The organism is Dorea longicatena (genome assembly GCF_024168045.1).
Lineage (GTDB): Bacteria > Bacillota > Clostridia > Lachnospirales > Lachnospiraceae > Dorea_A.
Genome location: NZ_CP100126.1, coordinates 75,172 through 132,842, shown reverse-complemented (window position 1 = coordinate 132,842; position 57,671 = coordinate 75,172). Strand labels below are relative to the sequence as shown.

Below are 57,671 nucleotides of genomic sequence, written 5' to 3'. Positions count from 1 at the left end.
GACATGGATAGATCACCCGGTTTCGGGTCTGCTCCGACTGACTCATTCGCCCTATTAAGACTTGGTTTCCCTTCGGCTCCACACCTTTGGTGCTTAACCTCGCCAGCCAGCGCAACTCGCCGGACCGTTCTACAAAAAGTACGCGGTTGAGCATATAAAGCTCTTCCACAGCTTGTAAACATATGGTTTCAGGTTCTGTTTCACTCCCCTCCCGGGGTCCTTTTCACCGTTCCTTCACAGTACTATGCGCTATCGGTCACTAAGGAGTATTTAGCCTTACGGGGTGGTCCCCGCGTATTCAGTCAAGGTTCCACGTGTCTCGACCTACTCTGGATACCGCCATGTCAACTCATCTTTCGCTTACGGGGCTTTCACCCTCTCTGGCCGGCTTTCCCAAAACCGTTCTGCTAAATTTGTTGAATCAATTATGCGGTCCGAACCCCGGGATGCACGCACCCCGGTTTGGGCTCTTCCGTTTTCGCTCGCCGCTACTCACAGAATCACATGTTGTTTTCTCTTCCTCCGGCTACTTAGATGTTTCAGTTCACCGGGTTCCCTTCCTTAAGTTATGTATTGGCTTAAGGATACTTGAGGTTTGCTCAAGTGGGTTTCCCCATTCAGATATCTCCGGATCAAAGGATATTTGCTCCTCCCCGAAGCTTTTCGCAGCTTATCACGTCTTTCATCGGCTCTTAGTGCCAAGGCATCCACCATACGCTCTTTCTAGCATGACCAACTTGTTCTCATCCACGGGAATGGATGATCACTACACCGATATAGCGTTATCGGCGTTGGCTTAAGGTCAATTTTATTTGCGTCTGTTTTCTTCAGACAGTAATTATTACTCTGTTTATAACAATTACCTCGGATGTCTTGATTAAGATATTTAAAAAATCTTATCATTTCTATTTCTTATATGCAATTTTCAAGGTACATGGTGATGTGTCACTCTTTCAAGCTTTACATCTATTCATTTTTGACTGAAGTTTATCAGTCATTAGAAATCTGAAAGCTTACTTTCAACTCTCTAATCACTGGTAAAACCAGCTATCATAACAGCACTTCCTTGCTGATAAGGTTGGCACCGATAAGTTGTTGCTCATCTTTTGCCTGTATCTATATGAATCTCCCGAACATTTGCAGCGGATCTGCTTCGTGTTCTTCAATTTTTTATAGCCTGGCGGCCACCTACTCTCCCGCACCGTCTCCAGTGAAGTACCATCGGCCGCTTGAGTCTTAACCATCGTGTTCGGGATGGGAACGGGTGTTACCCTCAAGCGCATCGCCACCAGTAATCATTATTAAGCTTTTGACAGCCTTAATAACTAAACAATAGATAACAACCCTTACTTTATCCGTTTTAGTTGGATTGATTCAGCCGTTTCCACGACTTACTTTTCCAATTCCTTAGAAAGGAGGTGATCCAGCCGCACCTTCCGATACGGCTACCTTGTTACGACTTCACCCCAGTTATCGGTCCCACCTTCGGCAGCTCCCTCCTTACGGTTGGGTCACTGACTTCGGGCGTTACTGACTCCCATGGTGTGACGGGCGGTGTGTACAAGACCCGGGAACGTATTCACCGCAGCATTCTGATCTGCGATTACTAGCGATTCCAGCTTCATGTAGTCGAGTTGCAGACTACAATCCGAACTGAGACGTTATTTTTGAGATTTGCTTACCCTCGCGAGTTCGCGTCTCTTTGTTTACGCCATTGTAGCACGTGTGTAGCCCTGGTCATAAGGGGCATGATGATTTGACGTCATCCCCACCTTCCTCCAGGTTATCCCTGGCAGTCTCTCCAGAGTGCCCAGCTTAACCTGCTGGCTACTGAAGATAGGGGTTGCGCTCGTTGCGGGACTTAACCCAACATCTCACGACACGAGCTGACGACAACCATGCACCACCTGTCACCGATGTTCCGAAGAAAAGCTTCCATTACGAAGCGGTCATCGGGATGTCAAGATCAGGTAAGGTTCTTCGCGTTGCTTCGAATTAAACCACATGCTCCACCGCTTGTGCGGGTCCCCGTCAATTCCTTTGAGTTTCATTCTTGCGAACGTACTCCCCAGGTGGACTGCTTATTGCGTTTGCTGCGGCACCGAATGGCTTTGCCACCCGACACCTAGCAGTCATCGTTTACGGCGTGGACTACCAGGGTATCTAATCCTGTTTGCTCCCCACGCTTTCGAGCCTCAACGTCAGTCATCGTCCAGCAAGCCGCCTTCGCCACTGGTGTTCCTCCTAATATCTACGCATTTCACCGCTACACTAGGAATTCCACTTGCCTCTCCGACACTCTAGCTCAGCAGTTCCAAATGCAGTCCCGGGGTTGAGCCCCGGGCTTTCACATCTGGCTTGCCGTGCCGTCTACGCTCCCTTTACACCCAGTAAATCCGGATAACGCTTGCCCCCTACGTATTACCGCGGCTGCTGGCACGTAGTTAGCCGGGGCTTCTTAGTCAGGTACCGTCATTTTCTTCCCTGCTGATAGAAGTTTACATACCGAAATACTTCATCCTTCACGCGGCGTCGCTGCATCAGAGTTTCCTCCATTGTGCAATATTCCCCACTGCTGCCTCCCGTAGGAGTCTGGGCCGTGTCTCAGTCCCAATGTGGCCGGTCACCCTCTCAGGTCGGCTACTGATCGTCGGCTTGGTAGGCCGTTACCCCACCAACTACCTAATCAGACGCGGGTCCATCTCATACCACCGGAGTTTTTACCACTGTACCATGCGGTACCGTGGTCTTATGCGGTATTAGCAGTCATTTCTAACTGTTATCCCCCTGTATGAGGCAGGTTACCCACGCGTTACTCACCCGTCCGCCGCTCAGTCACAAAAGTCTTCATCCGAAGAATCAAACTTAAGTGCTTCGCTCGACTTGCATGTGTTAAGCACGCCGCCAGCGTTCATCCTGAGCCAGGATCAAACTCTCGTTAAATATAATTTGCTTTGCATCTTCGATGCTTAGCAAATTAATTGTTCCTCGGCTCCGCCGATGGAACTTCATTAAGTTCGTTCCAGTTCAAGAAAACTACTAGCTTTCTTATCCCCTTTACTGTTTTAAGGTTCGACATTAAATGTCTGTTCTGAATAATTCTCTTTAGAATTTTCAGGGTTGTTGTCTATTGTTTAATTATCAAGGTTCGTTGTCTTTGCTGTTTGAAACAGCTTATTTAGATTATCATATTCATTGACGTTTGTCAAGAACTTTTTTAATCTTTTTTCGACCAGCTTTTCAGCTGTCCGTCTGCCATCTCTTTTTCAAACATTTGTTTGTCTCAAGCGACAGCTTATTAAGAATATCACAAGCAGTTGTGTTTGTCAACTGTTATTTTATTCTTTTTTTCAGGAACAATTCCCGAAGATTTCTGATTATGATCCGGCATTCTCTGCTTTTCCGTAATCAGTTCCCGCCGTCTTCTGCTTCGACTCTGTTACCTCACGGCCTTGTCTAACGCGACAGCCAGATTAATATACCACAAGGGCGTTTGAATTGTCAACATTGTTTTTATATTTTCTTCAATTTAGACAATTCAGACAATTTAACTTCTATTCTCCATCCTTCTATAGACATATTTACAAGAAGATTATCTCTGCAGACATGACAATTCAAAAAAAATAAGACCAGGAATATTCTCCCTGATCTCATTTCCCATACAGACAAAAAGCTATATCCATATTAAATCAATTTCACTGCCAGCCGCATGATCGGATTGCAATCATATATCAATTTCAGAATGGAATTGTTCTGTACCATTTCATAGATTTCTTTTCCGACAGCCGTCGTATACATTAATGTCACAATCATAAACAGGATCCACACAATGATAAGTGCAATTCCGATTCCAAGTGCACCACCTGCCAGATGATTAAAGAAACCGATTACCGGTAGTTCTGATACAATATCCAGGGCAAACACAACGGCTCTTATAATTACCGTCACCACAATAAACGTAAGTATGAATGCTATAATATTGATCACCAGTCTGGCAACATAGGCCCCTATATATTGCGGAAATGTTGTAACGCCCAATTCATCATACATTTCTTTATTATTGTTTTTAAGCAACAGATTCTTGAATACCTCCGGTATATCTGCAGACTTAATCATTGTCTCCTGCAGACTTTCTGGTATGTCTGCATTTTCTATAACATTTTCTACGCTGCTGCCACTTCCACCGGTAAGACCATCCAGCACATTTGCAGAGATTCCATACTTTGCAAGATCAGAACTGTCGATCTTTCCATTTACAATATCTGAAACCGAGATTCCATACCGGTTCAACATCTCTTCACTGACACCTGCTGCCTTCAAAGCCTTCTTTACCGCTGCTTCATTCAGTCCTTGTCCGGATACAGTGCCTCCTCCGGTAATTGCCGAAGTCGCCGCATCTGCCATCGTACTGACTACTTTCTGCTTTATCATATCATCCAGCGGCGTATATTTCTCTACTGCCTGAGACACATACGGCGTTGCAAAGAAAACAATCACAAACGTGACAATTGTTGCGATCAACGATACCATAATCCGGATTGCACCTCTGACCAGTCCCGTTATGATACAGATCAGAAACACGATCCCTATGGATATTTCCAGCCAATTCATCTGCATACTTTCTCCTTATTTTACAAGACGGATTTTTTCCATTCCATTCGCACTCAACACAATATACTGGTTCACCCCTCCAACCGGGAATATTTCCTGTATGTTATTATCCATCCTGCCTTTGAACTTCTGTACACCATTTTTCATAAATATACTGCATGTTTTTCCATCATACATGATCACCTGATCATCACATAATTTCACATGATTATAATCACCGGTGAATTCTTTCGACAGCACGACTTTTCCGGTCTTATTGTATAACCTGAGCTCATAACCACTCTTTCCGTGATTCTTTAGGATCAGACCGATATATTTCTCATTATGAAATACACTTTTTATCTCCTTATCCATGGTTATCTTTACAGCTTGTTTCGGAATGTCTTTTCCGGTATAGATCACCATAGCATTGTCACCGATTGCCGCCGATGTATTCTCATCCATAAAAAATCCGGATGCCATAATTGTGTTCTTGTAGTTCTTTTTAGTAACCTGATGATCTGTCTTATCTTTTCCTTCATCCCCAAAGTTATAGTAATGTAATCTGCCCTCGATCCGGCCATCCTGCGTATAAAGATACAGCACCTGCATCATCTGACCATTTACAGACAGAGCCACATCCACCGGATATCCGTTTCCTGCAAGTGAGGTCTTATGCTCTACCAATATGTTTCCTGCCGTATCATAACAGATTACTTTCATTGCTGTATCACTTTTTAATATTGCACTTACAATTCCCTGTTCCGATACACTGACTTTTTCAATCGGCATCGTCGTATGCACTTCACCTTTCAGTCCATCTTCCTGAAAAACCAGAATATCATTGCCTTCTTTGTCCGCAACCGCTGCCGACTTTTCTGTAATATCTATCATTGGATTCTTTATCTGATAGGATTGATTCCACTTCTCTTTTCCGGTCTGACTCAGATACGAAATACCATCTTTACTATATTTCAATACACCGTCCGAAAACTGTACATAATTATTGTCCGATGCACTCTCACCAACATAGGTATCACTGATCCGGACCTTGGTATATGTCTGTAGATTGATCAGCAGATATATCAACACACCCACTGCAGCCACTATCGCAATACCAACCATCATCTTTTTCTGTTTCTTTTTTTTCCTTTTCATCAACTCTTCCCGGACTTCTTTCTCCGGCATCCCATCTTCACTGTTCAGTTCATCCATAATCTCATCTATGATCTTATCCGTGGGATCTTCCGGCTCTCTCACAACATGGAGATTGCGGTTCTTCCTGCGTTCCATCCGTCGGTCATCCTTTCAACGTTTCTTCTGATACTGTGTACCCTAGTATACCACATTTCACATTTATGGGAGTAATAATTTTTGTCCTATATAGATCAGGTTGCCGTCAGACAGCCCATTCATTTTGCAGATTGCCTTCACATGAGACGTATCTCCATATAATTTCTGACTGATTCCCGCAAGCGTTTCGCCTTTCTGTACTACATAAAAATCCTGATCGGAGAGTTGTCCGTCCGATGTTTCTGATGTCGTTGTCCCTTCTGCTTTCTTTACCGTTCCAGACGCTTCTTTTGCATTGTTTTTCGCCGTTTCAGCGGTTTCGGTCCTTGTCTTTGCATCAGCCTGTCCGACACCGACTGTTTCCGAAAGTGTTTCCAGAGAATTCTGTACCGCTTTCATTTTATCAAAATTATTAACCGTTGTGATCCCAATCACCAATACGATCAGCACAAGCACTGCACTCGTAATATAGGCAAATGCCGAACTCTGATGCTGCTCTTTATATTCCATCTTTTCTCTCACTGCACTACGAAAATTCTTTGCAGCTCGATCCTCAACCACTTCACTGGGGGTTACTCCATTCTCCTTGCGTGTATTGATCATATAGTTCTGCATCTCAGGATTCTTTTCATAATAAATGTAATGCCCTCCGATCTGCATCAGTTCACCAAATTTGTACGCATAAAATATCTCGTCCTGCTCTCTTGCGTTTTTCCACAGGAACAGACTTCCTTCCTGCCCAAATTCTCTTTCCTGTATTTTCTTCACTTCCCGGTTGCGGCTCATCGGATTGCCTTCTTCAACAATTCCCCATCCGACAATATGACTTTCCGGAAAATACTGCGCTGCTTCTTCCATCATATGTTTCATTCCATCTTGTCCGATTTCAAGTTTACCATCCTTTTCCGATAATTCTTGCATCTGTACGGCTCCTGACACAAATACAGCCTTTTCGTCTTCCAGTTCCAGCACTTCTCCCACCAAAATCACTCCAACCGGCTGTTCTTTCGCTTTTTCTCTTAATTGGTTCAGATATGTATCTACATAATCTTCTACATATATCTTTGGATTGTCACTTACATTTCCTATCTGTCTTACGTTTTTTGGAAGTTGTCTTTCCATGACACAATCACCTCGTCTTATATATTTTTGCCTATGATATCATACAAAATATGCGTATTTTATCAGTTAATGGGACCTGTCCATGGAATTTTCCGATACAATTTTTTATTTCCCGACACACTTCCGGGATTTCAGGCAGCTTTTCTTTCAGATTTTGGTACATAAAAAGAGATTCCCGAATAAATCATTCAGGAATCCCTATCTTATTATATTCTGTTCTTATGATATGACTATAATATTTCCACAGTCCCGGTATCCTTCCGGCATCTGATCTGTAACGATTTTTGCGCCTGCAAACGGAGCAAACGTTACAGAACTCACCTCACCGAACTTAGACTCGTCACATAATACATATTTTTCCTGGCACTGTTCCATCGCAATCTTTTTGACCATTGCTTCACTCGCATCCGGTGTCGTGAACCCTGTTTTCTTAGTCACACCATTGGTACCAAAGAATCCCTTGGTAAAATGATACTTTCTAATCGTCTCCATTGCCTCACTTCCGACAACCGCTTCCGTGGAACTTTTCAGTTCTCCTCCAACCAGTCGTACTTTCACTCCGGACTTTGCCAATTGCTGAGCATGCACTACCGCATTCGTCACAACAGTTACATCTTTATCCCGCAGAAATTCCAGCATATATCCGGTTGTGGTTCCTGCATCAAGATATATATATTCACCTTGTCCGATCAATCTTGCGGCATATTCTGCAATCTGCCGTTTTTCCGATACATGAACAGTTATTTTCTGAGCCACTGTCGGCTCCTGCGGTGTTACCACGTGATCTAATGCGACCGCACCTCCGAACACTTTCACCAGTTTTCCCGCATTATGAAGTGCTGTGATATCTCTGCGCACGGTCGATTCCGATGTATCCAAAAGTTCTTTAACTTCTGTCACGGTAATACTGCCTTCTTTTTCAAGAAGCTTCAATATCTGTTCATAACGCTGTTCTGTAAGCATATGTCCTCCTACAGGTTCTCCTGCATGAATTTGCTTACTGCTTCGCAAGCCGCTTCTTCATCAGCACCTTCAAATGTAAATGTTACTTCATGGTCTTTCTTAGCACCAAGTCCCATAAGGCCGAAGATCTTCTTGCAGTCAGCTTTCTTTCCTTCTTTTTCGATCATCACTGATGATTCGAAAGATTTTGCAAGTTTCACCAGTTCTCCTGCCGGACGAGCGTGGATTCCTTCGTTATCTGTGATTACATACTTAAATTCTTTCATTCTTCATACCTCCATAGAATATTACATTTGGTGATTTTCATTCTATTCATTTTTTACAGGTCTGTCAACATCTCTGCGGACAAACCTGTATTTTACTATTATTTTTATATAATTTTCTTTTTGAGTACTCCGAGTAATACCGCTGAAATTACAGTTCCTGCTACCAGTGCCACCAGATACATGATTGCATTTCCCACTACAGGGAATACGAAGATTCCACCGTGCGGTGCCATCAGTGTACATCCAAATGCCATAGACAGTGCTCCGGCTGCCGCAGAACCGACAATGCAGGCCGGCAGTACGTGAAGCGGATCTGCTGCCGCATATGGAATCGCTCCTTCGGTAATAAATGCGAGTCCCATAATGAAGTTTGTCGGTCCTGCTTCTCTTTCTGATTTTGTAAATTTGTCTTTAAATAATAATGTTGCAAGTGCAATTGCACATGGAGGGGTCATTCCTCCGATCATAACAGCTGCCATGATATCATAATTTCCTGCTGCGATTGCGGCTGTACCGAACACATATGCCGCCTTATTGAACGGGCCTCCCATATCAATCGCCATCATTCCGCCAAGGATCAGACCAAGCACAAGCTTGCTTGAGCCACCCATTCCGGTCAGTCCGTTGTTCAGTGCAGTATTGATCGCTCCCATGACCGGCTCAATCGCAAAGTTCATAAGAAGGCCGATTCCAAGAATTCCGGCTACCGGATAGATCAGAACCGGTGCAATCTTTTCCAGTGCATCCGGAAGCTTGTCACACAGTTTTCTAAGAAGAAGAATCAGATATCCGGACACAAAACCAGCTACCAGCGCTCCGAGGAATCCGGATTTTCCGTTTGCTGCGATAACTCCGCCTACAAATCCAACCGCAAGTGCCGGTCTGTCGCCGATTGCTTCACCTATATATCCCGCAAGTACCGGAAGCATCAATCCAAATGCAAGTCCGCCGATCGTCTTAAGCTGCGCCGCTACCGGTGTAATAGTACCAAAGTTAGCTCTATCTGCTTTTGCCAATGCATTCATATCTACGCAAAGTCCGTCGATCAAAAATGCCAGTGCGATCAGAATACCACCGCCGACTACGAACGGAAGCATATGGGATACACCATTCATCAACTGTGTGTAAATCTGATGTCCGACGCTGCCGGATGATCTTCCACCTTTACTTTCCTGTACTTCTGTTCCATTTGCCGCATGATATACCGGAACATCCCCGCTGATCACACGGTCAACCAGTTCACCTGCTTTACTGATACCATCAGACACCTGGCAGACAATGACTTTCTTTCCGTCAAAACGATCCATCGGAACCTGTGCATCTGCAGCTACGATAATTCCGTCTGCTTCTTCGATTTCTTTTGAAGTCAGTACATTTTTCGCTCCGCCGGAACCTCTTGTCTCCACTTTTACTGCACAGTCTTTTGCTTTTGCAGCTTTTTCAATTCCTTCAGCCGCCATATACGTATGTGCAATTCCGGTCGGGCAGGATGTGACTGCAAGAATCTTAACCTTTCCTCTGGTCTCTTCTTCTGCTGCCATTCCTTCTCCCGCAAGTCTTTCATCAATTCCTGCTTCTTTTTCATCGGCATCATTGATGATCCCCATAAATTCTTCTACTGTCTCCGCATTTCTCAAAGCCTCTGTAAATTCTTCATTCATCAGAAGAACAGATAACTTACTCAATACATCCAGATGGATATTGTCTTCCGTATTCGGCGCTGCGATCAGGAACATCAGTGTAACAGGCTCCCCATCCAGCGAATCAAAATCCACGCCATCCTTAACTACCATTGCTGCCAGTCCCGGTTTTGTTACCGCATCGCATTTTCCATGCGGAATGGCGATTCCTTCTCCGATTCCTGTCGTACTTTCTTCTTCTCTTGCATATACCTGCTTTCTATATGCTTCTTTATCATTGATCTTTTCGCTCTTTACCATGAGATCAACGATCTGGTCGAGTGCTTCGTTTTTGCTCTTTGGCGATGCATTCAAAAGAATACTTCTTGCATCCAGCAAATCTGTGATTCTCATATAATTTTCCCTCCTGTTGATAAATCGTTTTCTTTGCAACACTTTTCTCTTTTATGTCTTACACCAGCTGTTTATATACTTCTTCTACTTCCGGTCTGGTTGCCAGATATTCGGAAAATGCACTTGCGCTTCCCGTTGCGACTCCCATACGGAAAGCATGCTCATAATCCTGCTTTTCCATCCAGCCTGTCATGAAACCTGCCACCATGGAATCTCCGGCTCCTACACCATTAACCAATGTTCCTTTCGGCGCCGGCGAACTATATACTTCTCCATTTTCCGCAATCAGCACCGCGCCTTCTCCCGCCATCGAGATCAGTACATTTCTGGCTCCTTTTTCCTGAAGCTTTCTTCCATAAGGAATGACGTCCTCTCTCGTCTTAAGTGTCACTTCGAAGATCTCACCAAGCTCATGATTATTTGGTTTTATCAGAAACGGACGATACTCCAGTACATTCATAAGAAGATCTCTTGTTGCATCCACAACGATCATGATGCCTTTATCTTTCAACTCTTTCATGATTCTGCTATAGATATCGTCTGGCATAGATGCCGGGATACTTCCTGCAAGGAATAAGACATCGCCTTCTTTCATCGTATTCAGACGCTTCATCAATTCTTCTACTTTCTCTTTCGGAATCTTTGGACCGCTTCCATTAATTTCTGTTCCGTCGATGGATTTCAGTTTCAAATTAATTCTTGATATTCCTTCTTCAATCTGAATGAAATCAGATGCTACACCTTCTTCTTCCAATCGTCTTGCAATTTCTTTTCCCGTAAATCCGGCCATAAATCCAAGTGCCGTACTTTGGATTCCAAGATTCTTAAGCACGATAGAAACATTAATCCCTTTTCCACCCGGAAGCATGAGTTCTGAGCTTGTACGGTTTGTAAGTCCGAGTTTAAAATCGTCCACTGAAACGATGTAATCCAACGATGGATTAAACGTAACTGTATAAATCATATTTCTTACTCCTTTCAACTTGTTGAGTTCATTATATCGTCAAATCCAGTCATTTTCAATCACATTAGTTCACAAATATTTTGACTGTTTTTGGTTGATTTTGCACAAACAAAGAGTGAATCTGACCGTTTTTAATCGCTTACCGCAAAAAAGCTGCCGCCCAACGAAATCTCTTTCGTTAAAGCGACAGCCTCTGACTATCCGTTCTATATTATTATTTTACGAATGCTTTTACTTTTGCATAAATGCTATCTGCGTCAAGACCGTATTTCTTAATCAGTTCTACAGCCGGACCAGACTCACCAAATGTATCATTTACACCAATCTTCATTACTTTAGCCGGTGCTTTCTCTGCAACTACATCACATACAGCACTTCCAAGTCCGCCGATAACAGAGTGTTCTTCAACTGTTACGATCTTTCCTGTCTTAGCTGCTGCTGCAACAACCGCTGCTTCATCCAACGGTTTGATCGTGTGCATATTAATCACTTCTGCACTGATTCCGTCTGCTGCGAGCTTCTCTGCTGCTGCGAGGGATTCAGATACCTCAAGACCTGTTGCGATGATTGTTACATCAGTACCTTCACGAAGTGTGATGGCTTTACCAATCTCGAATTTGTATTCTGCATTATCATTGATAACCGGAACTGCAAGTCTTCCGAAGCGGAGATATACAGGACCTACGTGCTCATAAGCTGCTTTTACAGCTGCTTTTGCTTCTACATCATCAGAAGGATTGATCACGATCATTCCAGGAATTGTTCTCATAAGAGCAATATCTTCGTTACACTGATGTGTAGCACCGTCTTCTCCAACAGAGATTCCGGCATGTGTAGCACCGATCTTAACGTTTAATTTTGGATATCCGACTGAGTTGCGAACCTGCTCAAATGCACGTCCTGCTGCAAACATAGCAAATGAACTTGCAAACGGAACTTTTCCTGTGGCAGCGATACCTGCTGCAACTCCGATCATGTTACACTCAGCGATTCCACAGTCAATGTGACGTTCCGGGAAAGCTTTTTTGAACATTCCCGTCTTGGTAGCTTCTGCAAGGTCAGCGTCTAACACTACCAGATCTTCATGTTCTTTTCCTAATTCTACCAAAGCATTACCGTAGCTTTCTCTTGTTGCGATTTTCTTTACTTCTGACATAATGCTTCACCTGCTTTCTCTAATTCTTCCATTGCCTGTGCATACTGCTCATCATTAGGAGCTTTTCCATGCCATCCGGCCTGGTCTTCCATGAAGGAAACTCCTTTTCCTTTGATTGTCTTTGCAATAATTGCAGTCGGCATTCCCTTTGTCTTGCGAGCCTCTTTGAAAGCTGCCTCGATCTGGTCAAAATCATTTCCATCAATATTGATCACATGGAAGTTAAATGCCTCGAATTTCTTGTCGATCGGATATGGAGAGTTAACGTCTGTAATCTTTCCATCGATCTGAAGGTTGTTATTATCAACGATCACTACCAGGTTGTCCAGCTTTCTGTGTCCCGCTAACATAGAAGCTTCCCAGACCTGTCCCTCCTGGATCTCACCATCTCCGAGAAGTGTGTATACTCTGTAATCATCATCTGAAAGCTTAGCTGAAATAGCCATTCCTACTGCAGCTGAGATGCCCTGTCCAAGAGATCCACTTGACATATCAACACCTGGGATGTGTTTCATATCCGGATGTCCCTGAAGGTATGATCCAACTTTACGAAGAGTTGTCAGATCTTCAACCGGGAAGAATCCTCTGTGTGCCAGTGTTGAATAATATCCCGGTGCTGTGTGTCCTTTTGATAATACAAAACGGTCACGGTCTGCTTTCTTAGGATCCTTAGGATCGATATTCATCTCTTCAAAATACAGATATGTATAAATGTCTGCTGCTGACAGTGATCCACCCGGATGTCCGGATTTTGCACTGTGAACTGCAGTAACGATGCCCTTGCGGACTTCGTTGGCTGTCTTCATAAGCTCTAATTTGTTCATGTTGTTCCTCCTGAATCATTATATATGATAGCTTTACTTATTCTTATTCTCCGAATACTGCTTTGTAATCAGCCTGGAATTTCTCGATTCCTGCATCTGTTAATGGATGATGTGTCATCTGCTCGATTACTTTGTAAGGTACAGTCGCGATATCGGCACCTGCCAATGCACAGTCTGTTACATGGATCGGGTTACGTACGCTTGCCGCAATGATCTCTGTATCGATTCCTGCAACTTCGAAGATCTGTGCGATCTCTGAGATCAGATCTACTCCTCTTGTAGAAATATCATCCAGACGTCCCAGGAATGGTGATACGAATGAAGCGCCTGCTCTTGCTGCAAGAAGTGCCTGGTTTGCATTGAAGATCAGAGTTACGTTTGTCTTGATACCTTCTGCTGCAAGTACTTTAACTGCCTTTAATCCTTCTACAGTCATAGGAATCTTAACTACCATATTCGGATGGATCTTAGCGATCTCTCTTCCTTCTGCGATCATGCCTTCTGCATCTGTTGTTGTAGCTTTTACTTCTCCACTGATAGGTCCGTCTACGATAGATGCGATCTCAGCGATAACTTCTTCAAATACTTTACCTTCTTTTGCGATCAGAGATGGGTTTGTTGTTACCCCGCAGATAACTCCCATATCATTTGCTTTCTTAATATCCTCTACGTTCGCTGTGTCAATGAAAAATTTCATGTTGTTTTCCTCCTTAAAAGCGGTGAAATCTGTTCACCATTCCCTTGTTATCGTTTGATATAAATTATACTCTATTCATGGAACTCCGGTCAATAGCCATGACTTTTTATTAATAATTTTCTTTATTAATATTTTTAAATTATTAATCAAACTTTTTTAAATTTTTGATGGAAATGTTAACATTATTTTTGATTTTTTCTTTTTATTATCGATTTTCACGCATTTATAAGGGGCATTAACATCTAACATGTATTTTCAGTTTGTAAAATTAAGTAATTATTAATAATAATTTTCGCAAAAGAATTAATTTTTCTTTTTTCGTGAATTTTTTGCATACGTTGTTGTTCCACGGACGATCAGCTGCGGTTCATATTCCACATGATAGGTACTGATCGGTGCTGTTTCCATATTCGCTGAATGATGTGATGCTATCTTCTTCATTATAATATCACATGCATCCCTTCCTTTAAAAGTCACAAAATGCTCGATCGTCGTCAGATTCATGTTATGCATTCTGGCAAACAGTGTGTTATCACATCCCATCACGGACACATCGGCCGGCACTTTTATCTTTGCCTCATGAAGTGCATCCATGACTCCAAATGCAATCATGTCATTTAATCCGACAATTGCTGTCACATCTGTCGTTTCATTCAACAACTCTTTCGTCAGTTCATATCCGATCTTATATTCGGAATCAATATGTGCCACATCAAGATCAATCTCTTCTTTTGCCGCCTTGATGATCACCTGGTCTCGCAGACCGGCTTTTTCATACTCTTTCAGAAAACCTTCCACCCGTTTTGAACGTTGTTTCTGTCTTGCTGTCAATGGCGGTGCTATATATGCAACCTTTCTGTGACCTAATTCCAGCAGATGCTTCGCCATCACTCTTCCAAGTTTTGAATTATCAAGTTCCACTGCATCTACATTCATCTTTTCATTCTGGTTATTTACGATCGCAACCGGTATCTGTTCTGCAATCTCTCCCACCAGATCCATAAAGCAATGGCTCGGATTGCAGGTGTAGATAATCCCCAGCGGCCGTAACTGCCACATCATTTTCAGATAACGTTCTTCCATCCGGAGATCTCTCTGTGTATTACATACAAAAAGACCAAATCCTTTTTCTTTTGCATGCGCCTCGATTCCCTGCAGCAGCATAACATAATACGGATTCGTCAGATTGGGGCAGAACACAACCAGAAGTTTCTCTCTTTTTGTCCCCTTTCTCGTTTTCCTTTTCGGCGGGACGTATCCCAGCTCTTTGGCAGCATTTTCTACTTTTTCCACAGTCTCTTTGGCAAATGACACATCATATTTTTTGTTCAGGATCATAGAAACCGTAGATTGTGATACTCCGGCAGCATGGGCAATATCTGTTGACGTAACCTTTTTCTTCATTCTCTCACCTCTGGCGGGGACAAACGCTCTACAGTTCTGTCCTTCCTTCAAGTGCCCGGAGAAGCGTCACTTCATCGATATACTCCAGATCTCCTCCGACCGGAACACCGCTTGCAATTCTGCTTACTTTAATTCCCGTCGGTTTGATCAGCTTACTGATATACATCGCTGTAGTCTCACCTTCCAGACTCGAATTCGTTGCAATGATCACTTCTTTTACATCTCCCTGCAGACGCCCGATCAGTTCCTTTAATTTGATATCTTCCGGACCTATCCCAAGCATCGGAGAGATTGCACCATGAAGCACATGATACACACCATTATATTTCCCTGTCTTTTCATATGCCGCAAGATCTCTTGTATTCTCAACCACCATGATCGTCTGATGATCACGGTTACTGTTACTGCAGATCGGGCACAGTTCCTGATCGGTAAGTGTATAACATTCTTTGCAATATTTTATATTCTCTCTGGCTTCCACCATCGTAGAAGCCAGTCTTTTTACATCATCAACCGGCATATGAATCAGATGGAACGCAAGTCTTGCCGCAGATTTTGCTCCGATTCCCGGAAGGCATGACAGTTCCTCAATCAATTTGCTCATCTGATTACTGTAATAATCCATAATTTTTAACTCCCTGTAAGAATCATTCTTTCCGGATCTTCTCTTAGAATAATCCCGGCATTCCGCCGCCCATGCCGCCGGTAAACTTAGACATTGCAGAAGTTGTCTCTGCGTCTACTTTCTCCAGTGCTTCATTGACTGCTGCCACAAGCAGATCTTCCAGCATCTCTACATCATCCGGATCTACTACTTCTTCATCCAGTTTTACTTTTAATATCTTCTTGCTTCCGGATACAGTTACTTCAACAGCACCGCCGCCTGCAGTTGCACTGAATTCTTTCGTCTCCATTTCCTTTGCCTGTTCTTCCATCTGACGCTGCATCTTCTGTGCCTGTTTCATCAGATTTGCCATATTTCCCGGCATCCCGCCTCCTGGGAATCCTCCTCTTTTTGCCATGATAATATCCTCCTATTCGTCTTCTACAGTAATTTCCATATTGATCAGATTCTCCAGATCCACAAAGTGATCCTCGAATCTGCGTCCTGCCTCCATCTGGCGGACGTCTATCTCTACTTTTTTACCGATCTTCTGCTCGATCAACGACTGGATCTCTTCTTTGTGATCCGGCGTCGCAACTGCACTGGCACTCAGTTCATCCGGCAGCACGATCAGAAGCCGGTTGCCTTCTCCGGCACTTAATCTCGCTTTTTTCAGATATGTGCGGAGCATCGGGGAAGCCTCATTGATGATCATCCGGAAATCTTTTGCCACCGCTTTCACGTCTTCATTTAATGCCTGCGGAAGTTCCGGTTTCGGCTTCGGTGCCGCTGCTTCTTTTGCATCGGATGCATACACAACACGCTCCCTGACCGGTGCTTCCCACGCTCCGTCCTCCAGCTGTTTTTCAATCGCACGGATGCGGTCCAGCAGGGCGTCCTTATTCTGATCCATTGCCGGACGGCATAATTTGATCAGGGTTACTTCCAGCAGAACCCTCTTCTGTGTCGCATATTTCAATTGATTCGTCAGATCCGAAAAAATGCGGATGTAGCGGATCAGTGTATCACTGTCAATCATCTGTGCTTCTTCTTTTAACAGTGCCAGATTCTCCGATGATACATCCAGTACATCTTCCATATCATCCGAGCTCTTCACCAGAAGCAGATTCCTCAGATACCATGTGAAATCTGCCGCCAGCTGAGACAATTCTCTTCCCTGCATTACCAGCTCATCTACCGTCTCGATCACCTGATGTACATCCATCGCAAGCAGCTGTCTTAACAGCCGGCTGAATACTTCCGTATCCACCGCTCCCAGCACTTCCAATACATGATCATATGTCAGTGTCTCATTCATATAGAATGCCACACACTGATCCAGAAGGCTCAGTGAATCCCTCATAGAGCCATCCGCCATCTTTGCGATATAGCGGACCGCCTTATCTTCCACATCCCATCCTTCTTTATCGATCAGTTCACGCAATCTCGCTGCGATCGTCTCAATGGAAATTCTTTTAAAATCATATCGCTGGCATCGGCTCAAGATCGTAATCGGAATCTTGTGTGCCTCCGTTGTCGCAAGAATAAATATAACATATTCCGGAGGTTCTTCCAATGTTTTTAACAATGCATTGAATGCGCCGATCGACAGCATATGCACCTCATCAATAATATATACTTTATATTTCCCTTCTGTCGGGCGATATGTGACCTCTTCACGGATCTCACGGATGTTGTCCACACCATTATTAGATGCCGCATCAATCTCGATCACATTCATCGATGTACCAGCTGCGATCGACCGGCACATTGCGCACTCCCCGCACGGGCTTCCATCTACCGGATGTTCGCAGTTGACTGCTTTCGCAAATATCTTCGCAACGGTTGTCTTTCCGGTTCCTCTGGTCCCGCAGAACAAATATGCATGTCCGATACGATCTGCATTGATCTGGTTCTTCAATGTCCGGACGATCGCATCCTGTCCTTTTACATCTTCGAATTCATCCGGACGAAACTTACGGTATAATGCCGTATATGACATTCTTTACACTCCTTGTCTAAATGGAGATCCTGCTCAGTCTCCGCATCTATTCATCACCGAAGCTGATACCAATGGTCTTTGCCTCGTCAATGATCGATGCTTTTGGATCTACATATTTTAGTTTTCCGGCAACTTCTGACAATGGCACGCGGATAATCTCCTGATTTCTAGTCCCTACCATACATCCGAAATCACCTTCCAAAATTGCTCTCGAAGCTTCTGCACCAAGTCTTGTTGCAAGTACACGGTCATATGCACACGGAGAGCCGCCTCTTTGTGTATGTCCGGGAACTGTGATCCTTACTTCTTTATCTGTCTTTTCCTGAATCTTCTCAGCAAGTTCATATGCAACAGAAGGATATTTCTTCTTTGCTTTTTTCTCTTTTAATTCTTTCTTTGAAAGTGCTGCATCTTCTTTTGAAATTGCACCTTCGGCAACAGCAATAATTGTAAATCTCTTCCCTGCTTTGCCGCGTTTTTCAATTGCGTCAACCACTGAATTGATATCGTATGGCATCTCCGGAAGAAGAATAATATCGGCACCACCGGCAATTCCTGCATGAAGTGTGACCCATCCTACTTTATGTCCCATTACTTCCACGATAAATACACGGCTGTGAGATGTCGCTGTTGTATGGATCTTATCAATCGTATCTGTTGCAATATCTACTGCACTCTGGAATCCGAACGTCATATCTGTTCCCCAGAGATCATTATCGATCGTCTTCGGGAGTGTTACCACATTAAGTCCTTCTTCTCTCAGCATATTGGCTGATTTGTGTGTTCCATTCCCTCCCAGAATTACCAGGCAGTCCAGATTCAACTTGTGATATGTGTGTTTCATCGCCTCTACTTTGTCAATTCCGTCCTTATCCGGTACTCTCATCAACTTAAACGGCTGTCTGGATGTTCCCAGGATCGTTCCGCCAAGTGTCAGGATTCCTGAAAAATCTTTTGACGTAAGCATCTTAAAATTCGAATAGATCAAACCCTTATATCCATCCTGAAATCCATAAATCTCTACATCATCCCTTTTTGAAACAAGCCCCTTTACGACGCCTCTCATTGCTGCATTCAGTGCCTGGCAGTCGCCGCCACTTGTAAGCATTCCAATTCTTAACATATATCTGCTCCTTTCTATATTGCCTGTGTATTCGTTTATTCTGCACCATATAGAATTTCCGGTTTAGAAAAGTCCTACCTATGAGCTTACCCACTTTCTGTATACAATACCAGTAAAATTATAACTTATTTTTATGGCCGAGACAATACGAGACAGATGTTTTTTCATCCGGCTCACTCCTGTTGACAAAAATTCCCCTGTCTCTTTTTCAAAAACGTGTTATAATACATGTGGAAAATTTGTGTAGAAAGCAGGTAGTATTGTGGATAAATTAGATATAAAATTATGGACACTTGCGTCCAAAGGGCAGATCGTTCCTGACCGTTCATTACTAAAAACACCGGAACAGATTGAAATGATTAAAAAAAGTGCAGCGTTGAACACCGCAGTTCTCGATCATGTAGCTGCTCATATTCACGCAGGAATGAGCACTGCCGAGATCGATAAACTGGTGTATGATTTTACAACAGAGCATGGCGGGATTCCTGCGCCTCTGAATTATGAAGGATTCCCAAAAAGCGTGTGCACTTCTATCAACAACGTTATCTGCCACGGCATCCCAAGTGAACACGAGATCCTGATCGATGGCGATATCATCAATGTTGATGTATCTACTATCTTAAACGGCTATTTTTCCGATGCATCCCGTATGTTCACGATCGGTGAGGTATCTCCGGAAGCAGAACGTATCGTCCGTGTCACAAAAGAGTGCGTGGAACTCGGCCTCAAAGCTGCAAAACCATGGGGACATCTCGGAGACATTGCTTATGCGATCAATTCCCACGCACAGGAAAACGGATATTCTGTCGTAGAAGAGATCGGCGGTCATGGAATCGGTCTGGAATTCCATGAGGAACCATTTGTAAGTTATGTTACTCCAAAGGGCAGCGAGATGGTTCTGGTCCCAGGTATGATGTTCACGATTGAACCAATGATCAATCAGGGATCTCCGGAATTCTATGTAGACGAAGACAACGGCTGGACCGTTTATACAGATGACGACGGTCTTTCTGCCCAGATTGAATATATGGTTCTTATCAAAGAAGACGGAGTAGAAGTTCTTACAAAATAACACAGAGAACCTGCCGCAGGCAACTCCATTTTTTGCATACTCAGGTATAAAAAAAGATTATCGGAAAGGACAGTTCCTTTTCCGGTAATCTTTTTTATCTCCACTTTACAGAATATACAGCCAGTCATGCTCCTCTTCATTCCGCATTCCCAGCACCAATGCCGAATGCGGTCCCATATTTGCAACCACTTCGCCATCTTCCACCAGATATTCCTCATACTCTGTTGTATATCCGTCTTTGTAAGAATACAGCAGACGTTTCATACGACATTTCGCCGGAATCTCAGCCTCCCATACAGGAACTTTCACTTCCGTACGTTCGCTGCGGTTATTGATCACGATGACGATCCGATCATTGCCTTTGAACCTTGCATAAGACAGGACATTCTCTTCTCCGCCAAGAATCTTCAGAGAACCGGTTCTAAGTGCCGGATGCTCTTTGTGGATGCGGATCGCTTCTTTGTGAAACGCAATCAGTTCATAGTCTTCACGTCCCCACGGATAGGTCCTTCTGTTATCCGGATCCGTAAATCCACAGACACCCGCCTCATCACCATAATATATGGTCGGTGCTCCGACCCATGTCATCTGCATGACAACCGCTTCACGCATAACCGCTTTATTTACATATTCATTTGCGGCTTCCGGTCCCAGATGTTCTACACGGCCAACCATGTGGTTCGTTCTCGTAAGGAATCTCGAATGATCATGGTTCGAAAGTTCGTTCATCGCTACCTGCAGTGAAGGGGTCAGCATATTCGACATATGATGTGCCATCGACCCGATAAAGTTATCGATGTTACCGAGAAGTTCTTCTCTGGCCTCATCACTGTGCTTTTCCATTCCTGTCAGAAACCATGTGATCGGCTCCATGAATGCATCATAGTTCATGACGGTATCCCACTCGTCACCTTTAAGCCAGTCGCTCGGATCCCCGTAATGTTCCGCAAGGATCAGTGCACTCGGATTCGCATCTTTCACGGCTGTTCTGAATTTCTTCCAGAAATCATGGTTATATTCATTGCTGCGTCCCAGATCTGCTGCCACATCCAGACGCCATCCATCTACATTATACGGCGGTGATACCCATTTCCGCCCGATATATAAGATATAATTTTCCAGCTTTACAGAATCTTCATAATTCAGTTTCGGCAAAGTATCATGTCCCCACCAGCCATCATAATTACCATTATACGGCCAGTTCTCTGGTTCTTCTTTGAAGAAACGGAAGTAGCTTCTGTACGGACTGTCTGCCGATATATAAGCACCCGGTTCATAATCTTTTTCGCCTTCGTATATTCTCTCACGGTCCATCCACTTATTGAAAGAACCGCAATGGTTGAATACGCCGTCCAGAATCACTTTCATACCACGACGGTGTAATTCTTCTACCAGCTTAATGAATAACTCATTACTTGCTTCCAGGTTCTTAAGACCTGTCGTGCGTTTTTTATACTTCGTTGCCTGACTGTTGTCCGTCACACCATCCGGAAGCACCTCACCTCCGTCATCTACGATCTTCCCATAATGCGGATCAATATAATCATAATCCTGGATATCGTATTTATGGTTCGACGGTGACACAAATAATGGATTAAAATATACAACTTCTACACCCAGCTCCTGCAGATAATCAAGTTTATCCATGACTCCCTGCAGATCCCCGCCGTAGAATTCTCTTACACCCATGTTCGCCGGATATTTATCCCAGTTCGTTACTCTCCGGGAATAATCTCCGATATAGTAATACTCGTTCGTCTCTACATCATTTGACTTATCTCCGTTATAAAAGCGGTCTGTAAATATCTGATACATAACCGCTCCCTTTGCCCAGTCCGGTGTGGAAAATCCGGGTACTACAACAAAGTTATAATACTCCAGGATCTCGCGAGAGATTCCACATCGTCCATAATAATATTTTTCTGTTCCAGACTGCACTTCGAAACAATATCTGAAAGGCTCTGCCCCTAGACGCACTTCAAACGTATAATAATCAAATTCTCCCTGTGTGCATTCTTTTTCCATTACATATGTGTCAGCCGATGTCACAAGCCCTACTCTGTCTGCATCATCCTTCGCCGTACGGAACCGGAACGTTACCAGTTCATTCTCCTTCGGTTCAGGGGGATATACATACCCTTCTGTTCCATCGCAAAATAAAGCCGCCTTATTCATATAACTAACACCTCTCTCATTTTTTGTTTCCGGAAAGGAAAGCTCTTCCTCCTAGTCCTCCGATACATCTTCCGGAAACAGCGCTTCAAATTCTTCCCGGGAAATCTTTTCTTTTTCCAGCAGAAGGTCTGCGCATGTATGCAGAACATCGTCATATTTTCTAATGATATGTCTTGCTCTGTCATAACATTCATCAATAATTCTCTTTACTTCCTGGTCGATTACAGTAGCCACACCCTCTCCGTAGCCTCTTGCTGTATGCGCCAGATCACGTCCGATGAACACCTCATTGTTGTCATCATCATAGTTGATCAGCCCGACTGCTTCCGACATACCGAACTTTGTAACCATGGATTTTGCCAGACCGGTTGCCTGTTTGATATCCTGGGATGCACCGGTTGTGATATCATCAAATACTTCTTCTTCGGCTACACGTCCACCGAGTGATACCGTAATATCCTGAAGCATCTTTCCTTTTGTATTAAACATCTCATCCTTTTCCGGAAGCGGCATCGTATATCCTCCCGCACTTCCTGTCGGGATGATCGAAACACTGTATACAGGTCCCACATCCGGGAGTACATGGAACAGGATTGCATGCCCTGCTTCATGAAATGCTGTGATTCTCTTCTCTTTTTCGGAAATGACACGGCTCTTCTTCTCTGCACCGATTCCGACTTTTACAAATGCTTTCTTAATATCATCCTGTTTTAAGAATACTCTGTTATCCTTCGCTGCAAGAATTGCTGCCTCGTTCAGAAGATTTTCCAGATCTGCACCTGTAAATCCTGCTGTTGTCTGTGCGATCTGCTGCAGATTGATCTCCTCACTCAGTGGTTTGCCTTTCGCATGAACCTTAAGGATCTCCTCACGCCCTTTGATATCAGGTCTTCCAACCATAACCTTGCGGTCGAATCGTCCCGGACGAAGGATTGCCGGATCAAGGATGTCTACTCGGTTGGTTGCAGCCATCACGATGATACCTTCATTGACACCAAAACCATCCATCTCTACAAGTAACTGGTTCAGTGTCTGCTCACGCTCGTCATGTCCGCCGCCCATTCCGGTTCCACGGCGTCTTGCAACTGCATCGATCTCATCGATAAAGATGATACAAGGTGCATTCTTCTTAGCCTCCTCGAACAGGTCTCTGACACGGGATGCACCGACACCGACAAACATTTCCACAAAATCCGAACCGGAGATCGTAAAGAACGGAACTCCCGCTTCTCCGGCAACTGCCTTCGCAAGCAGTGTCTTACCGGTTCCCGGAGGGCCTACCAGCAACACGCCTTTCGGGATTCTTGCTCCCACCTGGATATATTTCTTCGGAGATTTCAGGAAATCAACAATCTCCTCCAGTTCCTCTTTCTCTTCTTCCAGACCTGCCACCTGGGCAAATGTCACTTTCTTGTCACGGTCTGTACTCAGTCTTGCACGGCTCTTTCCAAAATTCATTGCTTTCGAATTCGCACCGCCGCCCTGCCGGTTCATCAGACCGAAGAGCAGGAAAACTCCGCCCAGTGTAAGAATAACCGGCAGAAATGTGGTTGCTGCCCAGCTGTCCTGCGGGATATCCGGCATCGTATACTCCACATTCTGTTCTTTCAGATAATCCTGGATCTCGTTAACATCAGAAACATACAGATATCTGATCTTATCGGAATCGTCGTCTCCCTTCAACGTAATCTCTACACGTCCTGTCGGAACACTCTTATTCTGATTCACTTCTACCGACTCGATCTTGTCATTCTGAACCAACTGTTGGAAATTCTTCCAGGTAATCTCTTTTTCTCGTTGATCGAACTGATTGGTAAACCATAGTGCTGCGAACAAAAATATGACAAACACCAGAAATACAGCACCGTTCAGTCCTCTCGCTTTCTTATTATCCAATTTTCAGGCTCCTTTCTTGTGACGCGCCTATTCTACGCCCTCTACTACTCCGATAAACGGAAGGTTTCTATATCTCTGAGCGTAATCCAGACCATATCCCACAACAAATTCGTCCGGGATATTGAATCCGACATAATCTACTTTTACATCTTTTACTCTTCTTTCCGGTTTGTCCAGAAGCGTACAAAGCTTCATACTCTTTGGTTTTCTCTTAGCCAGGATATCCATCAGATAATATAATGTTCTTCCTGAATCAATGATATCCTCTACGATCAGCACATCTTTTCCTTCCAGTGTCTCATCTAAGTCTTTGGCGATCTTAACGACACCGCTTGACTTTGTTCCGTCACCGTAGCTGCTGACACTCATAAAATCCATAGATACCGGAACGGTGATTCTCTTTGCCAGTTCACACATAAAGAACACTCCGCCCTTTAACACGCAGATCAGATGCACCTGCTTTCCCGCATAATCTTTGCTGATCTGTTCTCCAAGTTCTTTGATCCTCTTTGCAACATCCTCTTCAGGAACTAATACTTTAACTGTCTCTGCCATCTTCTTCTCCTCCGTTAAATTCTATTTCCAAAATCCTTTTGGTCTTATCTGTAATCTGATACGCCTGGTTCTGTCTGTATCCGATAATCCACAGAATGTGACTGCCATCTGCTGCCAGCCAGATCTTATCTCTGTCTTCCCGCGGAATCTTCGCATTGATAAAATACTTCTTCAGACTCTGCGTTCCGCCATTTCTGTCGATTGTGATATAGTCACCGGGCTCTTTATGTCTTATTTTTACAGTGCTCTTAATTATATCATAGTCAAACCATTTCGTGTAGGTTTTTTTAGGAAATGCGCCTGTTTCCGCCGTTTGTTCAAACATCCGCATATGCACTCCCGGTTCATTGCCGGCGTCCTCTTTTTCTCCTGTTTTGAGATCCGATCTGTCAAGCAGGATTCCATCATAACATTTTTCCGCAGTCATTTTATAAGGAAGGCTGATCTTTCTTCCGGTCTGAAGCAGTGCCAGATCTTCGATCAGTCTTACATGCACCTGCTCGATATCTTTTCTGCGCCCCGCCAGTTCACATAGCAGCGCATGAATCAGGAACGAACGTACAGTCTTATCGACATCCCGGAATAATTCCTCTTTGATCAGCAGTTCCGGAACGTTTTCACGTTCTTCATGCAGATCTTCTGCACTCCCACACAGCCGCTTTTCCACATATCGCTCCCTGCATTTTTGCACTTCCTGTTCCATAAACGCCCACACTGCACGCATCTGTTCCATCGTCTCGGACATATGCATGACCGCCTGCGGATTGACCTCTTGTTCGAGATAGGGAATCACATGATTCCGGATCCGGTTTCTCGTATAGTGATCTTCCAGATTCGTCTCATCCGTACAATAACTGATTCCCTTTTCCTGTAAAAATGCTTCAATCTCACATCTCTGCACACAGAGAAGCGGACGGATATACCGGACGGTATCTCCTTCTGCCGGGCTGATACCGCCAAGTCCACGCAGGCCGCATCCGCGGCTTAAGTTCCACAAAAGCGTCTCCGCATTATCATTTTGGTGATGCGCCAGCGCAATCTTTGTACCGTTTTTCTCTTTGCACACCTTTTCAAATATCTGCCGCCTGACATTCCTGCCCGCCTCTTCCAGCGTCAGGCCCTGTTCTTTTGCATACTGCTCCACATTCTCATGAAATGCCAGATACCTGACCCCGAGTTGTCTGCATAGTGCCTTTACATATCTCTCATCGGCATCTGCACTGTCACCGCGGATCCCATGATGGATATGCACCACCGTCAGTTCCAATGGCATCTCATTTTTAAATTCTTTTAACATGAAAAGAAGGCATACGGAGTCTGCGCCTCCAGATACGCCTGTGATTACATGATCATTCTCCTGTAACATATGGTATTTTTCCACATATGCTTTCACCCGTTGATACATTCCGGCCTTCCTTTTCCTTTATTCTGTCTGTATAAATTCTTCCTGCCCGGTCCTTGATCTTCCACTCACCGGTATGGCAAATATATAAGCTATATATAAATTAAATATATAAAATTTCTTATAGAAAGTCAACTTAAGCCCCATATTCCAATCACCAGCACCGTCATATCATCCATCGGCATCCCGCCGGAACTTTTCAACACCTGACTTAAGATTCCGCGGGCAAATTCCGTCGGATTGACAATATCCGTCTCCCGGATGAATTCCACTAATTTTTCTTCCTGTGCACCTTCAGGCAGGGCATCCATCACGCCATCTGTCACCATGATCACATATTCTCCCGATTCCAGATTCCGCTCTTCCCTGTCCAGTTCTATATTCTGTACAACACCGATCGGAAGTGTCGTCGACTCGATTTTTTCAACTTCTTTCTTCCTCTTAATAAAAGTCGCCGAGGCTCCGGCCTTTACAAATTCACAACTTCCCTGATACAGATCAAACAGGCAGACATCCAATGTACAGAACTTCACTTCTTCCCGTCCTGTCACCAGCGCCGTATTCATCATCTGCACCGCTGTCTCTACCGGAAATCCCGCTTCCAGCAACTCTTCCAGCATCTCCACCACCATTGTACTGTCCCGGAATGCTTCCTCTCCGGAACCCATGCCATCCGAAAGCGCAACTCCTTTGCGTCCGCCCGGAAGATCCTTCATCAGAAACGTATCTCCCGATATCTCTTCCAGTCCTTTTCCGATCCTCGCAACACCCTGCAGTGTCTGAAACTTTGCTCCCTCCATACAGGCAATGGTGCCATATTCTTCTCCGATCACAAGCCTTTCCCCCTGTCTCGGAATCATCGTTCTTCCTATACATTTTCCCACCAGAAACGCAACATCTTTTGCAAGGACGACCCGTCCTTTCATGGCTTTTACCGTCAGATGGACTTCGTATTTTCCCTGCTGTGTCATGTAAAACACAACCGAAAGCAGCTTCACATTTTCTTTTTTCAGCGCTGCCTTTATACGCTTCTCCAAATGGTCATCCTGGAAGATCCCGGCATCCAGTTCCCTGGTTGTATACTGTATCATTTTAGCGAAGCTCGTAAGTTGTCTTGCATACCCCTCTCTTGCCTGCACCAGTCTGTGATTCCACATCAGGATCTGCTTGGCATTCTCGAATTCTTCCAGACTTTCTCTTAAGAAACGTGGTGCAAACAGACACTGTCTCTTCAGCCTGCGTTTTAATTCCATATTCAGTTCTGCACCATATTCTTCTGCCGCACACAGGATCTCATACATCATCTGATAAGTCACCGAGTGCTTTTCTCCCAGACATTCTCCCCGCCGTTCACAGCCTGCACAGACATTCCCTGTCACCTTTTCAAACATTTCATCAATTTCTTCTCTGGACAAGGTTCCTTTGTATGCCTCCATATTCAGAAATGTTTTGGATAAATGCTGCAATGAATCGGCAAATTTGTCCATCTGTATCACATATGGATTTACAAATATTTCCTGTTCCTTTATCTTTGCCAATTTTGTCGTTCCCCTTTCTTCTGAATACATGACGGAAAAAAGCTTCAGGAATCTCTTCCTGAAGCTTATCATTCGTCTTTTATAGTCTTATTTCGATTTAAAAACAATCTCGTTGTCATGTACCAGACCCAGCTTTTCTTTCGCTACATCTTCTACATATTTATCCGTTCCAACGTATTTTTCCAGTTCTTTAATCTCTTTTTCCCGATCGTGTTCCGCCTGGATCTGCTCTTTTAATTCCGTCTCCTGCGCCTGATACTCCCTGTTCTTTGCCTTTAATGTCATACTGTTTGCAGACACCATAACTGTCAACATAAGAACAACTGCGCTGATCGCCAACACACTTCTCTTATGATTCTGAGAGCGCTTGCGCTGCCGTCTTCTGCGGTTTCTCTGCTTTACATCATTCATATTAATTTACTCACCCTTGCCGGCAGCCCTGCCGTTTCACTCACCTGTTAATTATTTTTATTCTATCTTTTTTCCCCGGGTTTTTCAAGTGTTTCGGTAAAAAATCTGCTATGCCGCCGTACAATTTTCCGACAAATTTTCCCCGTAATCGCAAGAAAAACTGACATAATGATCCCGCCGATTCCAACACCTAGTATGAAATACCACCGCACACTACCACTGCTTGTGTAGTAAATCTGCACAAACAAAAAAATCGCGGTTCCGATCCAATAGATCAGATCCTCCAGTTCAATAACCCAATGAGCATGGTGTACCACTTCCCGCAGGCAGCTGATACAACGGTATGCAAGACGTACGATTGCTCCGGCCAGGATCGCCAGCAGAAATATGAACAGTTCTTTTCCTATCCCCATCTTACATTTCACCTTATTTTCCTTATTCCTCATGACATTCCCGGTTCTCCGGCAGATCACCGGAATAACTTTTCAAAAAGACTTCCTGCCTGCTTTGCTGTCGAATGGATATCCGAATATGAGATACTGTCAATGTTTCCCGACAGATCGATCTCTCCCTTTTCAAGATTCACACGGTTCACATGCAGATCCGTTCCTCTCACCATCAGCATTCCCTGCTCTGTCTCCAGCAATATCTCATTCAGATTAAAAGACAGCACATCCAGAACACCTGTCACCAGTCCTGCCTTCCGGTTATTCAATATCAGTTTATGGTTTTTCTGTGCTGCTACCGTCTCCAAAACTATCACAACCTTTCTTACTAATCATATGAAAAGGAAATCGAAATTATGACTTTTCACATAATTATGCAAGAAAGGTTGTGATGATCCCCGCCGCTTTTTCACCGGCCATTAATAAGGTTTATAAATATTTGAAAAGGTCTCCTGCCTCTTCTTTTTTCGTTGTATCTTTAATATCAAGAACTTCTACTTTTACGGTTCTTGTTCCGAACTGGATCTCTATGATATCTCCTGGTTTTACTTTTACAGACGCCTTGGCCGGTTTATCATTTACCAGTACACGGCCGGCATCGCAGGCTTCATTCGCAACCGTCCGGCGTTTGATCAATCTGGATACTTTTAAAAATTTGTCTAATCTCATCTATCTGTTCTCCTGTATACTTTACTGTCAGCCGGTTCTTTCGAACGCATAATGCTAAAAAACCGAAGAGTATCAGGACACTCTCCGGCATAAATCCTTTCGGATAAATATTACAAATTCAGACTACTCGTTGATAGCATCTTTTAATGCTTTACCAGCTTTGAACTTTGGTGCTTTGCAAGCTGCAATCTTCATAGTCTCGCCTGTCTGAGGATTTCTTCCTTCTCTCTCAGCTCTCATGCTTACTTCAAAAGTACCAAATCCAACAACCTGTACTTTATGCTCTTTCTTTAATTCATCTGTTACAACATCAACGAATGCTTTTAAAGCTTTCTCGGAATCTTTCTTTGATAATTCTGCCTGGTCAGCGATTGCTGCGATCAGTTCTGTTTTGTTCATGGATATATCCTCCTCTTATTTACATTTAGAATTCACAATTTCGATTCTTTTTATACAAAGTCACTGTCCATACCCCGTCATATGACATGCCTTTATGTACTGTTATACCTGTTTTCATACGGAATGTCAAGGTAAATCCCCTGTTTTCCCTGTATTTTCAAGGTTTTCCGGCATTTTCAGGTGCCCTCAGAGTTCAAATCCAAACAGCTCTTTTAAAAACATTTTTTTCTCTTCTGTCTGCTTTATTGCAGTCTTTAGTTTCTCTGTATTTTTTACCGATATCCACGCTTTATTCATGCAATAGTATGAATTTGCAATTTTCCAGAACTTTTCCGGATAAATCAGACGGATTTTCAAATATTCTGTTTCGCTTCTGGTAAGTGGGTGGATTGCAGAATACGCATTCAGCATGCCATCTCCGAGCCGGAGCTTCCACCCGCTTTTCTCCATTACTTTTCTGAGAAAATAGTACAGATCCTCTACCTGGATATCCCGATGGAATTTTTCAAAATTCATTGTCGCGATTCCTTCTCTTGTCATGATGATATTATGGTAATTATACTCTCCGTGCGTCATACCGGAACGGTTCATCTCTTCCTGATACAATTGTTCATAATCCGACTGTTCCAGTTCGCATACCGCTGCTTCTGCCCACTGATACATCAGTTCAAACTGCTGCAAAAATGCAAATTCAAATTCCCCTTTCGGGACAGCTTTTCTGACAAACTGCCGTACTTTTTTTAACTCCCGGTTATGCCGTCTGTATTTTTCACCGGTCTTAATCCCTTCTGTAATCCCATACTCCAGTTCATGCCTCATAACAGTATGTAATTTCGCCAGATTCCCGGCCGCTTCTAATATTTCCCTGGTCTTTTTTATGTCGCATTCACGGCCTGCATACCATTTTTTCAGCATATACCGGTCACCATTATCCAACGAAGAGATATATTCACCGTTCCGGTTCGCTATCATATAATCGATCTGATGCTCTCCTTGTTCATAAAGCCAGGTATAAAGTTCGCATAACGCAGGGATTCTTTTTTCGGATGTTGTAACTTCCTTCAAAAGGAATACCCCTTTGTTCGTTTCGCATAAAACAGCACCTCTGACTTTACGGGTGCTGTTTACTTCTATATCATATTGTTCCAGTATTTTTTGTTCAAATTCCTGCATTTATATTCCCCGCGCTTTACACTTGATATTCTTTTTAAATGTATGTGGGAAATATAAAAAATATTCACTGCTGTTATACTTCTTTATCCGTGGAAATATAATTCAACAGCGTCTCTCTCGTATTCATTTCCGGATTCTCGATCACAAGGTTCAATAATTCGTTTAACTTTTCCCCGATCTCTTTTCCCGGCTTCATTCCTGCCCGGATCAGATCTCTGCCGGTCACAGCTAATTCTTTTAACGATACACACTGCCCTTTTTCTATAATCTCTGCATATGTCTGTTCTACTTCATCCAGATTTTTTAATTTTTCTGCCCTCCGGTACTCACTTTGCGCCAGAACATCTGCTCTTCTGACTTCCATATAATATGGGAAAATATCTTCGCCGATCTTATTCATTGCTCTTCTGACATTCTTCGGCACGGCCGGCATGCGGTAATCATGATTCAGCACAAGTCTTGTAACCTTATGCAGCGTATCATTATCGAATTTTAATCTCCGGAGTACTTCTTTCGCAATGCGCTCACTTCCCAATGCATGCATTTTAAAATGCGCAACGCCGTCTTCATCCATAGTTTTGTATTCCGGTTTTCCTGTATCATGCAGTAACATTGTCAATCTTAAGATCTTATCATTGCGGACATTCATCATCGCATGAATGGTATGTTCCCCGACGGTATACATATGATGCGGTGTCTCCTGCTCTGTCTCCATCATCCGGTCAAATTCCGGCAAAAATATCTTCGTAATTCCAAGTTCATAGGCAGTTCTTATCAGTTCCGGCCGGTCAGATGTCAGCATCTTCACCAGCTCTACCTGTATCCTCTCCGCACTGATATTTTCCAGTGTCGGCGCAAGAAGCTTCATTCCTTCTTTCGTCTCCTCATCAATCTCAAATCCAAGCTGTGCCGCAAATCTGACGCCTCTTAAAATCCGGAGTGCATCTTCCGAGAAACGTTCCCTGGCATTTCCCACACAGCGGATCATATGCTTTTCCAGATCCTGCATTCCTCCAAAGATATCTACGATCCCATCCTTGTCATTGTATGCCATAGCATTGATCGTAAAGTCTCGTCTGAGCAGGTCTTCCTTCAGATTCCTTGTAAATGTCACTTCTTTCGGATGTCTGCTGTCCTCATATTTTCCATCGATTCTGTACGTCGTAACTTCGTAACCCTCATGATTCAGAAGTACAGTTATCGTCCCATGTTCAATTCCGGTATCAAATGTTTTGTCGAATAATGCCTTTGTCTCTTCCGGCATCGCCGATGTTGTAATATCCCAGTCGCCCGGTTCTCTGCCAAGGATGGAATCTCTGACACATCCTCCGACTGCATATGCTTCAAATCCATGCAACTGTAAGGTATGAATGATAAACTGTACATCATCCGGTAATTTTATATTAAAGTTATTCACAAATATTTCCTCCGTTTATCCACGTTATCAACATTCTATATCATACCATATTTTTGCCTGTGTCTGTGGATGAAAATAGACGGTGGATTTTTTAATCCACCGTCCATCTTTATAATCCGTTTATTCTTAATATGATTTACCCCAGTAAGCCATGTGTTTCGCAGGTTTTCCGCAATAAATACATTTATCGGAAATGAATTCTTCATCTTCGATCAGACATCTTGTAGCAGCTCCGCCTGTGCTGTATTTTACTTCTCCTTCACATTCCGGATCTCCACACCAGCATGCTTTTACGAATCCGCGATTGGCTTTGAACTTCTCAACCATCTCATCCATTGTTGTAGCTGTATCGATATGACTGTTCAGGAATTCTTCTGCTCTGTTGTACATATCCTGCTGTTCCTGCTCTAAGATCTCGCGCAGTTTTACTGCAATCTCATCGAGAGATACAACGATCTTCTCACGGTTGTCACGACGTACCACAACAACCTGGTTCTTCTCGATATCCTTTGGTCCGATCTCGATACGTGTTGGGATACCAAGGATCTCCTGCTCAGAGAATTTCCATCCTGTACTCTTATCAGAATCATCGATCTTCACTCTGTATCCTGCTTTTTTCAGTTCGTCAAGCAGTGCATAAGATCTGTCAAGTACACCTTCTTTGTGCTGGGCGATTGGAATGATTCTACATTCAACCGGTGCTACGTGTGGTGGCAGTACCAGTCCGTCATCGTCGCCGTGAACCATGATCAGGGCTCCGATACTTCTTGTTGACCATCCCCATGATGTCTCATACGCACTGTGCAGTTCATTGTTCTTATCTACATATTTGATTCCGAATGCATCCGGGAATCCGTTTCCGAAGAAATGGCTTGTCGCAGACTGAAGTGCTTTTCCGTCATGCATCAGTGCTTCGATCGTGTATGTGTCTTCTGCTCCGGCGAATTTCTCGTGTTCTGCCTTTCTTCCTGCTACGAATGGGATAGCCATTGTCTCTTTATAGCAATCCTTATAAACTTCCCACATCTGGATTGTTCTTTCTTCAGCTTCTTCATATGTTGCATGAAGTGTGTGACCTTCCTGCCATAAGAATTCTCTTGAACGGAGGAATGGTCTTGTTGTCTTCTCCCAACGGAGAACGGAGTTCCACTGGTTCCATACCTTTGGAAGATCTCTGTATGATTTTACAGTCTTTGCCCAGAGGTCACAGAACAATGTCTCTGATGTAGGGCGTACGCATAATCTTTCCTGCAGTCTTTCCATTCCACCATGTGTTACCCATGCAACTTCCGGTGCGAATCCTTCTACGTGATCAGCTTCTTTTTCCAGAAGTGATTCCGGAATCAGTACTGGCAGGTATACATTCTCAACTCCTGTTTCTTTAAAACGTCTGTCCAGATCTGACTGGATCAGTTCCCAGATCGCATAACCATTCGGTAAGTAGTTCATGCATCCTTTTACGCTTGAATAATCACAAAGATTTGCTTCACGTACAACGTCTGTGTACCACTGTGCGAAATCTTCGTCACGAGATGTAATGTTTTTGACTAATTTTTCCTTTGCCATGTTTCTCTTCTCCTTTTCAATTTTGGTGGAATCCTTATTCCACGTTATTTTTTTGCCGGGAGTTCCGCAACCTGGCACAAAAAACGCCGGGCCTTTCGACTCCCCGAAAAAGGGACCGAAAAGCTCGGCGGTACCACCCTAGTTAACTGCGACCCTTTCGCAGCTCTCTTCATTGGCCGTTAACGCCGGCTGACACGCTGCACTTTCATACAGTGGCTCCAGGACCGGTTCCATGTGATGAACAGCAGATATCTCACACCATATGATATCCTCTCTGCAGCTGGATTCCCATGTACTAATTCCCTTCATCGCCATAAAAAATGTTGAATTGTCAATTATTTTAATCCATGAGGTATGTTTTGTCAAGAAAGTGTTTTCACAATTTTTTGCGAAAATTACACATATTTATTATCAATACATCTTCCGCGGTCTGGCCGTTATATCAAAGTTCAACAACGTCACTGATGCCACCCGTTCTACATAGACCGCATAGATATCGCTGTCTCTTTCCAGGCTTTCTATATTCACGATTTTCTCACTCTTCAGCCGGTATGGCTGACTACGATTCCTCTTCTCAGGCTTTACAAAATAGAAATAATTCTGTCGACTTAATACCGTTCTTCGTTCTGGATACGGAAACTGCAGTCCATTCGGCACATTAATATTCCATGCATCTGCTGTCACTATCGTTGTTTCATCCGAATTACTTTTTCCTGACATTCCTTTCTCCAGAACCTGACGAATGTACCTCTCCAAAATACTCTGTGCTGCACTCCAGTCTCTCTTTCCAAAGTCTTCGGAATGCTGTCTGGAAAGGTCAGCTTCAACAGACACTGCTATCCCTGGGATTCCATAACTTGACGCCTCAAAAAGTGCTCCCATCGTCCCACTACAAGTCAGGCAAGTCCCAAGATTCTCTCCATAATTAATCCCGCTGACACAGAGATCCGGTTTCCTGTCCGCAAGTTCTAATACACCATGCGCCACCGCACGTGCTGGACTTCCATGCACTGCATACGCCCGAATTTCTCCATCATACATTTCCTCATACCAGAATTCCTCTCGCATTCTTTCCTGTACATCAATTTCCTCTATGATTCCGTCATCCGGACATCTAGGAAAAGAGCGCCCCATCCCAGTCTGCTGGGTATGAGGCGCTGCAATTAACACATCTCCTATCTTCGCAGCAGCCTGCGCTGCCGCATACAAGCCCGGACTATGAATCCCATCATCATTTGTAACCAAAATGAGTGGTCTGTTCTTCATAATCACCTATATCTTTCTGAATTCTATACTATTCAAATAATTCGTATGTCTTCTTCAATACTTCATCTGTATGTACAGTAATATCTTTATAAATAGGAATCATCTTCTTATACAGTTCTACATTTTCCGGATTTGGAACAAATGTATCCTGAATCTTAACCATTCCTTCTACTGCTTCTTCGAAACTTCCGTACACATCTGTAGCAACTGCCGCACAGATCGCAGAGCCAAGTCCGGCTGCTCCGTTAACCACATTTCTTACTGCCGGAAGATTGAATACATCAGCAAAAATCTGCATAAACAGATCACTGTTAGATCCACCGCCTGTGATAATAATCTTATCCAGAGTCACGCCGACTTCATTAACCATGTCTTCTGTATGTCCCTTGATCGTCATCGCAACAGCTTCCAGGATAGAACGATAAATATGTCCTCTGGTATGTCTTCCATCGAATCCGATCATAATACCTTTCTTATAGCGGGCATCTACAGGCGCCAGCCAGTCAAGAACTGTCATCAGTCCATCACTTCCTGCAGGAACTTTTTCAGCTTCCTCGCTCAGGAGTTCTTCTGCAGACATTCCTTTTTCTTTTGCCATCTGAATGTAGCTGTCACCAAGTACATCTCTGAACCAGCTTACTGTCCACATACCTCTGCGGATTCCGTTGCTGTCGTAGAAATATTTATTCGGTACACAAGAGAATTTCGGCCATGCATAAGATGTGCCTTTTAAATTCTCTTTCCCTTCCATCATAGCAGTTGTGTAAGTTCCAAGTGAAATGCATGCTGTTTTATCACCCATGCATCCGGTTCCGAGACCTTCAACAGCTTTATCATTCGATGTTGCAACAACCGGAACTCCCCGTGGAAGACCTGTTGCTTCGGCAGCCTCTTCTGTTACATATCCCAAAACATCTCCTGGCATTACCAGATCGAAGAGCATCTCTCTTGGCATTCCTGTTGCCTTGTATGCTTCCGGATCATCTGACCACTGCCATTTATCTACATCTACAGGCCATCCATATTCATAGTTGGCAACTGTATCTTTACGCTCTCCGGTTAATCTGTGTGTGATATATCCAGAAGAAGCTACGATATATTTTACATCTGGATTCACATGCTCATATGGCTGTGATACACGGATATCCATCCAACTCAACGCCGGCTGTGCAAGTGTTCCATCTTCTTTCAGATATGCTCTGCAGCAACGGATCGTACAAAGTCCGATTCCAAGGATGTCTTTTGGATCTCCTTCAAATTTATCCATACACTTTTTGGACGCTTTACAGATTGCATCCCACCAGTCATCATCCGGATGTTCTACATATCCCGGTTTTGGAAGGTCGTATGGGCGGAGCGGCTCTCTTGCCTCACATACAATATTTCCGACTATATCAAAGATCGTAATCTTTGCGCTCTGTGATCCTTCATCAATACCCATCAAATATTTTTTACTCATTGTTATCTACTCCTGTCTTACTCTGAAGTTACTGTCTGATTATCTTACCAGATATCCTCCGTCTACTACCAGCAATGTCCCATTTACATAATCTGCTGCTTTACTTGCAAGGAACACCATTGCTCCCATAAGATCCTGTCTTTCTCCCCAACGGTCTGCAGGAATGTGCTCTTTGATCTTAACGTATTTCGGATCGTCTTCATTTCCGCTTCCTGTTCCGGCTGTCATAGCTGTCTGGAAGTATCCAGGAGCGATACCATTTACTGTGATACCATATTTTCCAAGTTCATCTGCGTATGCTTTTGTAAGTCCCATAAGACCAGCTTTCATAGCTGCGTATGCAGGAGATCCAAGTCCTCCGAGGAATGAGAAGAGTGAGCAGATGTTAATGATTCTTCCGCTCTTCTGAGGAATCATATATTTAGCAACTGCATGGCTTAAGTCAAATGCACCTGTCAGGTTGATTGCGATCATTGGATCCCATTCTGCTCTGCCGAAATCAAGAACATCAGCGATCTTGCATATACCTGCACAGTTTACAAGAATATCGATGCTTCCGTATGTCTCTACACATTTCTCAGCAACTTTGTCACACATACCATCTTCTGTCAGATCTCCCTGCATGAATGTATATTTCACTCCGCAGTCCTCGATTAATTTCTTTGTTGTTCCGTCATCATCTACATAAGCAAATGTGAAGATGTTTGCTCCTGCTTTTGCAAGTGCCAGTGCAAATGCCTGTCCAAGTCCACTGTTTCCACCTGTAACAATTGCATTTTTACCCTTTAAAGAAAAGAAATCCATTGAAAAATCATTAATATTTAACATTATTTTTTACCTCCATTTTGTCCCAACATTTGTTTTTCTAAAACGTATTTCTCCATCTGCGCACAATGAAGAAACAAAAAAAAGAGAGAATTCCTTCTACCCACTTTCTGTAGGTAAAAGTTACTCTCTCTTCCGCTCTTTTAGTAACTGTCTATATTGTAAATCCAACGCCTAAATATGTCAATATCGTGATAATACCAAAAGAATGTTTTTATTTTTTATGCACTTTGCACAATTCTAAGTTCATTATTCAATACAGGAGTAAAACGTTCCGTCTGAAATTTACTTGTAAATAATTCACATTTACACAGGAAGAGATAAAAGATATTCCTTCCGCTTCCATGCAGTGTCTCAAAATTCCCCTGACCTTTTGCAATACACAGATCCACTTCATCGATCAGATGCCTCACCTCTGGATTAATCTCATCAATCGGTGTTCCCGGCACATCGGTTCCATTTGGCATTACATTCACAAGATCCGTCAGTCCTATATCTTCTGCATCTTCATATGTTGCATCGTTCAACGTAGGAAATCCCCTTACAACTACTGTTATATCCAGCTGAGGATATAATTTCTTCAGGATTCTGATAAACACTTTATCCAACACAATTTCACCGGCATTATCAGTAATATATACCAGTGTTCCTGCTTCTTCCAGTTCTCTCTTAAGTCTTGCCAGCTCATCTGTGTTCAGTTCCACATCAGCCCGGTTCTCCAACAATTTTCCAAGCATATCTTCACTCACATCATCCATTGCTCCGAAATCTATATAATTTCCTGTTACCGCATACTGGATGGCTGCAAGGAATTCATCTTCTGCCTTCTCTATATCGGCAATCACTGCTTCTTCCATCTCAAGAAGCTTTCGGTTATACTTCTTTTTCGGCTTTTCATATGCATCCATAATTCCTACTTTTTCATCGACTATGGACAATATCTCCGCCATCATCACCGGTGCTGGCATATCTCCGGTTCTTTTGTCTTTCTTCAGGAATTTATCGATACGCTTCAGGAGTATCTCCCGGGTCTCTTCCGACACCCCGTACTGCTCAAGAAGTCCTTCTGCTTTGTTCCTGCAACATGCCAGACATACCGTATCTGCATTCATTTTTTCACCTGCTTTCTAACAGTCCCACACTCTGCGGTTCGACGTTGCAACTGCAATTGCACCTGCTTTTAACGCACCCATTACATCGTCTTTATCCTGCGTTAGGCCACTTGCCACTACCGGCCTGTCAATCTTTTCTATCAGAAAACTCATAACCTTTGAAAGGCCTGCTGGAAGAAACTCTACAATGTCCGGATTGCAGTTCTTGATATGTTTTTCAATATTTGCATACGTAAAACGGTCCATCAAATAAAATCTCTGGATTGTAAACAGTCCTACATCGTTTGCCCGTTTGATCATTGCCGGCTTCATACTGATGATTCCATCGACTTTTGTATATTTCTTAAGAAAATCTACACTGATTTCCTTTGAGGAAAGTCCGACGATTAAATCCATATGTACGATCGCCATCTTTCCTGCTGCTTTTACTTTCTCTACAATCTCCGGAATGGTGCAGATATCTCCATAAACAATATATACAATCTCGCAGTCTGATTCCGGAAGCGCCCCCAGCCATTCATCATTGATAATCTCCGGAATTACCGGACAGTTCTCTGTTGCTTCCATAAAAAAGTCCTTTGTCAAAGATTCCATCTTCTATTCCTCCTTCACAGGCAGACGCGGACTCTCTATAGGCCTTCCATTGCTGTCATAGTCTTCTTTATGCACATCATACTTCTGCGGATTCTTCGCAATCTTCAACAGTCCTATGATCATCAAAATCATAATGAACATATTCGGGAATCCTCCCAGGTTCGATGCTGCTTTAATACCATCAATTCCCGCAAAGCTGATCAGGATCCATGTTACAACGCCAACTGTGACTCCCCATACGATCTTCAGCCATGGTGCTGCTTCCTGTTCTTCCTGTGTAATACCATATGTGCAAAGTCCTGCCATCGCATTCGTGTTTGAATCCGAAGCTGTAACAAATGAAATAAATACAATAAACAAATAAAACGGAATAACAATTACCGCTAATGGAAGCTGTTCAAACACTTTATATACAACCGCTTCTGTCCCTTTGCTCAATAGAGTATCATACATTCCGGCTCCGTTCAACTCATAATAAATTGTTGCGGTAGAGAACAGTCCCATCCAGATTGTACTGAAAATAGCTGGAATAATGAAGTTACATTTGATTGCATCTTTAATCGTATAGCCTTTTAAAATCTTTCCAAGGAATACTGCCGTTACCGGTGTCCATGAAAGCCAGTTACACCAATAGAAAATCGGCCAGCTTCTTGCCCATGTATCTCCAAATACATCACCGGACATCAAACTCATCGGAAGGAAATCCCTGACATATGCTCCCCATGATTCTACTGACATATTTAACATATAAGCTGTCGGTCCAAACACCAAAAGAAACGCAAATAATACCATGTATACTTTTGCATTGATCGACGAAAGAAGTTTGATTCCTTTCATAACGCCGGATACACTGGAAATAATGAATGTTGTAACGATTACAACAATAACAATTCCCCACATAACCGCACCACTCTTTATCCCGGTAAGATTCTGGATTCCTCCTGCAATTGTGAGTGTTCCAGTTCCAAGTGACGCAGACATACCTGCCACCAGTGTCACCAGACAAATCACATCGACTACTCCATTATACTTTTTGATTCTGTTACCCAATGCAGGTATAAGTGCAGAACCCATCGAATATGGTTCTTTCATGTTATAGAATACAAACGCAAATACCAGTGTTGCTACTGTATAGATTGCATATGGTGACCATGTCCATTCCAGAAACATTGTCTTCATTGCAAATATTGCTGCTCCCGGCGAAGCGGCCTTTACACCTTCGGAGGCCGGTGGTCCATATAAATGATACAATGGTTCGGCACATGCCCAAAATAAAATTCCTGCTGCAATCGTTGTACAAAGTGTAATCCATACCAAATCCAGAAATTTCATCTTTGGATGCGCCTTACTTCCCCCAATCCTGACTTTTCCAAGCGGTGAAAAATATACAACAATCACGGTAACTACACACATAACCGTAACAACATTAAATGCCCATGAAAAATTTCTTAAAATCCAGCTTGTAACTGCATTCAACCCCGCCAGGAATGCATCTCCATTTACCAGACTAACTACTACCATCGCGATCAATAATAACCACGGCGGAAAAAATACTGCTTTTCTTAACTTTAACTCTACATTCTTTTCTTTTACTGCCGCTGTCATAACTTTTCTCCTCTCTCTATCATTATGTGCACTATCTTGGAACCAGTTTCTCTCAATATCCGTTCCAGTTCCTGTTCCTCCTTTTCTTTCATGATTCTTTTCGGAATTGTAAATATTTCCCGGTTCACCCGTAATACATAAAGCTTCTCGGAAATATATACTTCCGTATTTTTACCAGTCATTTCAATGGATTCATTCTTATCTCCATACTTAATCTTGTCATTTTGTAACCTGACATTATAGCTTCCCTTTTCCCCTGCAATCTTTTTTGCTCTCCACTTTCTGCTAAACACAGGCACATAAATGATATACAAAAGCAACAGAACCACACCACCCAATAACACGATCCAGAAGAATTGCTGTGTATTGCGTATATATGCGATCAATGCTCCCACACCGATCAGACTAATCACGCCTACATTTATATCTCTGAAATTCCCTTCTTTTTTGTAATCCAGACACAAAAGTGCCTCCTCTATCTCAGCCCTGGTAAGTTGATATTGAAATCTCAGCGATCTCCTCTCCTCTCTTTTATAATCCGAATCAGTTCCGGTACGATTTCGTACAGATCTCCGACCATCGGATAATGTGCGATCTCGAATATCCTCGCCTTCGGATCTTCATTGATCGCTATGATATTTTTTGTATTCTTCATACCTGCCATGAACTGTACCGTTCCCGATACTCCACAAGTAATCATATAGTCCGGACTCACGGTATTCCCCGATAAGCCGATTTGCTCTTTCGGCAACATCCAACCTTTTTCGACAAGTGCACGGCTGGATGCGAGCTTTCCTCCTACAAGTCCGGCCAGTTCTTTTAACATCTCCAGATCTTCTTTTTTCTTCACACCGCGTCCGGCAACTATCACTATCTTCGCTTCGGTAATTCCTTTTTCTGACTTTTCTGCCTTCAACGATATGATCTCTATTTCTTTACTTTCTTTCTTTACTTTTTTGTTTACATATTCTGTGACATTCTGCTCGTTCTTAGCCACCTTCTGCATGACGCCTGGCCTTACCGTTGCAAACTGCGGCCTGCTAAACTGTGTCACAATATCTGCCATAATATTTCCACCAAATGCCGGTCTCGACTGAACAAGATTTCCTTCCTCATTGATTGCAAGTCCTGTGCAGTCTGCCGTAAGACCGGTCTGGAATCTAACTGCCAGTCCCGGTGCAAGCGATCTTCCTTCGTATGTACCTCCCACCAGTACAATCGCAGGCTTCAGCTCTTCTATGCATTCCGCCATGATCTTCGTATATAACGGTGATTCATATTCGTCTTCTGATTCATACAGATATGCTTTTGCAACCGGATAACCATCCAGTGCTTCCCGGATTCTATCCATATCCTTTCCGATTCCTGCCACATAGACCGGATCTTTTGACACTTCGGACAACCTGACTGCTTCCCCGATTAGTTCTTCACTTGCTGTATGAAGTTCTCCTTTATAACATTCCAGATACACAAGGATTCCGGACCATTCTTTTTTATCTGCTTCTATCATTGTCCATCCTCCTTCAGTAATTCATTCAGGACTTCCGCAATATACAGCGCAGCCTCATCCTTTTCCATACACAAGAGTTCCTGTTTGCTTGTCTGCTCCGGAGGATATATCTTCTTCACTCTTGTGGCAGATCCCTTCAGTCCATAATGTTCCGGATTCTGATCTTCCAGATCCGCCATAGAGATCCGATGGATCTCTTTTTTTCTTCCGCAGATCTTCAACTTAAGAGATGGCATTCTCGGTGGGAATCCGTCACGTTCTACGGACATAAGACACGGAAGTGTTACTTTCGCCATTACTGTTCTGTGTTCCATACAATATTCAACCCCTAACGTATGCTCATCCAGAACATCTATCCCGGTCACCCAGTTCAGTCTCGGTATCTGCATCCATTCCGCAATCGCACCGCTTACCTGAGCGGTATCTCCATCCGTTGTCTGTCTTCCGCATAAGATCATATCATAATCATCTGACGACTGTATCGCCTGCTTCAGTGTATAAGACGTTGCAAGCACATCCGCTCCGGCAAATGCTTTGTCGCAGATCAGATATCCCTCATCTGCTCCCATTGCAAAAGCTTCCCGCAGAACCATCTCTGCTTTATCTGGTCCCATTGTAAATACATGCACTTCCCCGCCACATTGTTCTCTGATACGGAGTGCTGCTTCCAATGCCGCAAGATCATATACATTTACAATTGCCTGCAGACCCGAACGGATCATTACACCGGTCTTTTTATCCATATCTCCCTGCGAAGTTGCCGGAACCTGTTTCATACATACCGCAATTTTCATACGTATTCCACTTCCTATCCCAGTATATTTCCCTGATTCAATCTGCCTTCTATATCCAGATGCGCCTTTAACTTTCTGCACAATTCCTGATAATCTTCCGGAACGCAGGCACCTAATATCTGACGTTTTAACTTGCCAACGCCATGTTCTCCCGACAGGACTCCATGTAAGGCTCTGGTACGTTCCGCCCAGTTTCTGATGAGTTCGATGCCCTTTTCATATGCTTCATAATCCTCAGGCAGGATATTCACATGCAGATGATTCTCCAGTGCATGTCCGAAGATACAGCCTTCCAGGCCAGCCTGGTTCATGTCTTCTTCATACTGTTCCAGCAGATCTTTAAATGTCTGCTCACCGATCACCATATCTGTTCCCAGCTTCGTGATCCGGTCATCGTTTCTTCTCTGTTCTTCGATATAAAGGTTCGCTGTCTCGGCTGCCGCATGGCGGAATGCATGAAGCTTCTCCACCTCTGTCTCTCCGGACAGTGCCCATGCCTGATCCGGATCGCTTCCACACTCCATGGCAGCTTCCATCAGGCTTTCGGCAATTATCTCAATTCCTTCTTCACTTCCCTGAAGTTCCGTGTAAACCAGTGCCTGAATATTCTCTTCAATATCCGGCAGTTCCTTGATTTTTGTCATCGTCTCTTTTCTGGCTTCGATCAGATCCATACTTCTGCGATCCATATATTCTACTGCCGCAATCTTTGCATCTTCCGCTTCCGGCAATTCACTGCGAAGCATATCTACAAATCCGGCGGCTCCTTCTTTTTCTTCAAAGAAGAAGACGATTCCCCAGATAGCTTCCGGTTTTGGAATTACTTTCAATGTGATTCTGGTAATGATTCCCGTAATTCCTTCTTTTCCGAGAACCATATTCAGCGCATCCATTGTCTCACCCGGCAGGATTTCTTCTTTCTGGCCTCTGGAAATGTCTCTTACATTACCTGATCCATCAACCAGGCGAATACTTTCTATATAATTCTCCGTCTCTCCATATAACATATGACTGATTCCCTGTGCCCCCGATGCCACAATTCCTCCGATAGAAGCCGACGTTTCTGTCGGATCCGGCGGCCAGAACAACTGCTCTTTTCGGAATCTTGCCGTAATTTCTTTCCGAAGCTCTATAAGATTAATCCCCGGTTCTACTGTGATCCGTCCGGTTCCATCCGCTTCTATCGAATGTTCTATTACCTGATTCATATGAGACAGATTTAAAATATGGCCTCCCATCGGAACACCTGCTCCCGTAATTCCTGTCTTCGCCCCCTGAATCGTCACTGGTATCTGTTCTTCTTTCATCTCTTCTAATATAGCAAGTATCTCATCTTCTGATTCCGGGAACGAAATGCTGTCCGCATGGCCTTTATATTTCGACTCGTCTATCAGATATTCTTCATATTTTTCTTCCATCTGATAAATTGTTGCTGCCATATTTTCCGCCTCCTTACGTTTTCTTGTATCCTTAAATTTATACTTCTCTGATCTTATGTTTTTCTAATATTTTATTTAATGCCTCGATGAATGGCTTAAAATCTTCTACGACCACCACATCGGCATTTTTCATAATTGGCGCCTTTTCATCTGTATTAACTGCCACTATAAACTTACTCTTTTCAATTCCTGCATAAAATGCAGCTGCACCCGATGCACCAACTGCGATACACACTTCCGGATTGGTCATTGCTCCCGACACACCAATCAAATGATTCATCGGAAGCCATGCATTCATTGCTGCCGGACGGCTCACACCTACCTGTCCACCGATTCTTTCTGCCAGCTCCTGCAAAAGCGCGATATGTTCTTTTTTACCGATTCCTCGGCCCGCCGCGATTAGAACTTTTGCTTCTTCCAGACCTTCTTCCTGATCTTCCGGTACAAAACTTCTTTCTATAATATAAGAAGTTGCATCCTTGTCATTAAAGTTATGAACTTCTGTAATCTGCATCTGCCCTGGATGCAGTTCCATCTTTGCAAACCCTTTTGCCAGACTGATGCAATATGGTCCTTTTTTCATCTGAAAGACTGCTTCCATATGATTGGAGTAGACCATCTTTCCGGCTTTTATTTTATCTTCTGTTCCATTCTCTATACCGACGCTGCTGACCGCCGTAAGCGAGCTTCCTCCCATTCTCGCTCCCAGCCGGACTGCAAGTTCTTCTCCTGCATAATCACTTCCAAATATATATATATCTTTCGGCTTTGCAAGTTCTTCCAGCCCCTTCAATACCGTCTCCGGCACATATTCTTCTGCCGCCAATACACTGACATTCTTTGTCAGCTGTCCATTTAATTGCTTTGCAATCTCCTCACTTTGGCAATACAGATATGTAATACCTTCTTCCGCATCGGAAAGATACATTTCCTTAAACGCTTTCATCTCCTGCATTAACTTCTGACAGTTCTGCAAGTATCCATTCAATACAAAGTGATATCTCATAATTCTTCCAGCCTGCCTTTCAGATAATTTTCATAAAATGTAGCCGCTTTTTCTTCCGGAGTCTCTCCCTCTATTACTTTCGCATCCCGGTTGTGTTTTACCACATGCAGATCCACGAGTTCCACTCCAGAATCTTCTTTTTCCTCTGGAAATTCTGTCACATATTCAATCGGTCGTTTTCCACGACTCATCTTGTCTTTTAACGTCGGCACTCTTAAGTATACACATGGTGCATTTCCTACTGCAAGTACACACGGTGTCTTGACCGTCCAGATACGCTTTCCGTCTGTCGTCTCACTGATGACTTTCAGATGCGCTTCATCTACCGGCTCCATTCCGACTACCTGCGTAATACACGGCCACCCTAGTTTTTCTGCCGTCAGATACGGTGTCTTCCGATTATTTCCATCCGAGCTTCCAGTTCCCATGACGATCACATCCTGATTCTGTTCCTTCTGTACATATGATGCAATCATTCCCGCGATTTCTTCCGGCACAAACACCTTGTCTTCTTCCGATTCAGCCCTGGCTGCATGTTCGAATCCAAGTGCATACAATATCTTCAGAAAATTTTCATGCTTTTTCTTTCCGACCGTCAATGCATTCAATTCATATACGACACCGAAGCCTTCTGATAAATCAGAAAGCTTCAGCATCATCTCCAGGGCACCTTCGTCATAACAATTCCACAATAATTTTACATACCCAGTATCTATATGTAACTGTTCATCTGGTATCCAGTCTTCATCTGCCACCAGATCATAATCTGATACAACTTTAAAACACCCTAATATTCTCATAAGCCATTATTTTCTCAACGGAATCAGTGTTCCCATGTTCATAATACCATTTGGATCAAATGCCTGTTTTAATGTTTTCAGCATGTAGTATGATGAGCCGTACTCCTGTGGAGCATATTTTGCTCTTGCTTTTCCAAGTCCGTGATGATGTACGATGGATCCGCCGTATTTAATAACCTGTTCGCAAATAATCTGATTGATTCTGTCATGGTATTTATTAATCTCTTCTTCAGGCGCACAGTCGACTACATTGTAGTAATACACAAAATACATATTTGTTCCGTTGATGTAGCTGTGTGAAGAATGTCCGCCCATCAATGTCATATCAGGTACTTCTGCAAGGATTCTGTCGCAAGCTGTCTTGTAGATCTCATAAATGTTATCCCAGCTTCCGGATACCTCTGTTGTGATACCTATATTGTGTGTAGCTTTGATTTCTTCTCTTTCCTGTGCAATCTGTTCTGGTCCCCAGTTCAGTCCACTATACCATTTCTCGATGAGTTTTGGATCAACTTCTTCAAGTTCAGGATGTTTGTACATCATTTCCTTGATTCCTTCTTCGATTGCTTTTGTGATGTTAGCCGGTCCTTCTGCCATCCAGATCAGGATTGCTTTGTCTTCTTCCAGCCATGAGCTGAAGTGCTGCTGAGCATCCGGTGCATCATAAAGTCTTGCGAATGATGGTCTGTATCCTGCAACCATAACTTCACGTAAACAGTCAAATCCAAGTTTCATCTGGTCATTGTCCAGTTTGAATCCAATGTAACGGTTGTTTTCCGGCTGCCATTTGAAGAGTTTTAATGTAACTTCTGTGATGAAGCAGAGAGCTCCTTCATTTCCACAGATAATGTGTCTGATGTCCGGTCCTGCTGCACGTCTTGGTACATTTTTGATTCTGCAGATCTTTCCGTTCGGGAATACTGCTTCCATACCAACGATCATGTCTTCGATTCCACCATATAATGTAGAAAACTGTCCGATACTTCTTGTAGCTACCAGTCCACCGATCTGTGCAAGTGGTTTTGACTGCGGAGAGTGTCCTGTTGTCAGTCCTCTTTCTCTTAACATATCGTCAAGATCCTGAAGCGGTACACCACACTGGCATGTTACCTGCATGTTATATTCATCTACTTTTAATACTTTGTTCATCATAGATCCGTCGATAACTACAGAATCTTTTAATGCTGTCTCAAGTCCGCCTTCAATTGCAGAGTGTCCTGTTCTTGGTACAACGTTGATCTCATTGTCATTTGCAAATGTAAGAACTTCTGATACCTGCTCCGGTGTCTTTACATATACAACTGCTGCTGGAATTGGCTGTGTGTATACTTCACATACCTGTTCATATTTTCTATATCTGTCAATACTGCTGTCTTTTAATACCTGTTCATCTGTGATTACCTGTTCCTCACCAAGAATCTTTACTAATCCTTCTACGATCTGTTCTCTTGAAATAATTGCCATTTTATAAAACTCCTTTCAAACTTCCCTTTATATAGATGTTTTTCTTCCTTCTGACCGATGAGCCTCTATAAAACCAGATTTGTGCGCACCTGTTCTGATCTTATAGAAGTTATTCCGCTATCTTTAAAATTAAAATTGGGAATAAAAAAAGAGAAAAGAAACCTGTCAGAAGACATACTCTGTCTCTCAGGTTACTTTTCTCTTAAAATCTCTTCGGTAACTGGTTTTAGTATAATGCCTTGAGTATCGGATTGTCAATTGTGCAGTATTTATGTTTTTGGCACGTCATTTTCGTGCATATTGTACGTTTTATTATTTTTTTCTTATTTTTAATTGACTTTTTATACAAAAAACGGTATAGTCGAATCAGTTACAAGAGTATGAGAGAAGTAACGCCTCCGGGCATTACTTTTCTCTTTTTTTGTTATATGACATTCTATATCATATGATGACTGCAGCATCATATTGTGTTATGTCTGATCGTTATATAAGATGTATAAACAGAAAGATTATAACAGAAGATACGCACGTTATAACATATGTCATAATGCTATTTATATGGAGGAAAAACATGAACAAATCTTTTATTAAAAAATACGGCACGCTGTTACTTCTGGCGGCCGGAGCCGGAATTATCTTCCAGCTTCCTTATATTCGTGAGACATTTTATGTACCTATTCAGAATGCAATGAATCTGACAGACGCTCAGATGGGTATGTTATCATCCGGATATGCAACAATGGCAACTTTCTCTTACTTTGTCGGTGGTATTGTTGCAGATAAATTCTCTGCACGTAAGCTGCTTGCATTTTCATTCATTGCAACTGGTATCCTTGGATTATGGTTCTCAACCTTCCCGGGATATAACATCAGCCGCCTGATCTTCGTATTAATGGGTGTATCTACTGTTATTACATACTGGTCAGCTTGTATCAAAGCAACACGTTTGCTTGGTGACAGCAGTGAACAGGGACGTCTGTTTGGTCTGCAGGAAGGCTTACGTGGAGTTATCAACGCATTGGTTGTATTTGTAATGTCTGCTGCATTTGCTCATTATACAAACGAAGTTGCCGGTGCCGCAGCTGCAATCCGTACCTGTGCCGGTACACTGATCGTTCTTGGTATTCTTCACTACATCGTAATCGAAGATACCAAATCAGAAAAGACAGAGTCTATCGCAACTGTAACAAAAGGTATGTTCAAATGCTTACTGATCCCTAGAGTATGGGTTCTGATCGGTATCATCTTTACCGCTTACAGTGTATATGGATTAATTGGTTATGTTACAACATTTGCACAGCGTTTCTTCGGAATGACTGCTGCTACAGCTGCTACTCTTGGTGGTGTACGTTACCTGCTTCAGGGCGCAGGCGGAATCATTGGTGGATTCCTTGCTGATAAATTCTCACGCGGGAAAGTTATTGCCATAGGATGTGTCGGACTTGCTGTTTCTTTCGTAGCTTATGTCTTCATCCCAGGAAATACATCCGCACTCGCTGTTGTTATTGCAAACTTCTTCATCGGACTGGTATTTATCTATGCCGTAAGAAGTCAGTACTTCGCAATTCAGGATGATGCAGGTATTCCAATTGAATTAAGCGGACGTGTATCAGGTATCACATCTGCAATCGGATATCTTCCAGATGTATTCATGTACACATTAGTTGGAAGCTGGATGGACAGCTATGGAAGAACAGGATTCAACATGACATGGATCTACGCTGCTGTTGCTGCTGTACTTTGTATCGTAATGGTAGTTCTGCTGAACGTGATCATCAAAAAGAATCCTAAGTCCATTGAAGAATAGACAAGTGCCCATATCATTTTCATAAATCTCTTAAGACGGATGTCGGTTACGGCATCCGTCTTATATTATATTTTTCATTCTACTTTCCGATTGTTTCCCTGTCATATGACGCCTCTTTTTCTTCTCTGCTTCTTGCAGTTTTTTCCCCTCCATGATTTAATAAGTATAACATTTGTTTTAACAAAGGAGAAGTATATGACTACTTTAAATATATTATATGAAGACCCGCACATTTTAGTCTGTGTCAAGCCACACGGCATCGCAACCCAGAGCAAAAGCATCCGTTACCCGGACATGGTCAGCCTGATTAAAAACCATCTGGCGAAATCCAGTGGTTCCAGGAACCCCGGCTCAGCTGAGCCTTACCTTGCCGTCATCCACAGACTGGACCAGCCGGTCGCCGGAATCCTTGTCTTTGCTAAGACTCCGGCTGCTGCAAAAGATCTGAATAAACAATTACAGAATCAGGGATTCGGGAAATATTACCGGGCACTCGTTGCCAATACACCTTCAACAAAAGAAGGAACACTTGAGAATTATATGGTCAAAGATGCCAGAACAAACACTTCCCGTATCTGTTCTGCGAAGGAAAACGGATCAAAAATTGCACGGCTGCATTATGATACAGTTCCTGTTACGGACTGGCTGTTTACCGCACCTGCTGCTTTCCACGGAACTGAGCTGGAAATCCATCTGGATACCGGCCGCCATCATCAGATCCGTGTACAACTCGCATCTGTCGGTTGTCCGATTGTTGGAGATACAAAATATAACCCGACTCTTGCTGGTACAAAAGGCTGGCAGACGATCCGGCTGTGTGCTTATAAGCTGGATTTCCAGCATCCGGTCACACACAAAGCGATGCATTTTCAACTGGAAGATGATCCAGAATAATGACTATTGAAAAAGGAACAGGAAATTCCTGCTCCTTTTTTTCGCCGATACATATACCATCTATGCTTCTGCTGCATCCTCTGCCAGTGCTTCTTCATATTTCTCAAGGATAAAATTCTGAATGCGCTCTCTTGTTCTTGAATTGATCGGATGTGCAATATCTCTATATTCCCCATCCACAGCTTTCTTGCTAGGCATTGCAATAAAGAGTCCCTTCTCTCCTTCAATCACCTTAATGTCATGTACCACAAATTCCTCATCCATGGTAATGGAAACGACAGCTTTCAGCTTGCCCTCCTTTGCTACTTTACGCACGCGTACATCTGTAATCTGCATTTTTCTAGCCCCTTTCTTCTAGCCTTTGCACCATTTTCTCTTAAAGTGCATACCTCTCATTTTTTTCTACGACTACTCTCACACCATTTTCACCAACATAACGTGTATTTGCCCGAATCGTATCTCTGCTTTCCACAATGCAATTCTCAATATATACATTATCTCCGAGATAGACATCATTCAAAATAATGGAATTCTTAATGACACAGTTGTTCCCCACGAATGTCTTCTTGAAAAGAATCGAATTCTCGACTGTTCCATTAATAATGCTTCCGCTTGCCACAAGACTGTTCTTAACCATAGCTCCCGGATTATACTTTGCCGGCGGCAGATCACTGACCTTGGAATAGATGCTCGGCTGTGTCCGGAAGAAATACTCCCGTACTTCTGGCTTCAGGAAATCCATATTTGTCTGATAATATGCATCCACTGTTGAAATGTTGCTCCAGTAATCTTTTATTTTATAACCGTAGATTTTCTTCAGATTCTTATACCTGATGAGAATATCGGTCACAAAATCATGTCTGTCATCTTCTGCGCAACGTTCGATCAGATCGATCAGCTGGCGTCTTCTGATTACATAGATACCCGTTGATACAATCTGTGACTGTGCCACCATCGGCTTCTCTTCGAATTCTTCAATGCGCATAGAATCATTCATTTTGATTGTTCCGAAACGGCTCGCATCTTCGTTCGGACCAAGTTCTTTACAAACAACTGTAATATCTGCTTTCTTTGCAATATGATATTCCAGCACTTTGTTATAATCCATCTTATATACTGCATCACCTGATGTAATAATAACATAAGGTTCATGACAACGTTTTAAGAAATCCAGATTCTGGTATATCGCATCTGCCGTTCCGCGATACCAGTATCCGTTCTCCGCTGTGATCGTCGGGGTAAATACATAAAGCCCCCCTTGTTTTCTTCCGAAATCCCACCATTTTGAGGAATTCAGATGTTCATTCAGTGAACGTGCATTGTACTGCGTCAGAACTGCCACCTTCTGAATGTGAGAGTTTGACATATTGCTGAGCGCAAAGTCAATTGCTCTGTAGCTTCCTGCGATCGGCATCGCCGCTACTGCTCTCTTATGTGTCAGTTCACGCATCTTGTTGCTGTTACCACCTGCTAAAATAATTCCAACTGCTCTCATGCCTGTCCACCTGCCTTTATCAATGTTTCGCCACTTTCCAGTACTCCATCCGGGTAATCTTCTTTGGATGTTACGCCACTGACAGCAGTATTCTTTCCAATCTGTACGCCATCCGGTATCACGGATTTTTCACCCACAGCAACCAGTCCAAAGGAATAGATCGCCGGTTTTAATTTGTTCGGCACATCGCTTCCGATACCAAATGTAACATTATCTCCGACAACACAATTTTCAGCAATGATCGCCTTATCTACCACGCAATTCTTTCCAATTCTGGCGTCTTTCATAATAATAGAATCCTTGATAACAGAACCTTCTCCTATAATAACGCCGGATCCTATAATACTGTTATGTACCTCTCCATACACTTCTGCCCCGTTACAGATAATGCTTCTTTCTATCACAGACTGTGCGGAAATATACTGTGGCGGCAGGATCTCACTGTTGGTATATATCTTCCAGAATTCTTCATACAAATTAAATTCCGGAATAATATCGATCAGTTCCATATTGGCCTCCCAATATGATCCCAATGTTCCTACATCTTTCCAATATCCGTTATATTCATATGCAAATAATCTCTCGCCTTTATTGTGACAATACGGAATGATATGTTTTCCAAAATCACATCCCGGCTCGTCCTTCAATGTCTCAAGCGCTTCTTTCAACGCTTTCCATGAGAAAATGTAAATTCCCATGGATGCCAGGTTACTCTTCGGCTCTGCCGGCTTTTCCTGGAACTCCTGAATTCTTCCATCCTCGTCTGCGATAACGATTCCAAAACGGCTCGCCTCTTCCATCGGTACAGGCATTGTCGCAATCGTTACATCGGCATTATGTGCCTTATGATAATCCAGCATCACCTCATAATCCATCTTATAAATATGATCTCCCGATAAGATCAGAACATAATCCGGATCAAACTGCTCCATATAATCCAGGTTCTGATAGATCGCATTCGCAGTTCCGGAGTACCATTCACTGCTTCCACTTCTCTCATATGGCGGAAGCACTGTTACGCCTCCGTAATTCCTGTCAAGATCCCATGGAATACCAATCCCTATATGTGCATTCAACCTTAATGGCTGGTACTGTGTCAATACACCTACCGTATCGATTCCCGAATTAATGCAGTTGCTGAGTGGAAAGTCAATAATGCGGTACTTACCACCAAATGCAACGGCAGGCTTTGCAACTTTTGCTGTGAGAACTCCAAGTCTGCTGCCTTGTCCTCCTGCCAGCAACATTGCTATCATTTCCTTTTTCCTCATGTCATCACCCCTTCTCAGTAGTCTTGCTTTTTTTATTATATCATACTTCCTCCCATGTTGCTAACAATTTTTACAATTTTTCAAACATTTCCGCAATCTTTTTGTTAAATTATTACAAAAACTTACGGGTTGGATTTTTTTTGATATATGTTTATAATAATATGAAGAACATGTAGTTTTTATGATGATATTTTTACCAAAATGAACATAAAGGATGGTATATTATGTATAAAATTAATTTTGAAACCCCTATACACGTACACTTTATCGGAATCGGCGGAATCAGCATGAGCGGTCTTGCAGAGATTCTTTTAAAAGAAGACTTTACTATTTCCGGATCCGATAATAAAGAATCTGCCCTTACAGATCACCTTGAGCAGATGGGTGCAAAGGTATTCTACGGACAGAAAGCTTCTAATATCATTCCCGGTATTGATGTAGTTGTATACACAGCAGCTATCCATCCGGATAACGAAGAATATGCCGAAGCAGTAAGACAGAAGCTTCCTATGCTGACCCGTGCGGAATTACTCGGACAGTTGATGACAAACTATGATATGCCGATCGCAATCTCAGGTACTCACGGAAAGACAACCACAACTTCGATGCTTTCACACATTCTCCTCGCCGGAGAATTGGACCCTACGATCTCCGTAGGCGGAATCCTGAAAGCCATCGGCGGAAATATCCGTGTGGGCGACTCTGAATACTTTGTTACCGAAGCATGCGAATACACGAACAGTTTCCTGCATTTCTTCCCGAAGATCGGTGTGATCCTGAATATTGACGAAGATCATCTGGATTTCTTCAAGGATCTGGCTGATATCCGTAATTCCTTCCATCGTTTCGCTAAATTACTTCCGAAGGACGGAACCCTGGTCATCAATGATAACATTCCTGATCTGGAAGAGATCACTGCAGACCTTGACTGCCGTGTGATCCGTTACGGCAACGACAGCTCCCTTGACTACAGTGCAACCAACATTCTCCACGACAAGAAGGGTGAAGCTTCCTTTGACCTGATAAAATCCGGGGAATTTATCGACCGAATCTCCTTATCTGTCAACGGAGACCACAATGTATCCAATGCATTGTCTGCAATCGCAGTCGCTGATCTTCTCGGAGTTCCTTTCAGCAAGATCAAAGAAGGTCTGAAGTCCTTCCACGGCACTGACCGTCGTTTTGAATACAAAGGTGAAGTCAACGGATTTACGATCATCGATGATTATGCACACCATCCGACAGAGATCAACGCTACGTTAACAGCGGCAAAGGAATATCCGCACAAAGAAGTCTGGTGTATCTTCCAGCCGCATACTTATACACGTACCAAAGCGTTATTCCCTGAGTTCGTAGATGCCCTGACACATGCCGACCATGTGATCCTCGCAGACATCTATGCAGCCCGTGAGACAGATACTCTGGGCATGTCCTCTGAGATGATCGCAGAAGAATTAAAGAAAAAAGGATGCGATGCTTACTATTTCCCAAGCTTCGAAGAGATTGAATCTTTCTGTCTGGACAGATGCCAGAAAGGGGATGTGTTGATAACTATGGGAGCTGGAAACGTTGTAAACATTGGGGAAAACCTGCTTAACCGCTAGTTATCCACATTATCCACACAATTTTATCCACAAAAAAGTCGGATTTCGGCTCAAAAATTCCTTTTTTCCCCGGCTTCCCGGTGCTATAATGTGTCTACAATGAAACGAACGATACAAAGGTTCCGGGGAGGACGGGGAATTATTATGAAGGAATTAAAACTCACAAAATATGTACAGACGAATGCAACTGTACTGGATAATGAATTTATTGACCATTATATGGTCAGAGCGAATGGAGAGTATGTCAAAGTATATCTCCTGCTTCTCCGTCATATGAATCATTCCTCCGGATATCTTTCTGTTTCCGAACTGGCTGATCTTCTTGAATGCACCGAGAAAGATATCCTTCGTGCATTGAGATACTGGAAAAGCGAAGGACTGCTCGATTATCTGGATGACACTCCGGATGATCCCTCACCAAAGAGCACGGCTCCTTCACCGGCAGCCTCTTCTGGATTACACGATGTGCAGTCCGGCTATATGACATCTTCCATACCTGCAGACTCTGTCTCTGACTCTGCAGCTTTGGCGTCTACAACGAACATCCAACAGTACCGCAGCCGCAAAGAACGTGCAGAGTTCAAAGAATTACTGTTCGTAGCAGAGCAGTACCTCGGAAAGACACTTTCTGCTACTGATATTGACCAGATTACTTATTTTTATGATACACTGAATATGTCAGCTGAACTTATTGAATATCTGATTGAATATTGTGTCGAGAATGGTCATAAGAGTATGCATTATATTAATAAGGTGGCCTTATCATGGCATGAAGAAAACATAACAACTGTGAACCTTGCCAAGACAAGTTCATTTCTCTATAATAAAAATTGTTATTGTGTCCTGAATGCATATGGTATCAAAGGACGCGGTCCTGCTGCTTCTGAGATTGCTTATATCCGCAAGTGGTCAGAAGAATATGGATTCGCTTTGGAGGTCATCCTTGAAGCCTGCGACCGCACGATGAATTCCATTCATCAGCCAAGCTTTGATTACACCGATTCCATTCTGAAGCGCTGGAAGGACAAGAACGTCCGTCAGTTGAAAGATATCGATGCGGTTGATGCTGACTACCGCAAAGAGAAAGAACGTGCAAAAGAACTGGCAAAAGAACGCAAGAGACAACAGCAGGCTCAGAAGCCTGTAAGCAGCCAGAATAATAAGTTCAATAACTTCGATGGCCGTTCCTATGATATGAACGATCTGGAACGCCGCCTGGTTCAGCAATAAATTATACATATCAGATTTTATTATATGAATGCAAGAGAGCCTGTCACTGACAGTTTTTCTTGCATACTTAGGTATGAAGGAGTTTCCATTACATGGCACTTTCCAATTCTCAGTACGATCACTTAATGCGTACTTATGAACAAAAACAACTGGATAATGAATTTCAGCTCAGAAAACGCTATGAGAAGGCATACGCTCTCATTCCTGAATTGGAGGAAATGGATCATTCCATCTCTTCTTTAAGTGTAAAAAAGGCAAGGCTGCTTTTGGACGGAGACCAGACTGCTTTATCTTCATTAAAGTCAGAGATTGAAGAACTCTCTGCCCAAAAACCTGCACTGTTAAAATCACACGGTCTGCCCGCCAATTATCTGGAAATGCATTACCAGTGTCCCGACTGTAAGGATACCGGTTATATTGGCACACACAAATGTCACTGTTTCAAAAAAGCGATTGTAGACTATTTATACACACAATCCAATCTCAAAGATATCCTTGACAAAGAGAACTTTTCAACCTGTTCTCTGACCTATTATTCCAGAAATCATATCGATCCTCTTACCGGACGGTCTTCTCTGGAATCCATGGAAACCGCATTAAATGTCTGTCACAACTTCGTAGATACATTCTCTGAAGAATTTCATAACATACTATTGTATGGAGACACCGGTGTGGGAAAGACTTTTCTTTCCCACTGCATTGCAAAGGAGTTAATGGATTCAGCTTATTCCGTTATCTACTTTACAGCAGCCGGACTTTTTGATATCCTTGCAGAGAACACATTTGGGAAACGGCAGAACAAGGATTCTGATGTATTCGAACATATCTACGACTGTGACTTACTGATCATTGATGATCTGGGAACAGAACTGCCGAATTCATTCACTGTATCCCAGCTGTTCATTTGTCTGAATGAACGTATATTGAGACAGAAATCAACCATAATATCTACCAACCTTGCATTGGATGATATAAAAACTATTTACTCGGAACGGACATTTTCACGCATCAGCAGTAATTACACCATTCTGCGTATTACCGGTGATGATATCCGTATCCAAAAAAAATTATTAAACCTGGGAGGTACTAATGATGTTACGCCGTAACGATCGTAATCTTGAGAATATACCGGTAGGAGCACTTGGACTGATCGCTCTTGACGGTTGTACAGAGATGGGAGCAAAGGTTAATGACTATCTCGTAAAATGGAGAAAAGAAGATGGACATGTTCATAAGAACGATGTTGCTTTCACAGGCTATGAGAAAGACACATACTTAATTGATGCAAAAGTTCCACGTTTTGGTTCTGGTGAAGCCAAGGGTATCATCAACGAATCTGTTCGTGGTAAAGACCTTTATCTTATGGTCGATGTATGTAACTATAGCCTGACATATTCACTGACAGGAAATGTAAATCATATGTCCCCTGACGATCATTTTCAGAACTTGAAACGTATTATTGCTGCAGTAGGTGGAAAAGGACGTCGTATCAACGTCATTATGCCATTCTTATATGAAAGCCGTCAGCACAAGAGAGGCAGCCGTGAATCTCTGGACTGTGCACTTGCTCTTCAGGAGCTTGTCCGCATGGGTGTTGACAACATTATTACTTTTGATGCACACGACCCTCGTGTACAGAATGCGATTCCATTAAATGGATTCGAGACAATCCGTCCGACTTACCAGTTCATCAAAGGTCTTCTCCGTACATTCAAAGACCTTCAGATCGACAGCGA

The 57,671-nt window shown here is 43.1% G+C and carries 51 protein-coding genes, 3 rRNA genes and 1 other annotated feature (2 of these 55 only partly in view); of the genes, 7 read left to right on the top strand and 47 right to left on the bottom strand.

The features are described from left to right. The 18 genes from NKF87_RS00605 to NKF87_RS00520 form a co-directional block, all read right to left on the bottom strand. Positions 1-734: ribosomal RNA gene (locus tag NKF87_RS00605) — 23S ribosomal RNA — on the bottom strand; it reaches 2,158 nt to the left of the window's first position. A 441-nt stretch (positions 735-1,175) separates the two neighbouring features. Continuing rightward, a 5S ribosomal RNA gene (rrf, locus tag NKF87_RS00600) occupies positions 1,176-1,293 on the bottom strand. Between the two features lie 118 nt (positions 1,294-1,411). Continuing rightward, positions 1,412-2,943: ribosomal RNA gene (locus NKF87_RS00595) — 16S ribosomal RNA — on the bottom strand. The 16S, 23S and 5S rRNA genes sit together here, the layout of an rRNA operon. 741 nt (positions 2,944-3,684) lie before the next feature. Continuing rightward, positions 3,685-4,617 carry a CvpA family protein gene (locus NKF87_RS00590; RefSeq protein WP_226851825.1) on the bottom strand — a complete coding sequence of 311 codons (933 nt, stop codon included), beginning with the start codon at positions 4,615-4,617 and terminating at the stop codon, positions 3,685-3,687. 9 nt (positions 4,618-4,626) lie between these two features. Next, positions 4,627-5,883, bottom strand: a complete 1,257-nt coding sequence (locus NKF87_RS00585) for a DUF5711 family protein (protein ID WP_226851824.1) — start codon at positions 5,881-5,883, stop codon at positions 4,627-4,629. A 63-nt stretch (positions 5,884-5,946) separates the two neighbouring features. After that, positions 5,947-7,005 (bottom strand): LysM peptidoglycan-binding domain-containing protein, encoded by a 1,059-nt coding sequence (locus NKF87_RS00580; RefSeq protein WP_173791700.1) that lies wholly within the window; start codon positions 7,003-7,005, stop codon positions 5,947-5,949. A 219-nt stretch (positions 7,006-7,224) separates the two neighbouring features. Next, positions 7,225-7,968 (bottom strand): DeoR/GlpR family DNA-binding transcription regulator, encoded by a 744-nt coding sequence (locus NKF87_RS00575; RefSeq protein ID WP_055284702.1) that lies wholly within the window; start codon positions 7,966-7,968, stop codon positions 7,225-7,227. Positions 7,969-7,976: 8 nt separating this feature from the next. After that, positions 7,977-8,234 carry an HPr family phosphocarrier protein gene (locus NKF87_RS00570; protein ID WP_028087635.1) on the bottom strand — a complete coding sequence of 86 codons (258 nt, stop codon included), beginning with the start codon at positions 8,232-8,234 and terminating at the stop codon, positions 7,977-7,979. A gap of 104 nt (positions 8,235-8,338) precedes the next feature. Further along, positions 8,339-10,267 carry a PTS fructose transporter subunit IIABC gene (locus tag NKF87_RS00565; protein WP_253583809.1) on the bottom strand — a complete coding sequence of 643 codons (1,929 nt, stop codon included), beginning with the start codon at positions 10,265-10,267 and terminating at the stop codon, positions 8,339-8,341. A 58-nt stretch (positions 10,268-10,325) separates the two neighbouring features. Continuing rightward, the gene (pfkB, locus tag NKF87_RS00560; RefSeq protein WP_055284706.1) at positions 10,326-11,231 is read right to left on the bottom strand and encodes a 1-phosphofructokinase; all 906 of its coding nucleotides are present in this window, start codon (positions 11,229-11,231) and stop codon (positions 10,326-10,328) included. A 214-nt stretch (positions 11,232-11,445) separates the two neighbouring features. Continuing rightward, positions 11,446-12,387: a transketolase family protein gene (locus NKF87_RS00555; protein ID WP_055284708.1), complete on the bottom strand. Its 942-nt coding sequence runs from the start codon at positions 12,385-12,387 to the stop codon at positions 11,446-11,448. Beyond that, complete coding sequence (locus NKF87_RS00550) at positions 12,375-13,211, bottom strand: transketolase (RefSeq protein ID WP_055284710.1); 837 nt, start codon at positions 13,209-13,211, stop codon at positions 12,375-12,377. The genes NKF87_RS00555 and NKF87_RS00550 overlap by 13 nt, the downstream gene beginning before the upstream one ends. A gap of 43 nt (positions 13,212-13,254) precedes the next feature. Then, positions 13,255-13,908 carry a fructose-6-phosphate aldolase gene (fsa, locus tag NKF87_RS00545; protein ID WP_028087640.1) on the bottom strand — a complete coding sequence of 218 codons (654 nt, stop codon included), beginning with the start codon at positions 13,906-13,908 and terminating at the stop codon, positions 13,255-13,257. 303 nt (positions 13,909-14,211) lie between these two features. Beyond that, complete coding sequence (locus NKF87_RS00540; RefSeq protein WP_118225333.1) at positions 14,212-15,312, bottom strand: LacI family DNA-binding transcriptional regulator; 1,101 nt, start codon at positions 15,310-15,312, stop codon at positions 14,212-14,214. 28 nt (positions 15,313-15,340) lie between these two features. After that, a complete protein-coding gene (recR, locus tag NKF87_RS00535; protein ID WP_028087642.1) occupies positions 15,341-15,937 on the bottom strand; it encodes a recombination mediator RecR in 597 nt (198 codons plus the stop codon). 43 nt (positions 15,938-15,980) lie between these two features. Beyond that, entirely contained in the window at positions 15,981-16,334 is a 354-nt protein-coding gene (locus tag NKF87_RS00530) for a YbaB/EbfC family nucleoid-associated protein (RefSeq protein WP_006427477.1), read from the bottom strand. A 12-nt stretch (positions 16,335-16,346) separates the two neighbouring features. Continuing rightward, positions 16,347-17,918 carry a DNA polymerase III subunit gamma/tau gene (gene dnaX / locus NKF87_RS00525; protein ID WP_253583807.1) on the bottom strand — a complete coding sequence of 524 codons (1,572 nt, stop codon included), beginning with the start codon at positions 17,916-17,918 and terminating at the stop codon, positions 16,347-16,349. A 46-nt stretch (positions 17,919-17,964) separates the two neighbouring features. Further along, positions 17,965-19,041, bottom strand: coding sequence for a 6-phosphofructokinase (locus tag NKF87_RS00520; RefSeq protein ID WP_138376055.1), 1,077 nt, complete (start codon positions 19,039-19,041; stop codon positions 17,965-17,967). A gap of 262 nt (positions 19,042-19,303) precedes the next feature. On the opposite strand from NKF87_RS00520, the gene map reads away from it, so the two are divergent. Continuing rightward, positions 19,304-20,113, top strand: a complete 810-nt coding sequence (gene map, locus NKF87_RS00515) for a type I methionyl aminopeptidase (protein WP_028087646.1) — start codon at positions 19,304-19,306, stop codon at positions 20,111-20,113. Between the two features lie 105 nt (positions 20,114-20,218). Here the strand turns inward: map and NKF87_RS00510 are convergent, their stop codons facing one another. From NKF87_RS00510 to NKF87_RS00385, 26 genes are all read right to left on the bottom strand, one after another. Next, entirely contained in the window at positions 20,219-22,288 is a 2,070-nt protein-coding gene (locus NKF87_RS00510; RefSeq protein ID WP_253583805.1) for a glycoside hydrolase family 13 protein, read from the bottom strand. Positions 22,289-22,339: 51 nt separating this feature from the next. Continuing rightward, positions 22,340-24,184, bottom strand: coding sequence for an ATP-dependent zinc metalloprotease FtsH (gene ftsH / locus NKF87_RS00505; RefSeq protein ID WP_161144128.1), 1,845 nt, complete (start codon positions 24,182-24,184; stop codon positions 22,340-22,342). Positions 24,185-24,211: 27 nt separating this feature from the next. Then, positions 24,212-24,739 carry a hypoxanthine phosphoribosyltransferase gene (gene hpt / locus NKF87_RS00500; protein ID WP_161144129.1) on the bottom strand — a complete coding sequence of 176 codons (528 nt, stop codon included), beginning with the start codon at positions 24,737-24,739 and terminating at the stop codon, positions 24,212-24,214. Beyond that, a complete protein-coding gene (gene tilS / locus NKF87_RS00495; RefSeq protein ID WP_253583803.1) occupies positions 24,723-26,144 on the bottom strand; it encodes a tRNA lysidine(34) synthetase TilS in 1,422 nt (473 codons plus the stop codon). The genes hpt and tilS overlap by 17 nt, the downstream gene beginning before the upstream one ends. A 128-nt stretch (positions 26,145-26,272) precedes the next feature. Next, positions 26,273-27,679 (bottom strand): SpoIIE family protein phosphatase, encoded by a 1,407-nt coding sequence (locus NKF87_RS00490; RefSeq protein ID WP_226851282.1) that lies wholly within the window; start codon positions 27,677-27,679, stop codon positions 26,273-26,275. A gap of 87 nt (positions 27,680-27,766) precedes the next feature. Further along, positions 27,767-28,090 carry a septum formation initiator family protein gene (locus tag NKF87_RS00485; protein WP_215720638.1) on the bottom strand — a complete coding sequence of 108 codons (324 nt, stop codon included), beginning with the start codon at positions 28,088-28,090 and terminating at the stop codon, positions 27,767-27,769. A gap of 62 nt (positions 28,091-28,152) precedes the next feature. After that, a complete protein-coding gene (yabQ, locus tag NKF87_RS00480) occupies positions 28,153-28,503 on the bottom strand; it encodes a spore cortex biosynthesis protein YabQ (RefSeq protein WP_138376048.1) in 351 nt (116 codons plus the stop codon). 56 nt (positions 28,504-28,559) lie between these two features. After that, complete coding sequence (yabP, locus tag NKF87_RS00475) at positions 28,560-28,844, bottom strand: sporulation protein YabP (protein WP_117598261.1); 285 nt, start codon at positions 28,842-28,844, stop codon at positions 28,560-28,562. Between the two features lie 121 nt (positions 28,845-28,965). Beyond that, positions 28,966-29,205 carry an RNA-binding S4 domain-containing protein gene (locus NKF87_RS00470; RefSeq protein ID WP_044919987.1) on the bottom strand — a complete coding sequence of 80 codons (240 nt, stop codon included), beginning with the start codon at positions 29,203-29,205 and terminating at the stop codon, positions 28,966-28,968. A gap of 123 nt (positions 29,206-29,328) precedes the next feature. Next, complete coding sequence (locus NKF87_RS00465) at positions 29,329-29,604, bottom strand: HU family DNA-binding protein (RefSeq protein ID WP_028087656.1); 276 nt, start codon at positions 29,602-29,604, stop codon at positions 29,329-29,331. A 186-nt stretch (positions 29,605-29,790) separates the two neighbouring features. Beyond that, the gene (locus NKF87_RS00460; protein WP_117598262.1) at positions 29,791-30,777 is read right to left on the bottom strand and encodes a CotS family spore coat protein; all 987 of its coding nucleotides are present in this window, start codon (positions 30,775-30,777) and stop codon (positions 29,791-29,793) included. A gap of 73 nt (positions 30,778-30,850) precedes the next feature. Then, the gene (locus tag NKF87_RS00455; protein WP_253583802.1) at positions 30,851-32,194 is read right to left on the bottom strand and encodes a CCA tRNA nucleotidyltransferase; all 1,344 of its coding nucleotides are present in this window, start codon (positions 32,192-32,194) and stop codon (positions 30,851-30,853) included. Between the two features lie 126 nt (positions 32,195-32,320). Continuing rightward, positions 32,321-33,760, bottom strand: coding sequence for a proline--tRNA ligase (proS, locus tag NKF87_RS00450; protein WP_028088108.1), 1,440 nt, complete (start codon positions 33,758-33,760; stop codon positions 32,321-32,323). A 107-nt stretch (positions 33,761-33,867) separates the two neighbouring features. Continuing rightward, positions 33,868-34,078: a binding site (T-box leader), on the bottom strand. A gap of 93 nt (positions 34,079-34,171) precedes the next feature. Next, on the bottom strand, positions 34,172-35,026 hold the full coding sequence (gene surE, locus NKF87_RS00445) for a 5'/3'-nucleotidase SurE (RefSeq protein WP_253583801.1): 855 nt from the start codon (positions 35,024-35,026) through the stop codon (positions 34,172-34,174). 28 nt (positions 35,027-35,054) lie between these two features. Beyond that, positions 35,055-36,485, bottom strand: a complete 1,431-nt coding sequence (locus NKF87_RS00440) for an FGGY-family carbohydrate kinase (protein ID WP_253583800.1) — start codon at positions 36,483-36,485, stop codon at positions 35,055-35,057. A gap of 39 nt (positions 36,486-36,524) precedes the next feature. Further along, positions 36,525-37,313 (bottom strand): SDR family oxidoreductase, encoded by a 789-nt coding sequence (locus NKF87_RS00435; protein WP_028087900.1) that lies wholly within the window; start codon positions 37,311-37,313, stop codon positions 36,525-36,527. A gap of 218 nt (positions 37,314-37,531) precedes the next feature. Beyond that, on the bottom strand, positions 37,532-38,422 hold the full coding sequence (locus NKF87_RS00430) for a damage-control phosphatase ARMT1 family protein (protein ID WP_253583798.1): 891 nt from the start codon (positions 38,420-38,422) through the stop codon (positions 37,532-37,534). Positions 38,423-38,437: 15 nt separating this feature from the next. After that, on the bottom strand, positions 38,438-39,016 hold the full coding sequence (locus NKF87_RS00425) for a glycerol-3-phosphate responsive antiterminator (RefSeq protein WP_253583796.1): 579 nt from the start codon (positions 39,014-39,016) through the stop codon (positions 38,438-38,440). Positions 39,017-39,019: 3 nt separating this feature from the next. Further along, entirely contained in the window at positions 39,020-40,621 is a 1,602-nt protein-coding gene (locus NKF87_RS00420; protein WP_253583794.1) for a BCCT family transporter, read from the bottom strand. Next, entirely contained in the window at positions 40,618-41,085 is a 468-nt protein-coding gene (locus NKF87_RS00415) for a hypothetical protein (RefSeq protein WP_253583792.1), read from the bottom strand. The genes NKF87_RS00420 and NKF87_RS00415 overlap by 4 nt, the downstream gene beginning before the upstream one ends. Positions 41,086-41,129: 44 nt before the next feature. Beyond that, positions 41,130-42,131, bottom strand: coding sequence for an electron transfer flavoprotein subunit alpha/FixB family protein (locus tag NKF87_RS00410; RefSeq protein WP_253583790.1), 1,002 nt, complete (start codon positions 42,129-42,131; stop codon positions 41,130-41,132). Next, complete coding sequence (locus tag NKF87_RS00405; protein ID WP_253583788.1) at positions 42,128-42,925, bottom strand: electron transfer flavoprotein subunit beta/FixA family protein; 798 nt, start codon at positions 42,923-42,925, stop codon at positions 42,128-42,130. Before NKF87_RS00405 ends, NKF87_RS00410 begins: the two co-directional genes overlap by 4 nt. A 14-nt stretch (positions 42,926-42,939) precedes the next feature. Continuing rightward, positions 42,940-44,364 carry an FAD-binding oxidoreductase gene (locus tag NKF87_RS00400; protein WP_253583786.1) on the bottom strand — a complete coding sequence of 475 codons (1,425 nt, stop codon included), beginning with the start codon at positions 44,362-44,364 and terminating at the stop codon, positions 42,940-42,942. Between the two features lie 37 nt (positions 44,365-44,401). Next, entirely contained in the window at positions 44,402-45,370 is a 969-nt protein-coding gene (locus tag NKF87_RS00395) for an electron transfer flavoprotein subunit alpha/FixB family protein (RefSeq protein ID WP_253583784.1), read from the bottom strand. Continuing rightward, positions 45,367-46,170 carry an electron transfer flavoprotein subunit beta/FixA family protein gene (locus NKF87_RS00390; RefSeq protein ID WP_253583782.1) on the bottom strand — a complete coding sequence of 268 codons (804 nt, stop codon included), beginning with the start codon at positions 46,168-46,170 and terminating at the stop codon, positions 45,367-45,369. Before NKF87_RS00390 ends, NKF87_RS00395 begins: the two co-directional genes overlap by 4 nt. A 6-nt stretch (positions 46,171-46,176) precedes the next feature. Beyond that, positions 46,177-47,634: an FAD-binding oxidoreductase gene (locus NKF87_RS00385; protein WP_253583780.1), complete on the bottom strand. Its 1,458-nt coding sequence runs from the start codon at positions 47,632-47,634 to the stop codon at positions 46,177-46,179. Positions 47,635-48,205: 571 nt separating this feature from the next. On the opposite strand from NKF87_RS00385, the gene NKF87_RS00380 reads away from it, so the two are divergent. Then, the gene (locus NKF87_RS00380; protein WP_253583779.1) at positions 48,206-49,441 is read left to right on the top strand and encodes an MFS transporter; all 1,236 of its coding nucleotides are present in this window, start codon (positions 48,206-48,208) and stop codon (positions 49,439-49,441) included. Positions 49,442-49,636: 195 nt separating this feature from the next. Further along, positions 49,637-50,335: an RluA family pseudouridine synthase gene (locus NKF87_RS00375; protein WP_253583777.1), complete on the top strand. Its 699-nt coding sequence runs from the start codon at positions 49,637-49,639 to the stop codon at positions 50,333-50,335. A gap of 60 nt (positions 50,336-50,395) precedes the next feature. On the opposite strand, the gene spoVG is transcribed toward NKF87_RS00375, so the two are convergent. The 3 genes from spoVG to NKF87_RS00360 are packed head-to-tail and all read right to left on the bottom strand — an operon-like array spanning position 50,396 to position 53,101. Continuing rightward, positions 50,396-50,671, bottom strand: coding sequence for a septation regulator SpoVG (gene spoVG, locus NKF87_RS00370; RefSeq protein WP_028088346.1), 276 nt, complete (start codon positions 50,669-50,671; stop codon positions 50,396-50,398). 40 nt (positions 50,672-50,711) lie between these two features. Continuing rightward, entirely contained in the window at positions 50,712-51,830 is a 1,119-nt protein-coding gene (glgD, locus tag NKF87_RS00365) for a glucose-1-phosphate adenylyltransferase subunit GlgD (RefSeq protein WP_253583775.1), read from the bottom strand. Continuing rightward, positions 51,827-53,101 carry a glucose-1-phosphate adenylyltransferase gene (locus NKF87_RS00360; RefSeq protein WP_055284741.1) on the bottom strand — a complete coding sequence of 425 codons (1,275 nt, stop codon included), beginning with the start codon at positions 53,099-53,101 and terminating at the stop codon, positions 51,827-51,829. The genes glgD and NKF87_RS00360 overlap by 4 nt, the downstream gene beginning before the upstream one ends. A gap of 224 nt (positions 53,102-53,325) precedes the next feature. On the opposite strand from NKF87_RS00360, the gene murC reads away from it, so the two are divergent. The 4 genes from murC to NKF87_RS00340 all read left to right on the top strand — a co-directional run. Next, a complete protein-coding gene (murC, locus tag NKF87_RS00355; RefSeq protein ID WP_253583774.1) occupies positions 53,326-54,705 on the top strand; it encodes a UDP-N-acetylmuramate--L-alanine ligase in 1,380 nt (459 codons plus the stop codon). 144 nt (positions 54,706-54,849) lie between these two features. After that, positions 54,850-55,935: a DnaD domain protein gene (locus NKF87_RS00350; RefSeq protein ID WP_226853887.1), complete on the top strand. Its 1,086-nt coding sequence runs from the start codon at positions 54,850-54,852 to the stop codon at positions 55,933-55,935. A gap of 92 nt (positions 55,936-56,027) precedes the next feature. Continuing rightward, entirely contained in the window at positions 56,028-57,041 is a 1,014-nt protein-coding gene (locus NKF87_RS00345; protein ID WP_028088351.1) for an ATP-binding protein, read from the top strand. Further along, positions 57,028-57,671 carry the 5' portion of a ribose-phosphate pyrophosphokinase gene (locus tag NKF87_RS00340; protein WP_028088352.1) on the top strand. It continues 541 nt past the right edge of the window, so only the first 644 of its 1,185 coding nucleotides appear in the window; its start codon is at positions 57,028-57,030; its stop codon lies beyond the right edge, outside the window. Before NKF87_RS00345 ends, NKF87_RS00340 begins: the two co-directional genes overlap by 14 nt.

Bases quoted from the DNA above. Each gene is read 5' to 3' on its own strand.
- NKF87_RS00465 (WP_028087656.1), bottom strand. From the start codon at position 29,604: ATGAACAAAACAGAACTGATCGCAGCAATCGCTGACCAGGCAGAATTA.
- NKF87_RS00380 (WP_253583779.1), top strand. From the start codon at position 48,206: ATGAACAAATCTTTTATTAAAAAATACGGCACGCTGTTACTTCTGGCG.
- NKF87_RS00520 (WP_138376055.1), bottom strand. From the start codon at position 19,041: ATGTTAAGAATTGGAATGCTTACAAGTGGCGGCGACTGCCAGGCACTG.
- recR (WP_028087642.1), bottom strand. From the start codon at position 15,937: ATGGATTATTACAGTAATCAGATGAGCAAATTGATTGAGGAACTGTCA.
- pfkB (WP_055284706.1), bottom strand. From the start codon at position 11,231: ATGATTTATACAGTTACGTTTAATCCATCGTTGGATTACATCGTTTCA.
- NKF87_RS00510 (WP_253583805.1), bottom strand. From the start codon at position 22,288: ATGAATAAGGCGGCTTTATTTTGCGATGGAACAGAAGGGTATGTATAT.
- NKF87_RS00390 (WP_253583782.1), bottom strand. From the start codon at position 46,170: ATGAGAATATTAGGGTGTTTTAAAGTTGTATCAGATTATGATCTGGTG.
- NKF87_RS00430 (WP_253583798.1), bottom strand. From the start codon at position 38,422: ATGAATGCAGATACGGTATGTCTGGCATGTTGCAGGAACAAAGCAGAA.
- NKF87_RS00485 (WP_215720638.1), bottom strand. From the start codon at position 28,090: ATGAATGATGTAAAGCAGAGAAACCGCAGAAGACGGCAGCGCAAGCGC.
- NKF87_RS00410 (WP_253583790.1), bottom strand. From the start codon at position 42,131: ATGATAGAAGCAGATAAAAAAGAATGGTCCGGAATCCTTGTGTATCTG.
- NKF87_RS00375 (WP_253583777.1), top strand. From the start codon at position 49,637: ATGACTACTTTAAATATATTATATGAAGACCCGCACATTTTAGTCTGT.
- tilS (WP_253583803.1), bottom strand. From the start codon at position 26,144: ATGTATCAACGGGTGAAAGCATATGTGGAAAAATACCATATGTTACAG.
- hpt (WP_161144129.1), bottom strand. From the start codon at position 24,739: ATGGCAGAGACAGTTAAAGTATTAGTTCCTGAAGAGGATGTTGCAAAG.
- proS (WP_028088108.1), bottom strand. From the start codon at position 33,760: ATGGCAAAGGAAAAATTAGTCAAAAACATTACATCTCGTGACGAAGAT.
- NKF87_RS00575 (WP_055284702.1), bottom strand. From the start codon at position 7,968: ATGCTTACAGAACAGCGTTATGAACAGATATTGAAGCTTCTTGAAAAA.
- NKF87_RS00420 (WP_253583794.1), bottom strand. From the start codon at position 40,621: ATGACAGCGGCAGTAAAAGAAAAGAATGTAGAGTTAAAGTTAAGAAAA.
- glgD (WP_253583775.1), bottom strand. From the start codon at position 51,830: ATGAGAGCAGTTGGAATTATTTTAGCAGGTGGTAACAGCAACAAGATG.
- NKF87_RS00435 (WP_028087900.1), bottom strand. From the start codon at position 37,313: ATGTTAAATATTAATGATTTTTCAATGGATTTCTTTTCTTTAAAGGGT.
- NKF87_RS00460 (WP_117598262.1), bottom strand. From the start codon at position 30,777: ATGCAGGAATTTGAACAAAAAATACTGGAACAATATGATATAGAAGTA.
- NKF87_RS00395 (WP_253583784.1), bottom strand. From the start codon at position 45,370: ATGAGATATCACTTTGTATTGAATGGATACTTGCAGAACTGTCAGAAG.
- murC (WP_253583774.1), top strand. From the start codon at position 53,326: ATGTATAAAATTAATTTTGAAACCCCTATACACGTACACTTTATCGGA.
- NKF87_RS00425 (WP_253583796.1), bottom strand. From the start codon at position 39,016: ATGGAATCTTTGACAAAGGACTTTTTTATGGAAGCAACAGAGAACTGT.
- NKF87_RS00400 (WP_253583786.1), bottom strand. From the start codon at position 44,364: ATGGCAGCAACAATTTATCAGATGGAAGAAAAATATGAAGAATATCTG.
- NKF87_RS00570 (WP_028087635.1), bottom strand. From the start codon at position 8,234: ATGAAAGAATTTAAGTATGTAATCACAGATAACGAAGGAATCCACGCT.
- NKF87_RS00350 (WP_226853887.1), top strand. From the start codon at position 54,850: ATGAAGGAATTAAAACTCACAAAATATGTACAGACGAATGCAACTGTA.
- yabQ (WP_138376048.1), bottom strand. From the start codon at position 28,503: ATGGGGATAGGAAAAGAACTGTTCATATTTCTGCTGGCGATCCTGGCC.
- NKF87_RS00360 (WP_055284741.1), bottom strand. From the start codon at position 53,101: ATGAGGAAAAAGGAAATGATAGCAATGTTGCTGGCAGGAGGACAAGGC.
- dnaX (WP_253583807.1), bottom strand. From the start codon at position 17,918: ATGTCATATACGGCATTATACCGTAAGTTTCGTCCGGATGAATTCGAA.
- NKF87_RS00405 (WP_253583788.1), bottom strand. From the start codon at position 42,925: ATGAAAATTGCGGTATGTATGAAACAGGTTCCGGCAACTTCGCAGGGA.
- NKF87_RS00345 (WP_028088351.1), top strand. From the start codon at position 56,028: ATGGCACTTTCCAATTCTCAGTACGATCACTTAATGCGTACTTATGAA.
- NKF87_RS00540 (WP_118225333.1), bottom strand. From the start codon at position 15,312: ATGAAGAAAAAGGTTACGTCAACAGATATTGCCCATGCTGCCGGAGTA.
- NKF87_RS00385 (WP_253583780.1), bottom strand. From the start codon at position 47,634: ATGGCAATTATTTCAAGAGAACAGATCGTAGAAGGATTAGTAAAGATT.
- NKF87_RS00565 (WP_253583809.1), bottom strand. From the start codon at position 10,267: ATGAGAATCACAGATTTGCTGGATGCAAGAAGTATTCTTTTGAATGCA.
- NKF87_RS00530 (WP_006427477.1), bottom strand. From the start codon at position 16,334: ATGGCAAAAAGAGGAGGATTCCCAGGAGGCGGGATGCCGGGAAATATG.
- NKF87_RS00470 (WP_044919987.1), bottom strand. From the start codon at position 29,205: ATGAGATTAGACAAATTTTTAAAAGTATCCAGATTGATCAAACGCCGG.
- NKF87_RS00590 (WP_226851825.1), bottom strand. From the start codon at position 4,617: ATGCAGATGAATTGGCTGGAAATATCCATAGGGATCGTGTTTCTGATC.
- surE (WP_253583801.1), bottom strand. From the start codon at position 35,026: ATGAAGAACAGACCACTCATTTTGGTTACAAATGATGATGGGATTCAT.
- NKF87_RS00550 (WP_055284710.1), bottom strand. From the start codon at position 13,211: ATGAACAAATTAGAGCTTATGAAGACAGCCAACGAAGTCCGCAAGGGC.
- fsa (WP_028087640.1), bottom strand. From the start codon at position 13,908: ATGAAATTTTTCATTGACACAGCGAACGTAGAGGATATTAAGAAAGCA.
- NKF87_RS00555 (WP_055284708.1), bottom strand. From the start codon at position 12,387: ATGTCAGAAGTAAAGAAAATCGCAACAAGAGAAAGCTACGGTAATGCT.
- NKF87_RS00585 (WP_226851824.1), bottom strand. From the start codon at position 5,883: ATGGAACGCAGGAAGAACCGCAATCTCCATGTTGTGAGAGAGCCGGAA.
- NKF87_RS00580 (WP_173791700.1), bottom strand. From the start codon at position 7,005: ATGGAAAGACAACTTCCAAAAAACGTAAGACAGATAGGAAATGTAAGT.
- spoVG (WP_028088346.1), bottom strand. From the start codon at position 50,671: ATGCAGATTACAGATGTACGCGTGCGTAAAGTAGCAAAGGAGGGCAAG.
- NKF87_RS00440 (WP_253583800.1), bottom strand. From the start codon at position 36,485: ATGAGTAAAAAATATTTGATGGGTATTGATGAAGGATCACAGAGCGCA.